Below are 56585 nucleotides of genomic sequence, written 5' to 3' on the forward strand. Positions count from 1 at the left end.
TGACGCTATTTTCACCTACTGCGGTTTCATTGGCATCCAATCACCAAGCCTATTGCTGGCCATATTAAATATCTGTATTGATGTTCCCCACGGATATTATATTTAACCCGGCTTGACTTATTTAAATCGCCAAGCAAGAATCAGCTAGAACATAATATTTTTCTCTGACTCGACGTGGTAACTCCTATGAATGAATTTTTAAAGGTACTGCTTAATATCCGCAGTCTGCGTGCGACCTGCCGCGAACTTTCTCTGGAACAACTGGAAGAGGCACTGGAAAAACTCTCTGCGATCGTTGCTGAGCGTCAGCAGGATGAAGCTGGCGAGCGTCAGGCCCGTGAAGAGCATCTGCGGAAAATTAACGAATATAGCGAAATGCTGAAAGCCGCCGGTATTGACCCAGCAGAATTGGTAAGCGCTGTCGCTACCAACCCCGGCAAATCAGAAAAAGCCAAGCGGGCGCCACGTCCTGCCAAATATCGCTATCAGGATAATGGCGTAGAGAAAACCTGGACCGGCCAGGGCCGTATGCCTTCGGTCATTGCCAGCGCAGTGGCAGCAGGCAAATCACTGGAAGACTTTGCTATCTGATCTCAATCTGGTTGCTAATAAAAAACCTCGCCAAGGCGAGGTTTTTTATTGCCGCTTAAACGTGAAATATCAGATAGCTGATTGCGGGCGATCTGCTGCCTTGACCCACAGCACTTCACGATCCCCTGCCACGCAGATGAGATAGCGGGCAACGGTAAAGAACCAGTCACTCATCCGGTTCAGATAGGGCAGCACCTCGGGATTGACCCGTTCTTCCCGGCTCAATGTCAGCAGCAAGCGCTCGCAATGACGCACCAGAGTGCGCACCACATGCGCTTGCGCCGCGGCACGGGAACCACCGGGCAATATAAATTGGCGCAGCGGTGGCAATGGCTCACTATAACGATCTATCTGCTGTTCAAGGCGAGTTGTCCAGGCGGCATTAACCTGCCAAATCGATTCATTCTGGGCGTCGCTGGAGAATGCCAACTCGCCCCCCAGATCAAACAACTCCTGTTGCAACAGCTGTAAATCAGCCAATAAGCCGACCTCTTGCGACGGCACATCACAAATCAGCAAGCCAATATGGGAGTTGAGCTCATCGATATAACCGTAGGTCTCGACCCGAAAATGATCCTTGGGCAACTGGATACCATCGGCCAACCGGGTCATGCCCTTGTCGCCCTGCCTCGTATATATTCTCATACCGACATCCTGTTAATAATGGGAATAATCATGGATTCGAGCCCATTGAGTTTGATCTCATAAGCCAACGCAAGGGTCTGACCCAATTTACCCGCCGGAAAACCGCTGCGCGCCATCCACACCAGATAGGGCTCGGGAATATCGATGATACGCCGACCCTGATATTTACCGTAAGGCATCTTGTTGGTCAGGGTCAGCAGCACCTGTTCGTCGGATAGCCAATCCATATTAATCGATATCCAGATATTTATGAGTCTGGATTGAGAGTCGCCAGTTACGCGCGATACAGGTATCCATCGCCAATTGGGTGGCCCTTGGCTTCTGGCTGATCGGCTGCAAGGCAATGACCACATCAGGGCGCAGGGTAGCAGTAGCGAGCAGCGTATCCAGCTCTTCAATATGGTGCTCGGTGGCCACCGGATGCTTGATCTCGTTGGCCCGCTCCAGCGCCGAGACCAGCACAGGCAGCCCCCCTTTCATGCCAATTTTGGGGGAGACGGTTACCCAGGTCTGCTCATGGGTTTTGATTTCGCTGGTGCCACTGGTTTCTATCTGCACCTGATAACCCGCCGCCAGCAGGGCTGACGAGAGTTCATGCAGATCGTAGAGGCAGGGTTCCCCACCGGTGATCACCACATGGCGCGCCTGATAACCCAGATCGCCAAAGCTTTTGATAATCTGCGCGGTGCTGAGTTGGCTCCAGCAATCGGATTCGTTGGAGCGATCCAGCACCGCCGCCTTGCCCACTTCACGAGCCGGATCAACAACCCAAGTATGACGGGTATCGCACCAGGAGCAGCCCACCGGGCAACCCTGCAGGCGAACAAAGATGGCGGGCAGGCCGGTAAAGATGCCCTCCCCCTGGATGGTCTGGAAAATCTCGTTGATTGGGTAGTGCATCTCGATCACGGCTTGTTGCAAAAGTCGCGGATTATACCCCAAGCCACGGCAAGACGCAGGCTCACTCTGCGCTTTTCTCGCCCAGCCCGGTTTTCTCAAACAGTCTGGCCATGATGCCCGCCTTGTCGACCAGATAGTTGTTCAGACCGCGACTGCGCAGTTCACAGGCAGGACACGTGCCACAGCCGTCACCGGCAATGCCGTTGTAGCAGGTCAGGGTCTGCTGGCGCACCGTGTCGAGGTGACCATAGTGATCCGCCAGTGCCCAGGTCTCGGCCTTGTCGAGCCACATCAGGGGTGTTTCAAAACGGATACCGCGATCCAGCCCCAGCGACACCGCCTGATTGAGGGCCTTGACGAACTCGTCACGGCAATCGGGATAGCCGGAGAAGTCGGTCTCGCACACACCGGTGATCACCGCTTCGGCGCCCACCTGATAGGCATAGATGGAGGCCAGGGTCAGGAACAGGATATTGCGGCCCGGCACGAAGGTATTGGGCAGGCCATTATCCTGCAGCTCGCAGCTGACCGGAATGTCGTCACGGGTCAGGGCAGAGACCGCCAGCTCATTGAGCAGCGTCACATCCATCACCTTGTGGGCGGCAATCCCCAGCGCACTGCCCAGACGGCGCGCGGTGTCGATCTCTTCCCGATGGCGTTGACCATAGTCAAACGTAATGGCGTGCACTTCATCATACTGGGCCAATGCCTGCACCAGACAAGTAGTGCTGTCCTGACCGCCGCTGAAAACCACGACTGCTTTTTTCATCTTGATAACTCCTTGAATTGTCACGCGCGGCGGCCTTCGGCAAAGTCCTGCCACTGGGTATTCAACCGATTGAACAGGGTCAGCAAGGGCGCATAGCGCTCCTGCCTTCCCTCCCACCGGGACAAGAGGTGATAGCCCGCCTCTATGGTAGAGAGGGCATCGGGAAAGGGTTTCTTGCGAATGGCATATTGACCGGCAATGGCACCAATGCCGATACGGGGCAAACGGGCCAGTGCCCGGTTGCTCTGCAACATGCGATAGGCTTTGCGCCAGGTGCCGTCTAACAAGATAAAGGCGACGGATGCGGAGCCAGAGGATTCACTCTCCCACTGTTGGCGAAGATCGGTCAGCGAAATGGCATCCTCATCCGGCCAGAGTAGATAGCAGCGACGGGAAGGATCTGCAAGCAACCCATTGAGCCACTCATCGCGGGAAAAGTCCTCCCCCACATGGATCTCGCACTGTTGCAAAGAGGCCGCCAGCAGTGCCGCGGTCCCCTTGGGATGTGCCACCTCGTTGGGGTGCTGCAAGATGTAGAGGGGCGTGTGATTGTCAACCGGCACAATATAATCGCACAGGCAGGCTTTGAGGGCTCGGGTGCAACGTGTACAGTATCGACTGTTCTTGTCGTTGGACTGTTTCATGTTGTCAGACAAATCTGGATTGCTCTGGGTTATCACGCTCTCTCTCACCAGCTTGCTACTCTTCTTTACCGTTCCCAATCTTCAGCTCTCCTTCGATCGGCCCTTGATCGCCGGGGGCGAAGGGTGGCGGATCATAACAGGCAATCTGGCTCATACCAATCTGTGGCACCTGCTGCTCAATCTGGGCGGCCTCGCCATCCTCTATAGCCTGTTTCGCGACTATCTGGGTGGGGCTCGCCTGCCGCTGCTGATGTTGCTGCTCTGGTTGGCAGTGGGCTTGGGGATCTGGTGGTGGTGCCCGCAGACCCAGTGGTACATGGGGCTATCCGGCTCGCTGCATGGTCTGTTTGTCTGGGGGGCAATGCAGGATATCCGCCACGGACGCCGCACGTCGGGCTGGCTACTGTTGGCAGGGATGGGGCTCAAGCTGGTAATGGACTTCTACAACGCAGGAGAGAGCCCGATATCCACCCTGATCAATGCCAGGGTACACATCGGCTCTCATCTTATCGGGGCAGGTGCAGGCCTGTTGCTCGGCCTGCACCGCGTATCACTGACTGAACCTGTTACGCACCAGCCAGCTCGGCATTGATGCTGGCCAGCATGGCGGCCGGATCGGCAGCCTGCGTGATGGGGCGACCGATAACCAGATAATCGGAACCCGCCTCGACCGCCGCTTTCGGTGTCATCACCCGGCGCTGATCCCCGGCCGCTGAACCGGTCGGGCGAATACCCGGGGTCACCAGCTTGAAATCTTCGCCCAGCATGGCTTTCAACTCATGGGCCTCGTTGGCGGAACAGACCACCCCATCCAGACCGGATGTTTTGGTCAAGGTAGCCAGCCGGATCACCTGCTCGGCCGGGCTCACATCCAACCCGAGGGGAATCATGTCGGACTGCTCCATGCTGGTCAGCACGGTCACGCCGATAAGCAGGGGGGCCTTGTCGCCATAAGGCAGCAACGCCTCTTTGGCGGCACGCATCATCCGCTCACCACCACTGGCATGCACGTTGACCATCCAGACACCGAGCTCGGCACTGGCTGCCACGGCTTTGGCAACGGTATTGGGAATATCGTGAAACTTCAGATCCAAAAAGACATCAAATCCCTTGGCCACCAGCTGGCGTACAAACTGCGGGCCAAACAGGGTAAACATCTCCTTGCCTACCTTGAGACGGCACTGGGCCGGAGAGATACGTTCAACGAACGCTAAGGCATCTGCCTCGTGCTGATAATCCAGCGCTACCAGTACTTTGGGATCTTGCATCTCACATCCTATTGCTTGTTATTCACCGTCCAGACCACGGATCGGCTTGATGGAACCCCACTGGCGACAAGACGGACACTGCCAGAACAACGAGTGAGTGGCAAAGCCGCACTGCCGACACTTGTGGGTTGACTTGATTTTGATCTGCTCGCCGACCAGCTGTTGCAGCAGCTCGAGGCTCTCCTTGGCAGGCCCCTCCTCCGCACTGGCCAGCTGAAAACCCACCAGCTGGTAAAAACCTTTCATCGAGGGATGACGACGCAGCTGACGCAGCACCAGCGAACGGGCCTGGCTCAGGCCATCACGCTCTTCAACCAGCTTGGCAAGGGCCAATGTCACGCTGACGCCGGCGTGATCTTCCACCGCCTTCTCAAGCAGCGGGATCAATGCGGGCGTGCGACCCAACTGCTGATAGCACTCGAGCAATTTGGGCATCGCCTCGGAGGCAAAGTCGATATCCTGCTCGAACACCCGCAGCAGATCCTTACTGGCCTGCTCATACTCTCCATCTGCCATGGCGAGCTCAGCGAGGCGCAAACTGGCCCGGGCACATGCCGGATTGATACTGAGCGCCCGTTTGAGCTTGGCCAGTCCCTCCCCTTTATTTCCGTCACGCAGCGCGATTTCGGCCTGCTCGCAATAGAAATGGGAGATGGGGTCGGCCAGCTTCTTGCCCTGGAATTTTTGCAGACGAACCGCCACATCGATGGCCTTGTCCCAATCCCGCAACTGCTGATGGATGATCAACAGCTGTGCCAACGCCGTCTCTTCAAAATCGCTGTCGTCACACAGCTCATTCCAGAGTGCTTCAGCACGGTCGAGCAGACCGGCAGCCAGAAAGTCGCGAGCCAGCTCCTGCAAGGCAAGTTGACGCTGCTCCCGGGTCAGTTGGCGGGTTACCAGGTTCTGGTGGATCTTGATGGCACGATCGACCTCCCCGCGCTGGCGAAACAGGTTGCCGAGGGAGAGGTGTGTTTCGATGGTTTCACTGTCCACCTCAAGCAGCTGGATAAAGAGATCCACCGCCTTGTCAGATTCATCGGACAGCAAATAGTTGAGGCCCGCCACATACTGGCGGGAAAACTGATTACTCTGTTTTTGGGTGTCCTGGCGAACACTCCTGCGACCCATGTACCAGCCATAACCGGCGGCGATAGGCAACAGCAGGAAAAGCAGTTCAAGCATTGAGGAACATTATTCCTTACCCGGTGACCGGGCCAGCTCCAACTCGCGGGATTGACGACGCATGGTGCGGTTGAGGGTGCGATTTTGCATTTTCAGGCGCAGGAACAGCAGGCCGAATACCAGCCAGCCCAGCAAAAAACCGCCAGCGAAGAAGAAGCCCAACAACATTGCAAGCGAAAACTCACCCTGAGCGATCAGGTAATTGAACTGAACCAGCTGACCATTTTGTGAGCCCAGCGCCAGGGTCAGAACAAACACCAGCACCAGCGGAATGAGGGCCAAAATACGCTTCATAAGAGCTCCCTGTCAGTATCTAATGAGAGACTGATTATCCTTAAAATCACAGGCAGACTCTAGAGTGAATGGGAAAAGAGTTTAAGAAACAAGACGATTGGCACAGGAATCTGCACCAAAAACAAAAAAGGCATACCCGAGGTATGCCCATTTCTGGATTATTCAACGATGTTGACGCGCTCGCGCAACTCTTTGCCAGGTTTGAAGTGCGGGACATATTTCCCGGTCAGTTCAACCTTGTCCCCAGTCTTGGGGTTGCGGCCCACACGGGGCGCACGATAGTGCAGTGAAAAACTGCCAAATCCGCGGATTTCAATCCGGTCGCCGTTTTGCAAGGTCGACGCCATCTGCTCAAGGATCTCCTTGATGGCGGCTTCGACATCCTTGGCCGGCATATGCATGCGGCTGGCTGCCAGTTGTTCGATGAGATCTGATTTGGTCATAATGTTAAATCTCCTTCCCCGATCACATGCAATATTCATTTTGCCAGGATAAAAAAGGGCGGCGCAATGCCGCCCTTTTCTTGCATCAAGGATTACTCACCCTTGGCGGCTTTGAACGCTTCAGCCATAGCATTGCTGAACACAACTTCTTCTTGCTGGTTCAGGCTATCGATAGCAACGCGCTCATCAGCCTCGTCCTTAGCACGGACAGACAGGCTTACGGTGCGGTTCTTACGATCAACGCCCATGAATTTAGCTTCAACTTCGTCACCAACAGACAGCACCAGAGTGGCGTCTTCTACGCGGTCACGAGCAGCGTCGGAGGCACGCAGGTAGCCTTCTACGCCGTCAGCCAGTTCGATAACGGCACCTTTGGCATCAACCTCGGTAACCTTACCCTTCACGATAGCACCTTTCTTGTTGTCAGCCAGGTACTTGTTGAACGGGTCTTCTTCGATCTGCTTGACACCCAGGGAGATGCGCTCACGCTCCGGGTCCACTTGCAGAACAACGGCTTCGATCTCGTCGCCTTTCTTGAATTCACGCACGGCTTCTTCGCCCTGGTTGTTCCAGGAGATGTCAGACAGGTGAACCAGGCCGTCGATGCCGCCATCCAGACCGATAAAGATACCGAAGTCAGTGATGGACTTGATCTTGCCGGAAACACGGTCGCCTTTGGCGTGAGTTTCGGCAAACAGCTGCCACGGGTTGGATTTGCACTGCTTCAGACCCAGGGAGATACGACGACGCTCTTCGTCGATGTCCAGAACCATCACGTCAACCACGTCGCCAACGTTAACAACTTTGGACGGGTGGATGTTCTTGTTGGTCCAATCCATCTCGGATACGTGTACTAGGCCTTCAACGCCTTCTTCGATTTCAACGAAGCAGCCGTAGTCGGTCAGGTTGGTCACGCGGCCAGACAGACGGGTGGTCTCCGGGTAACGCTTGGCGATAGCAACCCAGGGATCTTCGCCCAGCTGCTTCAGACCCAGGGATACACGGGTACGCTCGCGGTCGAACTTCAGAACCTTGACAGCGATCTCGTCGCCAACGTTGACGATTTCGGAAGGATGCTTAACGCGCTTCCACGCCATGTCGGTGATGTGCAGCAGGCCGTCAACACCGCCCAGATCTACGAATGCACCGTAGTCGGTCAGGTTCTTGACGATACCCTTAACTTCTTGACCTTCTTGCAGGTTAGCCAGCAGGCTTTCACGCTCGGAGGTGTTCTCGGTCTCGATCACGGCACGACGGGAAACAACAACGTTGTTGCGCTTCTGGTCCAGCTTGATGACTTTGAACTCGAGTTCTTTGTTTTCCAGGTGAGCGGTGTCACGGATCGGACGCACGTCAACCAGAGAACCCGGCAGGAAGGCACGGATGCCGTTCAGTTCAACGGTGAAACCACCCTTGACCTTGCCGTTGATGATACCGATAACGGTAGCTTGCTCTTCGTAAGCTTTTTCAAGCTGCAGCCAGGCTTCGTGGCGCTTGGCTTTTTCGCGGGACAGCTTGGTTTCGCCGAAACCATCTTCGATAGAGTCCAGAGCCACGTCAACGGAGTCACCTACGTTGATTTCCAGCTCACCCATGGCGTTTTTGAATTCTTCAGCCGGGATAGCGGACTCGGATTTCAGACCGGCGTCAACCAGTACGAAACCGTTCTCGATAGCAACGACAGTACCCTTGACGATGGAACCTTGACGGGTTTCAACGGCGTTCAGGGACTCTTCAAAGAGTTGAGCAAAAGATTCGATCATTGTTTATGTCACAAATGAAACATCCACTTGTCATCCAGCACAAGCGGGGTTGTTTTAAATAATCTGCGCCATCCTTGGTGCAGACGACCGGATGTCAGCTTGCGCTGGCATCACCAAGTTGTTGCTCTGCATAGGCGAGCACTGTTGTCAGTACATCTTCTATGGTCATGGCGGTAGAGTCTACCACCAGAGCATCTTCTGCCGGTTTCAGGGGGGCAACGGCGCGATTTCTGTCGCGATCGTCACGTTCCCGAATCTCGGTTAAAAGACGCTCAAAGTTAACATCAAAGCCCTTATCTTGCAACTGCTTATAGCGGCGCTGGGCCCGTTCTTCGGCACTGGCGTCGAGGAAAATCTTCACCTCGGCCTCGGGGAAAACAACTGTGCCCATGTCACGACCATCGGCAATCAGACCCGGGGCCTGACGAAATGCACGCTGACGGCGCAGCAAGGCTTCGCGCACCCGGGGGAAGGCAGCGATTTTACTAGCCGCATTACCCACTTCTTCGGTGCGGATGGTGCGGGAGACATCTTCCCCTTCCAGGATAACCTTGACCAGATCGCCCTCAACCTGAAATTGCACATCCAGATTGGCGGCCAGCGGCACCAGTGAGGCTTCACTGTCCAGCTCTACATCGTGATGCAGAGCGGCCAGGGACAACACCCGATAGATGGCGCCCGAGTCCAGCAAGTGCCAACCCAGCTTCTCAGCAAGCAGCTGACACAAGGTGCCTTTACCTGCACCACTGGGGCCATCAATTGTCATTACGGGGGCCATCTGAGGCATAAATTCTCTCCTGCACTGTGTTGCTCCCATCCCGAAGGGGTGGGTTAATGGGCGCCGATTATACCCGAATGTGGTGAGCCTGGCAGTCACCAATCTGCACAAAGGACCAAAACACCGGAGGACTACCGTGCTTGCATCTCATTTGGATATTTCATTAAGCAATGCAGGGACTTGTTCTTATGGTCGTTCCTGACAAGGCGCGCTAAACTGGCCCCCTTTTTTGAGCCGTTAGTAGTAAGGAGCAACCTATGAGCAGCGTTACCCTCGTGGCCAAATCCAAATTGCCAACCCCCTGGGGCACTTTCACGCTGGTAGGTTTTCAGGAAACCGGCACAGGCAAAGATCACGCCGCACTGGTGATGGGCGACATTACCGGTGAAGAGCCCGTGTTAGGCCGGATCCACTCAGAATGCCTGACCGGTGACGCCCTGTTCAGCCTGCGTTGTGACTGCGGTTTCCAGTTGCAGGCGGCTATGGAGAATATCGCCAAGGCCGGTCGTGGCGTGTTGCTATATGTACGTCAAGAGGGCCGTGGCATCGGCTTGCTCAACAAGATCCGCGCCTATCACCTGCAGGATCAGGGGGCCGATACCGTGGAGGCCAACGTGGCCCTTGGTTTCGCCGCCGACATGCGCGATTACACCATCTGCGCCGATATGCTCAAGCAGCTTGAAGTCAAGTCTCTCAAACTGATGACCAATAACCCGCGCAAGATGAAGGCGATGGAATCCTTCGGTATTCCGGTGGCCGAACGGGTTCCGTTGCAGGAAGGGCGCAATCCCCACAACGAATTCTATCTGTCGACCAAGGCCAACAAGCTGGATCATATGCTCAAGAAGTAAGCCTGCATTGATAAACAAAAAACTCTCAAATGCCTCCCATTGGGAGGTGTTTTTCTGGTAGCGCCTGCACACTGCATCTGCGCTATCGCACTGGCATGGTCAGATTGGCCAGCAATGCATCAAGCTCTTCACCTGTGCGGGCAGCACAGTATTGGTCGACCCGCTCCCGGGTCCATTGCGGCGCGAGACGCTCAATCAGGTCGTAGAGATAGCCGCACAAAAACGCCCCCCTGCGCAACCCGATAGCGGCCACACCGCTTGGTAGCCAGGGCGCCGTTTTGAGCACCAGATCGCCATCGCGCTGGGGCTCCCAGGCAAAAGTTGCCATCACCCCGATGCCCATTCCTTGTCTGACATAGGTCTTGAGCACATCGCTGTCGCTCGCACAGCAGGCGATCCTGCTCTCGGCATGAGCACAATCAGAGCCATGAGCAGCAGAGATCGCCCTTCCATCGGTCACCAATGCAAACTCCACCAGCTCGGCCGGGGTCAGCGATGTTGCTCTGGCCAATGGATGCTCCTTTGGCAGCACCAAGCCCCGTTGCCACTGAAAAGAGGGGAGCATCAACAGATCGCTCCCCTCCTCCGGTTCATCGGCCAGCAGCAGATCGGCAGCGCCATCATGCACGGCTGCGCGGCACTGCGTCGCACTCCCCTGCATCACAGTTACGGCAACTTTGGGAAAGCGGGCCATGAATCCCTTGAGGATGGCGGGCAGAATATAACGGGCTTGTAGATGAGTAGCGGCAATGGTGAGAGTTCCCTGCTCCGGATGCACATGCTGCCTGGCCATGACCTTGATGGTGGCGACCTTGTCCAACACCTCGGCCGCCACTTTGATCACATCCCGACCGATGGGGGTGATCTGGGTCAGGTGTTTGCCGCTGCGCTCGAAGATCTGGATCCCCAGCTCATCCTCCAGCATCCGCACCTGTTTGCTGATCCCGGGCTGGGAGGTGAAAAGGCTATCTGCGGTGGCCGACAGATTCAGCCTGTGGTTGGCTACCTCGACGATATAGCGCAATTGCTGCAGTTTCATGGTGTAGCCCTCAAGCAAACCCACCGTTAATAGTAACAAACTTTCAGCAATGGCCCGCCGCTATCAGGCCGGACGATCCTTGAGTAGAAAATCACGCAAGGCACGATTGGCCATGGAGAGCGGATCACCCCGCCGCCACGCCACGCAGAGATCGAGATAGATGGGCGGGTCGAAGGGCACACCACTCAGATCCGGCTCCTCTTCCAGCACCATTCGCAAGAAGGTGGTCACCGCAAAGCCTTGCCGCACCACCGCCTTGAGCAGAGGGATAAGATTGCTCTCGAAGGCAATATCGAGTTCAACGCCCAGGCTCTGGGCCAGCGCCTCCATATGCTCCCGGTGATAGAAACCGCGGCGAAACAGCGCCAGCTCCTGGGCGAAAAACTGCGAGAGTGTCACGGTCGATTCACCGCGCAGAGGATGATCGTCCCCCACCACCATCAACATCTCTTCGCTCAGCAGATGAGCCCCCTCAATGGCGGGGGGGGAGATCACTGGTGATGAGAATGGCCAGATCGAGGGAGCCATCCACCATCCGGCTGAGCAGCTCGCGGGTGCCTGCCTCCTCAACCCGGATCTTGAGACCGGGGTAGCGATGCTTGAAGGCCATCAGACGAGGGGGAAAATAGTAGGAGCCCATCATATAGGGGATCCCGATCCGCACCTCCCCCCGCTCCAGCCCCTTGAGCTCGGCCATCTCGGCCTCGGCCTGATGCATCTGCAGCAACAGACGCTCGGCATGGCGACAGAGCACCTCTCCCTCCGGGGTAAGCCGTACCGCCCGGTCTTGTCGATCAAATAGCCGCAGCTCGAGCTGCTGCTCCAGTTTGGCAATGGCCATGCTGATGGCCGGTTGTGCCACATGCAGACTGTTGGCTGCCTTGGTAAATGAGCCGGCATCCCTGACCGCCAGCAGATAGGTGAGCTGTTTCAGATCCATGTATCAATTCAACTTATGAGATGAATAACTTAAATATATTATATTTATAACAGAAAGAGCTCTACCCTGACCAAAAGTAGTCAGGACAATACGCAATGATTGAAGTTGGAAGTCGCGAGTGGATACGTGCAACCCTGGCCCTCAGCCTGGGCTCTTTTCTGGTGTTTCTGAACCTCTATCAGACCCACCCCCTGTTACCCCTGATTGCCGAGGTCTTCTCGGTCAACTCCCTCTCGGCCAGCTGGACCCTGGCAGGATGCACTGCAGGCCTCGCCGCCTCCTTGCTGATCTGCGCCAGACTGGCGGATCGCCATGGCCGTCGGCAAGTCATGCTGGGTACCCTCACCCTGGCGATCCTGCTCTCACTGTTGATCCCGCTGGTTGAGCAGTTTGGTTCCCTGCTGTTGCTGCGCATCCTGCAGGGCGCGCTGCTGGCAGGGCTGCCCGCGACCGCGATTGCCTATATGGGGGAAGAGTTCAGCAAACGGGCGCTGCTCTCGGCGGTGGGGGTCTATATTGCCGCCAACTCCCTCGGTGGCATTGCCGGTCGGGTGGTCGGCGGCCTGTTGGCGGGCTGGTTTGGCGACTGGCAGCATACCTTTCTGGGGATTGGTGCGATCAGCCTGTCACTGCTGCCGCTGGTCTTCTGGCTGCTGCCCCATCAGACCCGCTTTGTGGCGAGCGCCCCCGTTCGCGGCCAATTTGCCCGCGCCTTGCAGCAACACCTGACCAATCCCTTGCTGGTAGGGGCTTACCTTATCGGCGGGCTCAACTTTATGGTGTTTCTGAACCAGTTCAGTTATCTCACCTTCCTGCTGGCAAAGCCCCCTTTCTCCTTGCCCACCCAGTGGCTCGGCATGCTGTTTCTCACCTATCTCTCGGGAACGGTGGCCTCCTCCCTGAGCGGCCGCTTTGCCAACCGCTGGGGGGCACAACGCATGCTGCTGGTCGGGATCGCCCTGATGGCCATCGGCAGTCTGTGGCTGCTGCAAGCTAGCCTGCTCGGGATCCTGAGCGGCTTGCTGGTCTCCAGCTTCGGCTTTTTCCTGGCACACGCCTGCGCCAGCGCCTGGGTCGGTCATCATGTCGAACACAACCGCGCCCTCGCCTCCTCCCTCTATCTCGTGGCCTATTATCTGGGAGCCAGTCTGGGGGGGCTTTACCTGCACCCGTTCTGGGAGCAGGGCGAGCTTGGCGGTCTGGTCATGGGGATTGAACTGGTCCTCATCCTGACGGCGGGCTTGAGCCTCTGGCTCGGCCACCTCAAGCAACGAAGCGAATCGCCGCTCCCCACCCGGCGGCCCCACCGACACGGGTAACGGGATCAGCACAAACTGGGTCACCCACGAGCAGATAGCGCTCTCGCAACCCAGCGCCACCAGATAGCAAAAGGGGTCACACCGGTGACCCCTTTTGCTGCGTTATTCAAGAGCCTGTCAGGCTCGCACCGCATTGAGCGCAGGATCACTCCTGATCGAAATAATCCGCAGGCACCGCGACCACAGCACCGGTCGCCACCTCTTCGGCGATCACCTCAGTCAGCGGGCGCAGATGAAGCTTGATCTGGCCGGAGGGCAACATCAGGCCAATATCGGGGTTGCGGGTATCCTGCATGTTGCCGGTTTTGAATGGCTGCTCGGGATAGCGCGCTACCAGATCTTGCAGTGAAGCGACCACCAGCTCGATATGTTCCAGCCCAGCCTGATGGACGCGACCCGGTTTCGGTGCAGCCAGCTCGATACAGGGTACCTGTACCTCATCAGCCAACAGCGGCTGATGCAACTGATAAGTGGCGATGGGACGTCCGCCAATCATCCCCTCCACCAGCAAGGTGCCTGCCTCAGCCAGCACAGCACATAGCGCACGGTACTCCTGCAGGGTAGCCGCCCGATAACAGAGGTGATCGACCGTTGGCTGTGAAATTGTGACGCCAGTGGCGGCCAGTTCGGCCAACAGCTGAGAAACAAATGGGGCCATTGGCCCCAGTGTGGAATCGAGTGGGTGGGACATGCTTACCATTTCTTCTTGGGTTGAAACAGGACATCGAGCTCGTCGGCTTCCTGATCCCTGACGTTTTGCAGATCCTGTGCGCTGTTTTGCTGCTGCAGCTCTTCCAGCTCCTTGAGCCCCTGCCGCATATCCTCTTCACGGGCCAGCAGATAGGGGTCCTTGTCGGTTACGCTCGCCATGACCGACAGTCCCTTGGTATAGAGCTGGCGGCAAGTGCCATATTGGCCCTGAATACGGGCATCCATCGCCCGCTTGACCAAATTGGAGATGTTGATCTTGAGCTGCATCAGCTCGAGGCGACGATCCTCCTGAGCAAACCCTTGCGGGTCAATCTTGCCCTTGTTGTGCTCAACCCGCAACACGGCACGCAGTTTCTTCACCAGTTGCAACATCTGGATCGCCTGACGATCGGACTCAGGGGTCTTGAAGTGCCCCTCATCCTGCGCACTGTAATTTTCCTGTACATTCTTAATCTGGATCTGAACATCGGCGATGCGCTGCTTGACCTGGTTGTTGGGCAACAGCTGGGCAATGGCGCGATAGGCATCGAGGATCCGGTGCTGAAGCAACAGCACCATATTTTTGGAAAAAGGCACCAGATTGACATTCAGCAGCACCTCTTCGGTCTCATCCGCTACCGTTTTGTGTCTGGCAACAGCGTGACGCTTTTCAGCCTCTGCTTTCTGCTTATATTGCTGTACCACGTTATAGGCGATAACCAAAAAAAGGAGTGCGCCGATAGACAGCAATACCAAAGTTAAAATCATAGGATGTTCAAACCCCTGTCCCAAGCCAATTGTCTGATCCTACAACAGCTTACCCACTTAAGGTAGCCTGCAGGTCCCCCCATGCCCACGATTTGTCGCCAAGCTGTGCTATAGCGCTCAGGGCGATGGCAGGATCAAGAGGGAGCGTACAAGATCTACGCTCCCTTTAAGTATCGCCCATCAGGCTCATTACTTGAGGTTAAAGCCTCGGGATTGCAGAAAGCCCAGCATGTAAGGACGGGACTCCTTGGTCAGGATGGCGCGGATCTGGCTGCTCCAGGACTGCTGCTTGTTGTTACTGCTGCGAGCCTGATAGTAAGCCTCGATCTGCTGATCATACTGAGCCAGCAGATCGCGATCCAGATCACGCCGATAATGCTCCTGATGCACTACCAGAGCCCGTGGTAAACGGGGTTTCTGCTCTGGCTGCTGATCTGGATGACCGAGGCAGAGGCCAAAGAGCGGGATCACCCGATCAGGCAACTCCAGCAGGTCGCTCACCTCTGCAGGATAGTTTCGAAGTCCGCCGATATAGACCCCACCCAGCCCCAGCGACTGGGCAGCCAACAAGGCATTCTGCGCCATCAGGGCACCATCTATAGCACCAATCAGCAGTTGCTCCGCATAGCCGGTCTGGGCATCGGACACGATCTGACTGTGGCGGTGGTAATCGGCACAAAATACCAGAAACTCCGCAGCTCGCTCGACATAAGGTTGATGACCAGCCAGCTGTGCCAGTTGCTTGCGTGCATCGGTCCCGGTCACCCGAATGATGCTGGTTACCTGCAGAAAACTTGAGGTCGGTGCCGACTGGGCGGCAGCCAGAATGGCGTCCAACTGCTGCGGAGCGATCTGCTCGGCAGTGAACTGACGAATGGAGCGATGGGAACGGATAAGATCGATGGTCTGATTCATGGCACCTCCAGAGTGAGGTAACACCATAGCGAAAAAAACGAGGGAGCCCAAGGCTTCCTCGCCGTACCAACAAGGCCGCATAAGCAACTTTGTTTCCACATACATGTTTGTTGACACACGTGCCACACTCAGCCAGCTCGCCACCAGTGCTCCAGCAAGGTAAGCTGCTGGCAGTCGAGATCCAACTTCGCCTCGATGCCCAGTGGCAACGTCAGCATGGGATGGGTATGAGCGCAATCAAACTCCGCCAGAATGGGGAAGTTCGGCTCCCCCACCACTTCCAGCAGGATATCGAGGGGGCGCTTGCCGCTGCCCTGATCATTGAACAGCTCGTGCTTGCCGAGGATAAGGGCGCCGATCCGATCAAACACCCCGCACAACTTGAGATGGGCGAAGGAGCGCTCCACCGTCTCGGCAGATTTCAGGCTGTCCTCCAGCAGCAGAATGTCACCGCGTTCGATGGCCGGCATATAGGGGGAGCCCCAGACCCCCGCCATGGTGTTCAGGTTGCCGCCCATCAGTCGCCCCTGCACCCGGCCAGAACCCACCGAGATAAGCCGATTGGGCTGGCACTGCTTGGCCCGGGTCTGATTCTCCCAATCGAGCCATTCATCGGTCCAGTGCGCGGGGGTGGGCAACGTGCAGGGGACGCCAGCCTCGTCGGCCAGCACAATCTGTAAAAAGCTGGCAAGTGTGTCGTCCACCAGCGACGGCAGCTCGCCGAACGAGGCCACCAGCGCCGGGCCATAGAAGGTAACCAAACCAGTCTGGGCATGGATGCCGAGCAGCAAGGCCGTCACATCGGAGTAGCCAACGATGATCTTGGGATCGCGCCTCAGCGCCTCAAAATCGAGGTAAGGCAGCAGGGAGTTGGAGTTGTTGCCGCCAATCACCGACATGATGCAGCGCACCTCGGGGTCGCGAATAAGGGCGTTGAGCTCCTCGGCCCGCGCGGCAATGGTGCCGGATCGCCAGTGATCCTGCTGGCCGGTGAGGCTACCCGCCTTGAGCCGGAAGCCCTGCCCTTCGAGAAAGGCTTTTGCACGGGCAAAGCGGTTGGGAGCCCAGACGGTTGCCGCGCTGGAGGGGGAGAAAAAACCTATGGTGTCGCCGCGCTTGAGTGGCGGTGCAAGGAGTCTCGGAATCAATCACATCTCCCTATGTCTCATCGGACCGTGAAAACAGAGCCTTGATTATCTCTTAGCGCCCCTTTTGCCACAGCGGCTGGCTCACCACAGTGTAGAAACACAAAAAGAGGGACCTTATCTTGGGGTATGACGTGTCACACCACTACCGCGGTGCCACTGATGCTGACCATCAGCATGCTGCCATTTTGCCCCACCACCTCGTAGTCGATATCGATGCCGACCACGGCATTGGCGCCAAGGGCTGCGGCACGCTCTTTCAGCTCATCGAAGGCGATCTCGCGGGCACGGGCCAGCTCTTTTTCATAGGCGCCGGAGCGGCCACCGATAATGTCGCGGATCCCGGCAAAGAGATCCTTGAAAATGTTGGCGCCGAGGATGGCTTCGCCCACCACGATGCCGCGGTATTCACGAATGGTTTTGCCTTCCAGCGTGGGGGTCGTCGAGAGGATCATCTTGAACTCCTGTGAATAGCAGAAGGCCTCAGACTACCCCAACTGTCCGAAAATCCCAACTAGGGGGTAGCCTGCACGACGCCAACCGTAAAAATCACGACTGCCAGATAAAAAAACACCGCGCACGAGGCGCGGTGTTTGTTTCAGAGGGCCATTGCGAACGGCAAGCCGTCACGGATTGTAAGAGACCACCGAGCCACTGAGGCCGGTCATCTGGGAGATCCGCCCTTGCATCCCCTGCAGTTTGGCCTTGGAAACATCCGGTCCGATAAAGACCCGGTTGAGCTGACCCTGCACCGGTGTGCGCGGCGATGTGTGGGCAGAGTAGCCCGCCGCCCGCAGCTTGCTCACCAGCGCGTTGACGCTGTCGACGTTCTTGAAGGCGCCAAGCTGGAGGATCCAGCTACCCTGTGCCGGTGCTGCAGCAGGCGCGGGGGTGGTCGGCTGGGTCATCTTGCTTTCAATCAGATCGTCGAGGGACTTGATCTGACCCGCCTGCGGCTTGGCCGGTGCGGGCGCCTTGGCCACTTCAACCGGTTTGGCTGGCGTCGGCTTGGGTGCTGGCTTGGGCGGTTCGACCGGTTTTTTGGCCACCACTTCCGGCTTGGGCTGTGGCTTGGGTTGGGCATTCTGTTGCGGCTGGACCGGCGCCGGTGCGGCAGGGGTTGTCGCCGGTTGTGCACCGTTGCCCTGACCGGCGAGGGTCATGGGGTCAGCCACCTCTTCCACTTGCCACTGCTGGGCCGCAGAGGCCTGTTGCTGGCTGGCCAGATGGTCGGCTGGCAGGCTGCTGGCTGCCGAGACCTGCAGTGCAGGTTTGGCTGGCTCCAGCTCGGGGCGCAGCGGGATCTTGGCAAAGGCCTCCTCCTTTTGTGCCAGCTTGTGACCATCCAGCAAGTCCGGCAGGAAAATAACAACCAGGGCCACCAGGATGACGGTGCCCACCAGACGGTTTTGAAACTTCGAGGCCAAGTTGAATCCTACCTTTACGTAACTCAATATGCGATTTGGCTCCCCGCCAGAAGGCCGGAGAGCCGGGGTGTGGCCTAGACGGCGACACCCGCCAGAATGTCGGCGACAGTGTAAAACGAACCAAACACAATGACCATATCGTCTGGACTCGATGCGGCCAATGCTGCCTGATAAGCGGCGCGAACATCATCAAACGCCGTGGCAGGCCCCTTGCCCTCTCCCAACGCTGCAGCCAGTTGCGCAGCGGTGGCGGCGCGCGGGCCGGTGAGGCTGGCCAGATACCACTCGCCAATCAGGCCATCAAGTTCGGCAAGGGATCCCGCCATGTCCTTGTCTTTGAGCATGCCCACCACGGCGCGGCGCACACCCGTGCAGGGCATCTTGCGCAATTGCGCGGCCAGATAGGCCGCCGAATGGGGGTTGTGGGCCACATCGACGATCACCAGCGGCGCACTTTGCAACTGCTGCATCCGGCCAACCAGCCGGGCATTGGCAAGCCCGTCACGAATGGCGGACTCCGGCAGCGGCAAGCCGAGGGATTCCAGCGCCGCCAGCACGGTCACCGCGTTCATCAGCGGCAGCGCCGGTTTTGGCAGATCCCGCCACTGGTTGAGGCCGTGATAATCCCAACCGCTCTCGTGCTCATCGCCACGAAAATCGATACCGACCTGACGCAGATTGGCGCCAAGACGCAGCGCTTCGCTGGCGATAGTCGCAGGCGGATTGGGCTCGCCACTGATGGCGGGTTTACCGGCGCGATAAACGCCAGCCTTCTCCACCGCCACGGCTTCGCGGGTATCACCCAGCCAGTCGCAATGATCGAGGGCAATGGAGGTGATCATCGCCACATCGGACTCCACCACATTGGTGGCATCGAGCCGCCCACCCAAGCCGACTTCCAGCAGCAGCACATCCGGTGCGGCGCGGCAGAAGAGCCACAAACCGGCCAGTGTGGCGAACTCGAAGAAGGTAAGGGCAATCTCGCCGCGAGCTGCTTCCACCTCGGCAAAGGCGGCGCAATGATCGCTGTCGGGCAGCTCTTGCCCGTTGACCCGCACCCGCTCGGTAAAGCGCAGCAGATGGGGAGAGGAGTAGACGCCGACCTTGTAGCCTGCGGCCATCAGAATGCTGGCCGCCATGGCACAGCTGGAGCCCTTGCCGTTGGTGCCCGCCACCGTGATCACCTTGAACGGCAGCTGGGTAAGCCCCATGCGCTGGGCGACAGCACCGACCCGATCCAGCCCCATGTCGATATTGACCGGATGGATCTGCTCCAAATAAGAAAGCCAGTCGACCAGCGACCGGCTTTGGGATTGTTGCATGTTTGAACTCATCTTCACTCTTCGATGACGTGAGTATTCAGCATTTTGGCGAGCAGGCTGGCCAGACGGTTACGCATTTCGCGGCGATCGATGATGAGATCGATGGCACCCTTTTCCAGCAGGAACTCGGAGCGCTGGAAGCCTTCCGGCAGTTTCTCGCGCACGGTCTGCTCGATAACACGCGGGCCGGCAAAGCCGATCAGCGCCTTGGGCTCGCCCACGTTGATGTCACCCAGCATCGCCAGACTGGCAGAGACGCCACCCATGGTGGGGTCGGTCAGCACGGAGATATAGGGCAGGCCCGCCTTGGTGAGTCGGTCCAGCGCTGCACTGGTCTTGGCCATCTGCATCAGGGAGAACAGCGCTTCCTGCATGCGCGCACCACCAGAGGCGGAGAAGCAGACCAGACCACGGCCTTCCTTGATGCACTCCTCGACGGCGCGCACGAAGCGGGCACCGACCACGGAGGCCATGGAGCCACCCATGAAGGAGAATTCGAACGAACAGGCGACAACCGGTACCCCTTTGAGGGTCCCTTTCATCACCACCAGCGCATCTTTCTCCGCCGTCTCTTTCTGAGCGGCAGACAAACGATCCTTGTAGCGCTTGGAATCCTTGAATTTCAGTACATCCTGCGGCTCCAGCTCGGCACCGATTTCGGTGCGACCCTGCTCATCGAGGAAGCTCTCGAGACGGGCGCGGGCGCTGATGCGCATATGATGATCACACTTGGGGCACACTTCGAGGTTGCGCTCCAACTCTGCCCGGTAGAGCACCTGTTCACAAGCACTGCACTTGGTCCACACCCCTTCCGGAATGTTGTGACGACGGGGCGCAGTGATCTTGCTCTTGGGAAGAATCTTCTCAAGCCAGCTCATGGAATTCCTTAATGCTTTTGTGCCTGACAAAACGCATCGAGCCTAGATTGTTCAATGACTTAATCGCTCGATGGCAACAAATGACGGGTCATTAAACCACAATTTTTCGGGCGCAGTTACTAAAAACTGGTCATACCCGGTGCCGAGTCCGGCAGCCACAACGGGCCAAGCGGCAACTGCGGCAGAGCAAACTCGACCGGGTAATCCACGTCGACCAGATAGAGGCCACCGGCCTTGGCGGTCGGCCCGGCCAGATTGCGATCTCGGGCAGCCAGCACCTCGGCAATCCACTCCACAGGTTTAAGCCCCTGCCCCACCAGCAGCAGGGAGCCGGTGATGTTGCGCACCATGTGGTGCAGGAAGGCGTTGGCGCGAATATCCAGCACGATATAGGGCCCCTGACGGCTGACACACAGATGGGTCACATTGCGCCACGGGGTGTTGGATTGGCAGGCAACGGCACGGAAGGTGCTGAAGTCGTGCTCCCCCAGCAGGCTCTGGCCCGCCAGGTGCATCAACTCGGCATCGATGGTCTCGTGGTAGTGGCTGACGCCACTGCCAAGGATCGCCGGCCGGTAGTTGTGGTTGTAGATGACATAGCGGTAGCGGCGTGCGGTGGCGCTGAAGCGGGCGTGGAAGCTCTCGTCCACCTGCTTGACCCAGCGCACGGCGATATCGGGCGGCAGGTTGGAATTGAGTCCCAGGGTCCAGGCCCCTTCGGCACGGTTCGCCTCGGTATCGAAGTGGATCACCTGGCCGGTCGCATGGACACCGGCATCGGTGCGCCCGGCACACTGGATAGAGACAGGGTGGTTGGCTATCCGGCTCAGCGCCGTCTCCAGTTCAGCCTGCACGCTGATCACTTCACGCTGACGCTGCCAGCCGAAATACCGGCTGCCGTCATATTCAATACCTATGGCAATTCGCATGGATAAACTTGTCTTGTTGTGAAAACGCAGTGAAAGAAACGGGGCGGATTATACGCGCTCAGCCCGAAAAGTCCCACCACGCGCGCAATTGGCCTGAATAGCGAGCCTGTGCGGCCATGCTCACCCCATCGCCAATCGCCAAAAGAAGGGGCAGCCTGCTGGCTGCCCCCGTTTTGCTGATCCCGTGATGGGAGATGCTTTAACCCAACCGCTTGAGCAACTTCTCGGCTTCGGCACGCTGGTGATCGCTACCCTGCTCCGCCGCCTCTTGCAGCAGCTCGCGGGCGCTGTCCTTGTCGTCAATCTCGAGGTAGGCACGGGCCAGATCCAATTTGGCCCCCACACCGCCGTCGTCAGCATCCACGTCAAATCCGGTGGATTCCGGCAACACCTCGGGGAAGCCATCGAGCCCCACATCCAGCGAGAAGCCCTGATAAGGCTCCTGCTCCGGCGCGGTAGCATCGGCTTCGGCCAGCAGCTTGTCTATCTCGACGTAGCCGCTCTGCTGTGCCTGGTCACGGGGCTTAACATCTGCCGGATGAGACTCCACCTCAGCAAACGCATCTTCAAAATCGGAGAGCGCCAGCTCGTTGGGATCCCATTCCAGGTCCGGTTTGTCCTTCTTGGCTTTGACAGGCTCAAGACCAAGTTCGGCCAGCATAGCATCTGCGCTCTCATCAGCACTGAGATCAATGCCGTTCTCATCTTTGCCTGCTGCAGGCTCGTTGAAGGCACTTTCGAAATCGCTAAGATCAAAGCTCGCCAGATCGTCGTCAGCGGCGCCGACTTCGTCGATGGTGCTCAAATCGGGCTCGAGGTCGGCTGAGAGATCCGCATCCAGCTCGGCAAACAGGGCGGCCTGCAACTCCTCTTCGCTCATGACCTCATCCGCGGCCTTGGGCTTGGGCTTGGGATTGAACTCGCTGGCCAGATCCATGGCGGGCGCGTTTGCCTGCGCAATAGGCTCATCCACCGATAGATCGAGATCCGGCACCAGATCCGGGTCACGACTGGCTGGTTGGGCCGCCATCCGCTCCGGCTCGAAGCCTTGATGCGCCATCTCGCCGTCATCGCTGAACACCAGATCCACATCCGGCTTGCTCGGTTCAAGTGGCATAAAGCCATCTGGGGTATTGAGATCCGGCACCGGGCACATCGGCTCGTTGTCGGTCACATCGACACTCAGCAGACCATCAAACTCGCCTTGATCCTGATCCATCATCATCGCGGTGGATTCGGAGAGGCTCTTCTCCTGCTCTTCCAGCTCGCGGCGGGCACGGGCACGCAGCCACAGGGTCACCAGCGCCAATACCAGCAGCACCGGCAGCAGGATGATCATGGCGAGGTTGAGCGGTGAGGCGAGCAGATCCATCAACCAGTTTTTCTCAGGCTCAGGCTCGGCTGCCACCGGCGGAACGGCTTGGGCCTTGAGCTCGGCAATCTCTTTTTGCAGCGCCGTCTGATCCTGCAACTGGGCCTTGAGGGTCTCTACCTCTTCGGTCAGAGATTGCAGACGCAATTTCAGCCGGTGGTTCATTTCAGTCACCTGGCCAAGCTGGGCATTGGCATCTTCCAGTGCCAGCGCCATCTCGGTGGCCGGTTTACCCACCGGTTTATCCAGATTGGAAGGCAGAGGCGCCGGTGTGGTGCCTTCTGCAGCGCTCGAAGCAGGAGCTACCGCCTCTTTCGGCGCAGGCTCGCTCACCTTGGCCACTTCTTTGGTTTCAGCTGCCGGTTGCGGTGCCACAACCGGGGCGGGAATGGGGGCGGCTTTCGCCACTGGCAGCGGCGCAGGGGCGGCTTGCACTGGCTCAGACTTGGCCACTTCTGCCTTCAAGGGTTTGGCGGCAGCCGGTTTGGCGGTATGGGCCTGCTTGTCAGCCAGATATTTGGGGCTTAACCCCTTCCAGCTGGCGTTGTCGCTGCGGAACTTGGCGCGGGCCTGGGCATCGGTGATGACGCTCGCCTCGGCCACGGTCGGCAGCAGGATGCGTGACCCCACCAGAATGTGGTTGATATTGCCATCGGCAAAACTGCGGGGGTTTTTCTCGTAGATCGCCACCATGGTCTGGTAGACGCTGACACTACTGGAGGGACGGTATTTGCTCGCCAGACTCCAGAGAGTATCGGTTGGACGAACAGGGCCATAACTACCGGCATTGGCAGTGACCTGACGCACCACCGGCTGGGCAGTTGCCCGCACCGGTTGCGCCACGGGTCTGGCGACCGGCTGCACCAGCGGCTGGGAATTGACGGCAGGAGGTGCAGGTTCGTCAGGGCCTTTTAGCTCGACAAAAAAAGGCTCCCGCGCCGGGTCTTCAGCCTGGACTGTGCCCAGCAGACCCAATGCGAGTAGTGTTGCCAATGTTATGCGGGAATGTCCCATATTCGTTCCTTCGTATGACGGCCCTATCACATTGAAAATTCTGGATAGTTACCCCAAAACAGTCGGTTCAATATAAATCAGGCTCGCCTGGCAAGCCAGCAGTCCGACACATTTAGCACCCAACTTGACCCTGAGTGTAGGAAAAAACTTAATCAGTTGATATCGCAACAGAATCTTGAAGTGACGGAGTGCGGCATGGGTCACACCCCGGGGCCAGATGTGCAGCACTCCCTGCTGCGCATCTGTAGCATCTGACCAGCCTTACAGATAGTCGCGAACCAGCAGTTCGGCAATCTGTACACTGTTGGTTGCAGCTCCCTTACGAACGTTATCGGCCACGATCCACATATTTACACCATTGGGATGAGAAATATCCTGACGCACCCGTCCCACCAGCACTTCATCCTTGCCGGTGGCATCGCGCACCGGGGTCGGATAGTCCCCTTCGTCATCAAACAGGCTCACACCGGGGGCGCTACGCAGCAGGTCCTTGACCTGTTCGGCATCGAGTGGCTGGTGCAGTTCGAGGTGTACCGCCTCGGCGTGGCCGTAGAAGACCGGCACCCGCACGCAAGTCGGGTTCACGGCAATGCTGGCATCGCCGAGGATCTTCTGGGTTTCCCATACCATCTTCATCTCTTCACGGGTGTAGCCGTTGTCGGTGAAGCTGTCGATCTGCGGGATCAGGTTAAAGGCGATCTGTTGCGGATAAAGAGTCGGTTCCACCGGACGGCCGTTGAGCAGATGAGCGGTCTGACCCGCCAACTCGCTGACCCCCTCTTTGCCGGAGCCTGACACGGATTGATAGGTGGCCACGTTGATGCGGGCAATGCCCACTTCGTCGTGCAACGGCTTAAGGGCCACCAGCATCTGGATGGTGGAGCAGTTGGGATTGGCGATGATGTTGCGATTGCGAAAATCGGCCAGCGCATCCGGGTTCACTTCCGGGATCACCAGCGGGATATCTTCGTCGTAACGGAAGCAGGAGGTGTTGTCGATGACGATGCAGCCGTGTTCGGCAGCAATCGGTGCCCACTTGGCAGAGACCTCGGCACCGGCGGAGAAGAGTGCGATCTGCACCTGGCTCCAGTCAAACTCCTCCACATCGAGGATCTCGAGGTTCTTGCCGCCAAAGCGCACGGTATCACCGGCACTGCGGCTGGAAGCCAGCGGATAGAGGGTCGCTACCGGAAATTCGCGCTCTTCCAGGATCTCGATCATCGCCTGACCCACGGCGCCGCTGGCACCCAATACCGCTACGTTAAACTGCTGGCTCATTCTGTTCTCCTCTGATAATGCTGCAATGGCGCCGGGTGGCGCCATGGTCGGCAGGCTCCCGCACGGCGAGATGACGCAGCCTGATATGGCTGAGCTGGCGCAGCAGGATCTGCGCCAGCTCAGTAAAAAATGGGGTCGAGGTAGCCAGTACGGCTCACCCCTTCCGGTTATCTTCCAACTCTTAGTCCCCGACTCAGGGGCGTGACAGCGCAAATCCCAGCTCGCCCAGCGCCTGGTCGGCAAACGCCCCCTCAACCTGCAGGGAGGATAGTTCACGGCGCTCGGGGTAGTGTTTGCGCTGCTCGTCAAAGCTGCCGGGCAGACCGAGTCGGGCACGGAAACGGGCATCATCGCGGCGCACGTCATAGACCAGATGTACCAGCTGTTTGATCAGCGCCTGATCCGGCGCGCGGCCCGGCACCACTGCCTGCACATCGGGGGCAGGCAACAGCTGACTCAAATCCTGACGAGGCTGGCGTCCCAGCTGCTGGCAGAGCGCCTGATAGAGCATCCAGGTACCGCGGGCCTTCCCCTCCAGGCTGTAACCGGCGATATGAGGGGTAGCGATCTCGGTATGGGGCACCAGCGCAGCCAGTGGCTCGGGCTCGTTCTCCCACACATCCATCACCAGTCGCAATGGCGCATCTCCCGACTGGCGCGCCAGCAGGGCCCGGTTATCCCACACCTCGCCACGGGAGGCATTGATCAGGATCTGCCCGGCAGGGCGCGCGGCAATCTGTTCGGCATCGAGCAGATGGTAGGTGGCATCCGGCCCTTCACGGGTAATGGGCACATGGAAGCTGACAATATCGGCGCCAAGGGCGGTCTGATAATCGACAAAACCCGCTGCGGGATTTTCCCGCGCCTTGGGCGGATCGCAGCGCAGCACCCGCATGCCGAGTGCTTGGGCCTTGGTCGCCACACACTCGCCGGTATTGCCCGCGCCAATCACCGCCAGCGTCATGGCCGAGAGGTCGAGTTCATAGCGCTCCGCCAGCACCAGCAAAGCGGAGAGCACATAGTCCCCCACCGAATACTTGTTGCAACCGGGGGCGCTGAAGAAGGGAATATTGCGGCTTGCCAGCAACGCCTTGTCCACATGGTCGGTGCCTATGGTGGCGGTGCCGACAAACCCGAGTTTGGGGCTGGTCGCCAGCAAATCGCCGTTGACGCGGGTGACCGAGCGCACCAGCAGCACATCGGCATCCAGCAGATCACGGGCCTGCATCTGCCGTCCGGGCAAGGGGAACACCTCGCCAAATTCGGCAAACAGCTCCACGGCATGGGGCATATTCTCATCAACGACTATCTTCATCGGGCTCTCTTTGGTCACAACCGCCACGGGGGCGCCATTCTAGCGCAAAGCCGCCCGAGATTTCAGCCTGTGATGCAATCCGGCACGAAACGGGACCACATTGCGCGGCAGCCGCTCCATCCACCCGCTAAAACAGAGGATGTCGCCACAAATGTGTAAGCAGAGGTAACAAACGTGCTGCTCGGCTTTGTCCGGGCATATCACGGTGGCACAATGCCTCTCTTTTTCGCGATCGCCCATACCCACCATGCCGCCACACGCCCCGTCGTTCTCAACCTCTGTCTGCTCACTGACCCGCAGTCAGGTGCTTGGCTTCACTGCCCTGTTGATCCTGCCCCTGCTGCTGCTCGCCACCCTGCCCTGGCAGCCTTTTCTGACCGGTTCACTGCAATCAGGCTGGCTATGGTGGTCATACGCCCTCACCCGCATGGTCGATATTCCCGGGATCGGTGTCAGTGGCGCCCTCTTGCTGCTGCTGACCCGCTACAAACTCAAACTGGAGCTGGCCCCCTTCATTGCGCTGGGGTGTGCACTGGCTGCTCTGCTCGCCAGCGACTGGGTGCTCAAGAGCCTGATCAAGCACCTGACCGAGGAGCCCAGACCCTACCTGCTCTGGCTGGAGAGTCAGTCGCTGATCCCGGCCATCAAGCACTTCTACGCCAGTAGCGTCGATGTGCGCAGTGAACAGGTTCACGCCGCCAGCCAGTTGCTGGTCCTGCCAGAATGGCTCGGCCACCACTGGCAGGCCGAGGTGAACTACGCCTTCCCCTCTGGCCACAGCATCGCCGCCATCAGCCTGGCCCAATTTTTTGGTCTGATCTGGCTGGCCCGCGCTCCCACGGGCGTCTGGCTGCTGCCACTGTGGGCACTGGGAATTGGTCTGTCGCGCATGGTAATGGGGATGCACTGGCCGGTGGATGTACTGGCCAGTGCCCTGCTGGGGTCGTTCACGGCGCTGATTGCCGCCCGCTGGTGGCTGCACAGATATTGAATCCGGCGCCATCTTGGCGCGGCCGACTGCGTGGGATGGGGGGACAAGCCTGTGCTTTTTTGCCATAATGCCGCCTCATTTTATCCCGACCGAGATCCCATGACCGACGCAGTTCATACCCTCAAGGGCCGTTTCCGTGGTTTTTACCCCGTCGTCATCGATGTTGAAACAGCCGGGTTCAACGCCAAGACCGATGCCCTGCTCGAAATCGCGGCTTACACCCTGAAAATGGATGAGCAGGGCTGGCTCGTTCCCGATCAGGTATTCCACTTTCATGTCGAGCCCTTCGAAGGGGCCAACCTGGAAAAGGCTGCGCTGGAGTTCACCGGCATCGACCCCTACAACCCGTTGCGTGGCGCTGTCTCGGAAAAAGAGGCGCTGACCGAGATCTTCAAGGGGATCCGCAAGGGGATGAAGGAGCAGGATTGCGGCCGCGCCATCATAGTGGCCCACAACGCCACCTTCGATCACGGCTTCGTGATGGCGGCAGCCGAGCGCGCTGGCCTCAAGCGCAATCCGTTCCACCCGTTTGCGACCTTCGACACCGCAGCCCTCTCCGGATTGGCGCTGGGTCAGACCGTGCTGGCCAAAGCGTGCCAAAGCGCCCGCATCCCGTTTGACAATAAAGAGGCACACTCGGCCCTCTATGACACCGAACGCACCACAGAGCTGTTCTGTCATATCGTCAACCGCTGGAAGAGTATGGGGGGCTGGCCGCCAGCACATCCGGATGACGACACAACCGATGCCTCTGCCGACGATGAGGGGCAAGAATAAACGGATGAAGGCTGCCACTGGCAGCCTTCATTTTTCGTAGCGCACAATAGACGAAAGCAAAGAGGCAGCAAATCAGCAACAAAACCACATATTGAGCAACCTTGTGCCACACGTTGCTGCGATATGAGGGGTTTGACTGATTTTTTACTCGACATTTGTCACATTTTTCGCAAACTAACTCCCCTTCACATGACAGACAGCAATAACAAACTATAAGGAAATCAAATGAATCCAGTTGTTATCGCAGTCGGGCTGATGCTGGTGCTCAGTCTGCTGCGGATCAATGTGGTGGTCTCGCTGGCGCTGGGGGCCATTGCTGGCGGCCTGGTCGGTGGGCTGTCGTTGACCGATACCCTCACCACCTTCAGCGGTGGTCTGGGCGGTGGCGCCGAGATTGCCCTCTCCTACGCCATGCTGGGCGCCTTTGCGGTTGCCATCTCCCGCTCCGGGATCACCGACCTGCTGGCCCGCAAGGTGATCAACCAGTTGGGCAAGGATGCCAGCTCGACCCGCATCATGTGGGTCAAAACCCTGCTGCTCTCTTCCGTGCTGGCCGTGGCGATCTCGTCCCAGAACCTGATCCCGGTTCACATCGCCTTTATTCCCATCCTGATCCCGCCGCTGCTGCATGTGATGGCACAGATGCAGATCGACCGTCGTCAGGTGGCCTGTGTCATCACCTTTGGCCTGACAGCTACCTATATGGTGCTGCCGGTCGGCTTTGGTGGCATCTTCCTGAATAACATTCTGGCCAAGAACCTGATTGATAACGGCGTACCCGTCACCACCAGCCAGATCCCGCTGGCGATGGCCATTCCGGTTGCCGGTATGGTACTGGGGCTGCTGATTGCGGTATTCATCAGCTATCGCAAACCGCGCCAGTACGATCTGGCCAAGATCCTGGATGCCGAGCCCGAAGCGGTCGAGCTCAACCTCACCCACATCTGGGTGGCCCTGCTGGCCATTGGCGTAGCGCTGGGGCTGCAACTGATGACCAACAGCATCGTACTGGGTGCACTGGCCGGTTTTGTCATCTTCACCTGCGGCGGCGTCATCAAGTTTCGCGAAAGCCAGGATGCCTTCACTCAGGGGGTGCGGATGATGTCGCTGATCGGCTTCATCATGATCTCCGCAGCCGGTTTTGCCGCCGTGATGAAGGCAACTCACGGTGTCGACTCTCTGGTCCAGGTAGTCGCCTCCGGCATCGGTCAGAACAAAGGTATCGCCGCCTTCCTGATGCTGCTGGTGGGCCTGCTGATCACCATGGGGATCGGTTCTTCCTTCTCCACCGTACCCATCATCGCGACCATCTATGTGCCGCTCTGTCTGCAGCTGGGCTTCTCACCAATGGCGATCATCGCACTGGTCGGTACCGCAGGCGCACTGGGGGATGCGGGTTCACCGGCCTCCGATTCAACTCTGGGCCCCACCTCAGGCCTCAACGCCGATGGTCAGCACGACCATATCTGGGACAGCGTGGTGCCCACCTTTATTCACTACAATATCCCGCTGGTGATCTTCGGCTGGATTGCCGCCATGGTGCTCTGATAGCCCCTCGGGCGGCGAACTCTGCACGTAACAATGCACAACAAGAAGGCGACCAGATGGTCGCCTTCTTCATGTCTGCCAACCGCTCCGCTCCCGATATAAATCATGAGAGCCAGTCAGCTGGGGCCTCTTTGCAATAGCATAACCGCCTACTGCCATTCAAACAGCCGACAGCCATGTCACATCCATTCAATAATTCGTCCAGACACCGCCTGATCTTCACCTCGAGCTTGTTCCGCCTGCTCGGCACTCTCCAATAGATCCAGTAGATCGATCAACGATGATATGAGGCATCACCAATACCCACCTCACGACTCTGTAAAGGGCGCCAGACCGTACTACAGCCCCAGCAAATGAGGCATTAACTCTCCCTAACAAAGCTATGGCCATATTGTCAAACCATGGCCAGCCCCGCGTGCAGCTCAAAGGGGATACGAAAAAAAGGCCGCTCAATGAGCGGCCTTCTTCATAACGGGAGCAGCAATCAGCTTTCGCGACGCTTGCCACCGAATTTGCGATCTTTGTTGAAGCCACCTTCACGGCGCTCCCCGTTCTTGTTGAACGGACGGTCACCCTGGGGACGGCGATCCTTGTTGAAAGGACGGTCGCCACGGAACGGACGATCACCACGGGGCGGACGGCTGCTGGTGTTGCCACCGGCCGGCACTTCGGTGTAGCGGGTGATTTGCAGCGGACGCTGGCAAACACGGGCTTTCTTGATCACTTCCAGCACATCGGCGCTCATACCCTTGGGCAGGTCGACAGTAGAGAAGTCATCGGCGATGTCGATGTTGCCGATGAAGCGGCTTTCGATGTTCGCTTCGTTGGCGATGGCGCCCACGATCTGGCCCGGCTTGACGCCGTGATGGGCACCCACGTCTACGCGGTAGCGCTCCATCTCCACATCCGGGTTGTCTTTCAGCGGACGCGGCTCCAGAGACGGCATGCGACGGGCAGGACGATCACCACGGTCACCGAAGTCACGACCACCGCGGTCGTTGAAGTCACGGCGCTCGAAGCCACCGCGATCGTTGCTGTTGTTGAACAGCGGATCCGGGATGGAGTCATCCAGCAGCAGCGGTTGGTCGCCCTGTACCAGCTTGGCCAGTGCGGCAGCCAGCTCCAGCGGATCAGCAGAATCTTCTTCGATCAGCTCGTTCACCAGGTTGTGGTAGATCTCGAGCTCTTCGCCCATCATGGTTTCGCGGATGCGCTCCTTGAACTTGGCCAGACGGTGCTGGTTGATGTCCTCGGTGCTCGGCATCTTCATCGGCTCGATGGCCTGACGGGTTGCGTGCTCGATGGCGCGCAGCATGCGGCGCTCGCGGGGAGCGACGAACAGGATGGCTTCGCCTTTACGACCGGCACGACCGGTACGGCCGATACGGTGAACGTAAGATTCGGTGTCGTACGGAATGTCGTAGTTCACTACGTGAGTGATGCGCTCAACGTCCAGACCACGGGCGACAACGTCGGTGGCGATCAGGATATCCAGCTGGCCCTGACGCAGCTTGTCAACGGTACGCTCACGCAGCTTCTGCGGGATATCGCCGTGCAGTGCTTCACAGGCGTGACCACGAGCGGCCAGCTTGCCAGCAAGCTCTTCAGCGGCGTTCTTGGTACGTACGAACACCAGCAGCGCTTCGTACGGTTCCACTTCCAGCAGACGGGTCATGGCGTCCAGCTTGTGCAGACCGGTTACCTGCCAGTAGCGCTGGCGAATAGTGGTAGCGGTAGCAGTCTTGGAGGCGATCTTGATCTCTTTGGGCTGCTTCAGGTGCTTCTGCGCTACACGGCGGATCTGCTCCGGCATGGTGGCAGAGAACAGGGCAACCTGACGACCGGCCGGGCACTGATCCATGATCCAGTCCACGTCATCGATGAAGCCCATGCGCAGCATTTCGTCCGCTTCGTCCAGTACCAGGGCTTTCAGGCCGGAGAGGTCCAGGTTCTTGCGACGGATCAGGTCCATCACGCGGCCCGGAGTACCAACGACAACCTGGGCACCGCGACGCAGGGCGCGGGTCTGGGTTTCGTAGGAGGCACCGCCGTAGATGGGCAGTACGTGGAAATCAGGCATGTGATGGGCGTAGCGTTGGCACGCTTCAGCCACTTGCAGCGCCAGTTCGCGGGTAGGCGCCAGCACCAGGATCTGGGTGTTGCGGTTACCAGCTTCCAGACGAGACAACAGAGGCAAAGCAAAAGCAGCGGTCTTCCCTGTACCGGTTTGCGCCTGCCCCAGCAGATCGTGTCCCGCCATCAGGTGGGGAATTGCTGCGGCCTGGATGGGGGACGGGCGCTCATAGCCCACGTCCTGCAGCGCTTTCAATACAGGCGCGGCCAGTCCAAGCTCACTAAAAAGGGGCAGTTGTTCGGTATCAGACATAGATTCTTCCAGATTAAGGCAGGCGGCTAACACCGCGGAATAGCAAAAAGGCGGCGATTATAGCGCCACTTTGTTCTGCTGTCTTGAAAAATGTGATAAGCCTCTCAAGACGTTGGCAATTATAGAGGGATCTGGCGAGTATGGCTTGCTTATTTTTCACGCATGATTCGTGATTGCAGATCACTCCTCACTGGAGTCCTTGTCCCGCTTGTGCTTGAGCACCGCCATGGTCAACCTGCTGGTGCACAATAAACGCGCACGTTCATCCCGAATTTCAATCTGCCACACCTGGGTCGTCGCCCCCAGATGGAGCGGTGTGCAACGCCCCGTTACCGCCCCTTCCCGTTTGGCACGCAGATGGTTGGCATTCACCTCCAGACCCACACAGTAGCTATCTGGCCCCACAGCCATATTGGCCGCCAAGGAACCCAGCGTCTCCGCCAGCACCACGGATGCGCCACCATGCAACATGCCAAGGGGCTGGTGAGTGCGGTGATCCACCGGCATGGTAGCCTCCAGCCAGTCGGGGCCAAAAGCGGTGTAGACGATATCGAGATGGGCCATCAGGGTGTTGCGGGAGCTGGCGTTAAGCCCTTCAAGGCTCATGGGCCTGTGCCAGATGGAAGATGATTCCTGACTCATGAAAAGAGAACTCCTTCTATTGCATGGGGAAAATGGATCATCACTGCATTGCACAACAAGCCTGCCCCGGCCAGTAGCCGGGGCAGGAGAAAATCTGCCTCCCTACCAGGGGTAGGTAACGCCGGGCCACTCGGCCCAAGGCACTTCTCGACCCGGCAAGCGGGGCTCTGACAACAGCCAGACGTTAGCGAGCCAGCAGCGCAGCCGCGTCTCCAGCTCCTCATCCGTGATGGGCGCCTCGGCCACCTTCCAGAAGAAGAGCTCCACCTCTACCTCCGGCAACACCGAGGGGTAGAGATAAACCCCGCCCCAAAATTGCGGCTCCCGATCCGGGCTCCAGAGGCCATAAGCAAAAGAGCGCTTGGCCAGAAACTCCGACTGCAGCCACTCCAGATCCCCTTCGTGCTGACTCAGACTGAAATTGGCGGAGGGCCATATATCGTTCGGGCGAAACAGCTGATGGAGCTGCTCGCGCTCGCGCAACATGGCGACAAACTCCACCACCGCCTGAGCGGGAGTGGCGGGTAACAGCAAGAAACGCGGGTGCCGATAGGCCTTCGGCACCCGAAACCGCTTGGGAAACGTCAGCATCAGAGCAGCTCCAGCAGGGCTTGCAATGGATGCTTGAGCTTTTCCCCCTCCATTCGCTTGACCTGACTGCGGCACGAATAGCCGGTCGCCAGACAGCGCGCTTTGGGCAGGCGGGCGAGCGGGTCGGCCCAGCTCAACCCATAAATGCCCTTGGAATTATCCACCTGTTTGACATCGTGACCATAGGTACCCGCCATGCCGCAACAGCCCACAGAGACCGGCTGTAAACTGGCCCCGAAGCGGCCAAACAGGGTGATCCAGTCACCGTGAGTGGAGGGCTTGGCGGTCTTCTCGGTGCAGTGGGCAAAGAGATACCAGGGCTCGCCCCCCTCCTCGCTCTTGGTCTTGTTGGTGCTGGCAGGCAACTGATCTGCTGGCAGCGATAGCAGCCACTCCTGCGGCAGCAACACCTGAAAATCCCCGCGGGCCGACCCCAGCGCCTTGGCATACTCGTCGCGATAGCAAAGCACCATGGCCGGATCCACCCCCACCATGGGAATGCCAAGCGCCGCCACCCTGTTGAGGAACTGGGCGCTGTTGGCGGCGGTGCGGGCAAAGGCACGCAGGAACCCCTTGATATGCTGGGGTTTACCGTTGGGTTTAAAGGGCAGCAAGTAGGGCTGGAAGCCGAGCTTGCTGGCGAGTTTCACCAGGTCGCGCACCACAGGGGCGTCGTAATAGCTGGTGAAGGGATCCTGCACGATGAGCACCACCTGCTTGCGTTGCTCGGCGCTCATCCGCTCCAACCCCGGCAGATCAAAATAGCGGGCGCGGTTATCGTGCAGGCTCTCGGCTAGAGTCGGTACCGAGAGCAGCGGCACATCGACCATACCAATGCTCTTCTCGGTCGCCTTCTGGGCCCACTCTTTTTCGAGGAAGAAGTTGACCAGCTTCGGCGCCTTGGCGAGCAGCGGCGCATAGCTTTCAACGGTGCCGACGAAGTAATCCTTCGGCGCACGCAGGTAGCGGCCGTGGTAGAGCTGCATAAAGCGGGCGCGAAAATCGGGCACATCCACCTTGATCGGGCACTGACTGGTGCACGCCTTGCAGGCAAGACAGCCCGCCATCGCCTCCATCACCTCGTGGGAAAAATCATACTCGCCGCGCTGTTTGGCCCAGCTGTTGCGCACCTTGTCCACCAGCTGTTTGAAGCGCACACCACCGGATTGCAGCGCCACCTCTTCCGCCAGCGGATCAAAGCCCTGCTCCGCCAGCTGACGCAACCATTCGCGCATCAGTCCCGCCCGCCCCTTGGGGGAGTGGCGGCGATCACGGCTGATCTTGACCGAGGGGCACATGGGGGAGTCGGTCTCGAAGGTGAAGCAGAGACCATTGCCGTTGCAATCCATGGCGCGGGTGTAGCTGGTGCGCACCGCGAGCGGGATCTGGCGGTCATACTTGCCGCGCTTGGGGCCATCCACCGACACCAGCTCGGCGCCGCTACCGTAGGGGATGCAGATCTTGCCCGGGTTGATGCGGTTGGCCGGGTCGAATGCCCCCTTGACGCGCTGCAACTCTTCCCACAGCTCGCCAAAGAAGGCAGGGCTGTACTCGGAGCGAAAGCCCTTGCCGTGCTCCCCCCACATCAGGCCGCCATATTTGGCGGTCAGCGCCACCACCTGATCGGAGATGCGGCGCAGCAGCACCTCCTGCTCGGGATCGCACAAATCCAGCGCCGGGCGCACGTGCAGCACTCCGGCATCGACGTGGCCAAACATGCCGTAGTCGAGGCCGTGGGCGTCCAACAGGGCACGAAACTCCATGATGAAATCGGCCAGTGACTCTGGCGGCACGGCGGTATCTTCGGTGAAGGCAACCGGCTTCTTGCGCCCTTCGGCGTTGCCCAGCAGCCCCACCGACTTCTTGCGCATGGTGTAGATGGTCTCGATGCTCGGCAGGTGGTCACACACCTGATAGCCGATGATCCCCGCCTCCCCCTTGGCCAGCAGCGCGTCGATACGGCGGCAGAGCTCCGCCACCTTGGCCTTGTGTTCTACCTCGTCGGTATCGGCAAACTCGACGATATTGAGTCCCTGCAGATCCTTGCCGGGCACATCCTGAATAAGTTCTTTCACCGAATGCCAGATGATGTCGGCGCGGGCCAGCCCGAGCACCCGGGAGTCCACCGTCTCCACCGACAGGGCTTGCGCCTGCACCATAAAGGTGGCGTTGCGCAGAGCCGAGGGGAAGCTGTCGTACTTGACGTTAACGAGCGTGCGATAGCGCGGGATGGGGGTGATATTGAGTTTGGCTTCGGTGATAAAGCCGAGAGACCCTTCAGATCCGCACAACACCCGGCTCACATCCAGGGTGTCAGTGTCTGGTTGATAGAGGTGCTTGAGATCGTAGCCGGTCAGAAAGCGGTTGAGCTTGGGAAAGGTCGCCTCGATGTCGGCGCGGCGCTCCTTACCGATGCGATAGAGGGTGCGATAGATCTCCCCTTCCCGATTCTCCAGCGCCAGCTTGTCGGCCAGTCGCTCACCGGTCAGCGGCTCGGTGGCCATGATGTCGCCATTCTCCAGCACCGCTTTGAGCCCCAGCACGTGATCCGAGGTTTTGCCGTAGACCAGCGACCCCTGCCCCGAGGCGTCGGTGTTGATCATGCCGCCTAAGGTGGCGCGGTTGGAGGTGGAGAGATCCGGCGAGAAGAAGTAGCCATGGGGCTTGAGATAGGCGTTGAGCTGGTCTTTCACCACCCCGGCCTGGGCGCGCACCCACCCCTCCTCCAGATTAATTTCCATGATCTGGTTCATATAACGGGAGAGATCGACGATAATGCCGCCGCCCAATGACTGACCGTTGGTGCCGGTACCGCCACCGCGAGGGAAAAAACTCAAGGGGGCAAAAGCCGGATCGGCAGCCAGCTTGAGCATCACTGCTATGTCATCCGCACTGCGCGGATAGAGAACCGCCTGAGGTACTACCTGATAGACGCTGTTGTCCGTCGCCATCGCCAACCGGCTTGCATAAGACTTTTCGATATCACCACGAAATGCACTGCGCGCTAACAACTCAATAAATTGCAGGGTTGTGGGTGACAAACTGTCCTGGTAATCGAGTCTCGGGATCATGAATCCTTGTTCCCTTATTTGCTTGATGCCGGCACGCCGGCGACTACGACGGGCCTGTCGCCTGTCAATGGCAGTCAGGCCAGTCCGCTCACATGTGAGCGGGCAGTATATCAGCTAGAAAACCGCTTGCGCTTGGCAATATTCACCATTTGAAAGGAGGACTTTTATGGCTCACCACAGCCATGTTATCAGTACGCTGGTCACCACCGAAAAACAGGCGCTTACCCTATCGCTGTTCGGTTGTATCACCTTTGCCATCTTCGGCATCGGCTACGGCCTCTTCGTCGGTTCCAACGCCATCATGCTCGATGGTATCTTCACCCTGTTCAGCATGGGCATGACGGGCCTTGGCCTCATCACTGCCTATCTCGTTACCCGCCCTTCCGATGCGCGCTTCCAGTACGGCTATGCCCACTTCGAGCCCATCACCAACGTCATCAATGGCGCCATTATCTTGCTGCTCTGCCTTGGCGCTCTCTATAGCGGCATCACCACCCTGCTGGAGGGAGGACGGGAGATCGATCTCGGCCACGCTCTCATCTATGCCGCCGTCTCCACCTTCTTCTGCGCCATCATCTATCGTATCGAAGCCCAGGTCGCCGAGCAGGTAGACTCCGAGCTGGTGCGGGTCGACTCCAAGGAGTGGCTGGTGGATACCCTGCTCAGCGCCACCCTGCTTATCGGTTTCGTGGTCGCCATCGGCCTCGATGCCATCGGCTACGGCCAATACAACCGCTACATAGACCCGGTGTTGGTCTCGCTGCTGGCCCTCTGTGCCACCCTCATTCCCATCAAGGTGCTCGGTCGCAACCTGCGGGAGGTGTTGAAGATCGCCCCCAAGGGGGATGTGCCACGGCAAGTAGAGCAGGAGATCGAGGCGCTGCGCCAGCGCCACGGCATCGAGTGCTACAGCCATCTGGCCAAAAGCGGTCGCCGCTTCGATCTGGAATTGAACATTCTGGTGGCGCCGGGTCAGGAGTGGCCCGTCGAACGTCAGGATGCCTTGCGTCAGGAGCTCTGGTCTCGCCTTGGCGATACCCTTGGGGATGCCTGGCTGTCGGTCTGTTTCACCCGCGAAAAGCGCTGGTTGTAACGACCGCACGGGGGAGCGTGGCACGGCCGCCTCCCCCTGTCGCATCACAACCCCATCACGCCCCACTGACACTGCTCTTGCCAAATTGGCGCCAGCCGCTATCATCAGGGCTCATTTTTCACCCGAGGTTTTATTGCCCATCATGGACAATCCCCGAAGTTGCCCTTCGTCTCTCTCTGTCAAAGCCTATCTTTTTCTGCTTAATCAGCGCCTCTGAATAACACCTTTGCCTTGCTGTTACTGCGGCCATCGTGCGCCGTGATCACTCTCTGCTCTGTCTGTTTTTATTGAGGTCATACAATGGAATTGCTGCTGGATCCCCATATCTGGATTGGTCTGTTTACCCTGATCATTCTGGAAATCGTGCTGGGGATCGACAACCTGGTCTTTATCGCCATTCTGGTGAAAAAACTGCCCCCCGCCCAACGGGACAAGGCCCGCATCATCGGCCTGTCGCTGGCCCTGCTGATGCGACTGGGGCTCTTGAGCGTCATGTCATGGCTGGTCACCCTGACCACCCCGATTTTGCACCTGTGGGATCACCCCTTCTCCGGTCGGGATCTGATCCTGATGGGGGGCGGCCTGTTCCTGCTGTTCAAGGCTACCTCCGAGCTGCATGAGCGGCTGGAAGCCAAACCCCAGGATGACGGCCCTGTCGGCGCCTACGCCAGCTTCGGCGTGGTGATCGCCCAAATTCTGGTGCTCGATGCCGTCTTCTCACTCGACTCCATCATCACTGCCGTCGGCATGGTGGAACACCTTGGCGTCATGATGGCTGCTGTCACCATCGCCATGGTGGTGATGGTGCTCGCCTCCAAGCCGCTGACCCGCTTCGTCAACGCCCACCCCACCGTGGTAGTGCTCTGTCTGAGCTTCCTGCTGATGATCGGCTTCAGCCTGGTGGCGGAAGGGTTCGGCTTCCACATTCCGAAGGGCTACCTCTACGCGGCCATCGGTTTCTCGGTGCTGATCGAGTTTTTCAACCAGCTGGCCCAGCGCAGCGCCATGCGTCACGAATCCAAACAGCCGCTGCGCGAGCGCACCACCGCAGCCATCTTCAAGCTGATGGGCAGCAAGGCCTATCAGGATCAGCCGGATGACGATCTGGATGCTCCGACGCCTGCACCGCTGAGCTTTGGCGAGGAGGAACGCTACATGGTAACCGGCGTGCTGTCGCTGGCCGAGCGCTCCATTCGCACCATCATGACCCCGCGCTCCGAGATGGCCTGGATCGACATCAACGACTCCAGCGACGAGATCCGCGCCCTGCTGCAGCGCGAGCCCCACAGCCTGTTCCCTATCTGTGACGGGGCTCTGGACGAGGTGATCGGGGTGGTCAAGGCGCGCGACCTGCTGTTTGCCTTGAACGAAGGGCAATCCTTGAGCGAACTGGCCAAACAGAACGACCCCATTATCGTGCCGCAGACCATCAACGTGATCCGCCTGCTGGCGGAGCTGCGCAAAGCCAAGGGGAGCCTTATTCTGGTCTCCGACGAGTTTGGCGCGATCCAGGGGCTGGTCACCACCCACGATCTGCTGGAGGCCATCGTCGGCGAGCTGCCGGACGAGGACGAAACCCCGGATATCGTACGCGATGACGAAGGGTGGCTCATCAACGGCAGCACCAACATCCACCATGTGGAGCAAGTGCTGGAGCGAGAGGGGCTGGTGAGCGAGAGCGACGAATACGTGACCCTGGCGGGCATGCTGCTCTCCCACTTCGGCACCCTGCCCACCCCGGGCCAGCAGTTGCAACTGCAGCAGCTCAACTTCGAGGTGATCGAGGTGAGCGAGCGGCGTATCGAGCGGGTGAAAGTGATGCCCGCCGCGGCTTGAGCCTGCCACCAGCAAAACACAGAAGAGGGCCAGACGGCCCTCTTTTTTATGCTTCAACTTATGCCTCAACGCCTCCTTTCCCGGCGGTTTGCGCTGATTGCTGCATCAAGTGCAATTCTCTTGTGCAATTACCCATCTTTTTCACAACAAGATGGCGGCATAGAGTGGCCTTACTCCCACCATGAGGAACTCAAGATGAGCCACGATCACCTGTTTTGCCCGCTGCGCCTCGGCCAGCTGCACCTTGCCAACCGTATCGTCATGCCCCCCATGACCCGCTCCCGAGCCAGTCAGCCCGGTGATGTGGCCAACGCCATGATGGCCAGCTACTACGCCCAGCGCGCCGAGGCGGGCCTGATCATCAGCGAAGGCACCCAAATCGACCCCATGGGCAAGGGCTATGCCTGGACGCCAGGGATCTACAGCGCAGAGCAGATCGCCGGCTGGAAGCTTGTGACCGATGCCGTGCACGCCAAGGGGGGCACCATCTTCGCCCAGCTCTGGCACGTGGGCCGGGTCACCCATCCGGACAACATCGGCGGCGCCCAGCCCATATCCGCTTCAGCCCTGCCAGCAGTGGGCGTCAAGGTGTTCGTCGATAACGGCAGCGATGCGCCGGGCTTTGTCGAAACTGTCACCCCGCGTGCCATGACTCAAGCCGATATCGATGCGGTAGTGGGCCAGTTCCGTCAGGCGGCTCGCAACGCCATCAGCGCCGGTTTTGACGGCATCGAGCTGCACGCTGCCAACGGTTATCTGATCAACCAGTTCCTCGACTCCGAATCCAACGCCCGTACCGACAGCTACGGCGGATCGCTGGAAAACCGGCTGCGCTTCCTCAAAGAGGTGACCGAGGCTGTCAGCAGCGAAATCGGTGCCGATCTGGTCGGGGTGCGTCTTGCGCCGCTCACAACCCTCAACGGCACCGTGGATGCCAATCCGCAGGAGACCTATCTGGCGGCCGCCCGTCTGCTAGGCCAGCTCAACGTGGTCTACCTGCACATCGCCGAAGCGGACTGGGACGATGCCCCCCTGATGCCGGAGAACTTCAAGCAGGGTCTGCGGGATGCCTTCCCCAACACCCTGATCTATGCCGGTAAATATGATGGCGAGCGAGCACGCGCCGCCCTCGAAGCGGGCTGGGCCGACATGATCGGCTTTGGCCGCCCCTTCGTTGCCAACCCGGATCTGCCGAACCGGCTGCGCCACGGCTATCCGCTGGCCCCCCACGATCCGGCCACCCTGTTTGGCGGCGGTGAGAAAGGACTGACCGACTACCCGAGTTATCAACCGAACATTGAGTCGCACCCGCTCTGATCTCCGTAAGCAGATCGCCGGTTGGTAAGCCACAACCTCCATTCAAAAATGAACAAGGCCCGCCAGTGATTGCGGGCCTCTCTTTATATCTACTGCGTTTTATCTCGACTTCATTGGCACCTGACTCAGTGCAGGATCACCCCGTGAGTCGCGGCATAACTGCGGATCTCGCGGGTCAGCCGCGCCTTGTCGGCCAGAGAGAGCCAGCTCGCCTCAACCGCATTGAGCGACAAGCGGCAGAGCTGGCTCATGGTCGCGCCGAGACCATCGGCCAGCGCCACAAAATTGGCAGTCATATATCCACCAAAGTAGGCGGGATCGTCCGAGTTGATGGTGACGCAGAGCCCTTGCTCCAGCAGCCGTAACACATTGTGCTGGGCCATATTGCCGAACACCTTGAGCCTTGTGTTGGAGAGGGGGCAGACGGTGAGCGGCAGCCGGGTATCCGCCAGATAGCGCAGCAACTCGGGATCATCAGCCGAGCGCACCCCGTGATCGATGCGGCATACCTTCAGCTCGTTGATCGCCTGCCAGATGTAGTCGGCAGGCCCCTCTTCGCCAGCGTGGGCCACCACCGGCAGCCCCAGCTCGCGGCATTTGGCAAAGACCCGGGCAAATTTAGTGGGCGGATTGCCCTTCTCCCCCGAATCGAGCCCGATGCCATGAATCCGCGACAGGAAGGGCATGGCCTCTTCCAACGTCGCAAAGGCATCCTCTTCGCTCAGGTGGCGCAAGAAGCTCATGATAAGGCGCCAGCTGATGCCAAACTCCTGCTCCCCGCTCTGCAGCGCCCGCTCGATGCCGCCCAGCACGGTAGCAAAAGGGATACCGCGGGCTGTGTGGGTCTGCGGGTCAAAGAAGATCTCCACATGCACCACCTTGTCGGCGGCGCACCGCTCAAGATAGGCCCAGGTGAGGTCGAAGAAGTCCTGCTCGGTCACCAGCACGCTGGCACCGAGATAATAGAGGTCGAGAAAGGATTGCAGGCAGTCAAAGTCATAAGCGGCGCGCACGCTGGCGACATCGGGCCAAGGCAGTGGCACATTGTTGCGTTTGCCAAGTTCGAACATCAGCTCGGGTTCGAGGCTGCCCTCGATATGCAGGTGCAGCTCCAGTTTCGGCAGGCCGGCGATAAATTGCCCGGCGGTGAAGTGTTCGGTTGTGACTGGCTTGGGAATCGGGGTGTCCATAGCGACGGCTCCATCAGCAAAATAATCCTGGCATCAGTCTCTCCACCAGACTGACCCGACGGCAGCTTTATTGTGCACCGAAGTTACGAGACAGGGGAGACTTGTCATCAAACAGACTTATAATGGCGTCACAAAAATCATAAATGATTGAACATCTTAACGATTGCCGGCTCGTCTGCGCCCTGACAAGGAGTTTTCATGAAGAAGAACGTCATCTGCGATATCGATGGTGTCATCCTGCACAATAACGATCTCATCCCCGGTGCTGACCGTTTCGTCCACCGCCTGCTGGAGCAGGGCAGCAAGCTGCTGTTTCTGACCAACTACCCGGCCCAGACCCAGAAAGATCTGCAAAACCGCTTCCGCTCCGCAGGTATCGAAGTGCCGGAGGAGTGCTTCTATACCTCCGCCATGGGCACCGCCGACTTCCTCAAGCGTCAGGATGGCAAAAAGGCCTATGTGATCGGCGAAGGGGCGCTGACCCACGAGCTCTACAAGGCCGGTTTCACCATCACCGATATCGACCCCGACTTCGTGGTAGTGGGAGAGACCCGCAACTACAACTGGACCATGATGCAACAGGGGGCCAAGTTCGTCGATCAGGGGGCCCGCTTTATCGCCACCAACCCCGACACCCACGGCCCCATGATGCACCCGGCCTGCGGCGCCCTGTGCGCCCCCATCGAGCGAATGACCGGCAAGAAGCCGTTTTATGTCGGCAAACCAAGTGCCTGGATCATCCGTGCGGCGCTCAACCGGATGGAGGCCCACTCCGACGACACCATCATCATCGGCGACAACCTGCGCACCGACATTCTGGCGGGCTTTCAGGCCGGTCTCGAGACGGTGCTGGTGCTCTCCGGGGTGAGCAAGGTCGCCGATATCGACCGCATGCCGTTTCGCCCGAACCATATTTTCGACTCCGTGGTCGACATCGATATCGTCTAATCACCACCCAAGCGTTAAACAGGGCAGGCCTCTCCTGCCCTTGCAGGATCTGTTATGGAACCCATTCTGATCGCCGTGGCCTTTGGCTGCGGCATGGTAGTCAATCTGATTGGCCTGCCCCCCCTGCTCGGCTTTCTGGCCGCCGGTTTTATCCTCAACGGCATGGGATATGAAAATACCCCCGCCCTGAGCGAGGTGGCCGATCTCGGCGTCACCCTGCTGCTGTTCACCATCGGTCTCAAGCTCAATATCAAGACCCTGATGCGGCGCGATGTGTGGGGCACCACCAGCCTGCACCTGCTGCTCTCCACCCTGCTCTTTACCGTGGTGCTGCTGGTCTGCAAGGGACTGGGGCTTGAACTTGCCCTCTCGCTGGACTGGAAACTGGCACTGCTGCTGGGCTTTGCCCTCTCCTTCTCCAGCACCGTCTTCGCGGTCAAGGTATTGGAAGATCGCAGCGACATGAATGCCCTCTACGCCCGCATCGCCATCGGCGTGTTGGTGATGCAAGATGTGTTCGCGGTGGCCTTTCTGGCCTTCTCCAGCGGCAAGTGGCCCAGTATCTGGGCGCTCTGGGTGCTGGGGCTGCCGCTGCTGCGCCCGCTGCTGTTCAAGCTGCTGGAGCGGGCCGGTCACGGCGAGTTGCAGGTGCTGTTCGGGGTCTTTCTGGCACTGGTGGTCGGGGCCGCCGGTTTTGAAGTGGTCGGCCTCAAGCCGGATCTGGGAGCCCTCATCATCGGCATGATGCTCGCCTCCCATCCTGCTGCTGCGGGGCTGGCCAAGGCGCTCTTCAACCTCAAAGACCTCTTTCTGGTCTGCTTCTTTCTCACCATCGGCCTCAACGGCCTGCCGACCCACGACACCATGTTGCTGGCACTGGCGCTGGTGCTGGCCCTGCCATTGAAAAGCGCGCTCTACTATCTGGTCTACAGCGGCGCTCACCTGAGGGTGCGTACCGCCCTGCTCTCGACCCTGGCGCTCACCAACTTCTCGGAGTTTGGCCTGATTGTCGCCGCCATCGCCGCCAAGGCGGGCTGGATCTCCCACGAGTGGCTGGTGGCGGTCTCGCTGGCACTGGCGGCGAGCTTTATGATCTCCGCGCCCCTCAATGCCCAGAGCGAGCGCATTTATCACCGCATCGGCCACTGGCTGCGGGGATTGCAGGCGAGCAACCTCCATCCGGAAGACAGACCCATCGAATTAGGCGATGCGGAGGTGATCATCCTCGGCATGGGGCGGATCGGTCAGGGGGCCTACTTCGAGCTGGAGAACAAATACGGCAACGTCATCCTCGGGGTGGAGAACGACAGCGAGAAGCTGCCCACCCTGCGTGCCCAGGGGATGAACGTCATCGAGGGGGATGCCACCGATACCGACTTCTGGGACAAGGTGCTGCTCTCCAATCAGGTCAATCTGGTGCTGCTGGCGATGCCCCACCACTCGGGTAACCTCTACGCCATCGAGAAGCTGCGCAGCCACGGGTTCAACGGCAAGATCGCCGCCATCGTCCGCTTCGAGGATGATATCGCCTCCTTGCAGGAGCAAGGGGTGGATGCGGTGTTCAACGTCTACAACGAGGCGGGCAGCGGCTTTGCTCGCCATGTGATCCGCCGCTTGCAGCCGCTTTGAGTCGTTAGCCAGCAGCTCTTGGCAAGGGAGTGCGCATCGTTTAAGTTATGCGCAACCTCGTTTAATAAAACGAACAGACGCGGGCCAGGATGGCCCCGTTTTCCTATCCCCATTGCCAGGGAGGCACCATGAAGACCCTCAACGACTGGATTTTGCTCGATCGCCATGAGGCGGCCCCCACTCCGCTGATGCCAGCCCCCGAGCGCATTAAAGCGGGCAACCCGCCGCAAACGGTGTGGAACCACTACTCCGACCCCAGCCAGCAGTTTCACGTCGGTTTCTGGGCTTGCGAGCCTGGCCGCTGGGCCATCCACTACACCGAGCACGAATATTGCCAGCTGCTGGAAGGTGAGGTGGTGATCCACGACAGTCAGGGCGGCAAACTGCCCCTCAAACCCGGGGATCAATTCGTGATTCCGGCTGGCTTTGTCGGCGAGTGGGAGACCCTTACCCCCTGTCGCAAGGTCTATGTGATCTTCGAGCCCGCCTCGGCTTGACGGACACATCATCCTGACCCACTTCCGGCCCCACAGCAGACCTCTTCACCGCACACCCCCACTTGAGGCTTGCGGCATGATTTTCTGCGGCTTTCCCGCTTGCAAAAGGGTTTTCCGCTAGGCATTGTGTCTGACGAGGAATGTAAATGGAATTTCGAGCCCAAACGTGGGGGGCTCATATAAAAATCAAGAGGATTACTGCCAATGTGTTCAATTTTCGGCATTCTGGATATCAAGTCCGATGCAGTTGCCCTGCGCAAATCGGCGCTGGAGATGTCCAAGCGACTTCGTCACCGCGGGCCTGACTGGTCCGGAGTCTACAGCTCCGACAAAGCGATTCTGGTACACGAGCGTCTGGCCATCGTCGATCCGGGCAATGGCGCCCAACCGCTCTACAACCCCGAACGTACCCATGTGCTGGCGGTCAACGGTGAGATCTACAACCACAAAGAGCTGGAGAAGACCCTCAAAGTCGACTTTCAGTTCCAGACCAAATCCGACTGTGAAGTGCTGCTGGCACTCTACAAGGAGAAGGGCCCGGCGTTTCTCGACGATCTCAACGGCATCTTTGCCTTCATTCTTTATGACGCCGAACAGGATGCCTACTTGGTTGGTCGCGACCACATGGGGATCATCCCCCTCTATACCGGTCGCGATGAGCACGGCAACTTCTATGTCGCCTCTGAGATGAAGGCGCTGGTGCCGGTCTGCAAGAGCATCGAAACCTTCCCGCCGGGACACTACCTGTGGAGCAAGGATGGCGAGCTCAAACAGTGGTACAAGCGTGACTGGATGGAGTACGGCGCGGTCGAGCACAACGTCAGCGATAAGGCCGAGCTGAAAGCGGCGCTGGAAGCGGCGGTCAAACGCCAGCTAATGTGCGACGTGCCCTATGGCGTGCTGCTCTCCGGCGGACTGGACTCCTCCGTTATCTCCGCCATTACCAAGCTCTATGCGGCGCGCCGCATCGAGGACGATGGCAAGAGCGAAGCCTGGTGGCCGCAACTGCACTCCTTCGCCGTCGGTCTGGAAGGGTCGCCGGATCTCGCCGCCGCCCGCAAGGTGGCTGATCACCTCGGCACCATCCACCACCAGATCCACTTCACCGTGCAGGAGGGTCTGGATGCCCTGCGCGACGTCATCTATCACCTCGAGACCTATGACGTCACCACCATCCGCGCCTCCACCCCGATGTATCTGATGGCCCGCTACATCAAGGCGATGGGGATCAAGATGGTACTCTCCGGCGAAGGCTCCGACGAGCTGTTCGGTGGTTATCTCTACTTCCACAAGGCGCCCAACGCTAAAGAGTTCCACGAAGAGAACGTGCGCAAGCTCGCCTCTTTGCACCTCTATGACTGCCTGCGCGCCAACAAATCGATGGCCGCCTGGGGCGTAGAAGGTCGTGTGCCCTTCCTTGACAAGGAGTTCATGGACGTGGCGATGCGCCTGCAGCCCGCCGACAAGATGTGTGGCAAGGGCAAGATCGAGAAGCATATCCTGCGCGAAGCGTTCGAGGACCTGCTGCCCCACGAAGTAGCTTGGCGCCAGAAGGAGCAGTTCTCCGACGGCGTGGGCTATTCGTGGATCGACAGCCTGAAGGCGATGGTAGAGACCGAAGTGACGGATCAGATGTTCGAAGCGGCCGCATTCCGCTTCCCCATCAACACCCCGCTCACCAAGGAGGCCTACTTCTACCGCGCCATCTTCGACGAGCACTTCCCGCTGGAAGCCGCCGCCCGCACCGTGCCCTACGGCAAGTCGGTCGCCTGCTCCACCCCTACCGCGCTGGAGTGGGATGCCAAGTTCAAGGAGATGGCCGACCCGTCAGGCCGCGCCGTGATGGATGTGCACCAGCAGGGCTACTAAGCCCGAACGGGTTCACCCGCGCGGATAACGCCAGATAGCAAAAAGCCCTTCACCATGGTGAAGGGCTTTTTCGTTAACCGCCGGAGTCAAGAGCATATGAGCCATGTCAACAATGCATCCGATGCGTGCTGAATGATTCAGCAGACCGATGGGGTTCAAGAGACAGATGCCCCAGATTTATGTCAACCCGCCCAGAGTGATCAGCAGCAAGAGAACCGTTTGTCCCCCTATGGCATGAACGTCCTCTTCAACACCGCTCCCCTGCTCAAGGATACACAGGACAAGAATCTGTCGACCCAAGGGAGTTAATCAGGCATTTTATGGCCGTTCACCCAGGCCCTCGGATGAGATTGACTTGATTGATGCCTCCCATTTTTCGGGCATGCACCGAGTGAACCGCCTGCAGAGATATCCCCCCCCAGCCGCACCATTGAGTGGAGTATTGTTATGAAGTTAAGCTACGGCAGCCTGTTGCTCGCCCTTCCTTTCACGGCTCTGGCCGCCCCGTCTTTCGACTGTACCAAAGCCAGTGGTGCAGTAGAGCCGCTTATCTGTGAAGACGCAGCGCTAGCCAAGCTCGATAACCAGCTCAACCATCTCTGGCCCAAAGCCATCAAGGAGATGTCGGAAGAAGATAGAAAAAACGAAAAGGCGTCGCAACGCGGCTGGATCAAGGGACGTAACGACTGCTGGAAAGCCGATGATGTGCGTGCATGCGTCGAGCAGAGCTATCTCACTCGCATCACAGAATTACAGATCATGGGAGGACAAGTGATGGTACCCTCTCCCGTGGGCTATCGCTGCGGTGATAGCCAGGTCGTCGTCTACTTCTATGACGAGACAGCTCTACCATCCGCCGTCATCAACCTTGACGAGAGAGGAAAAGACACCCAGCAATTCTTTGCCTTTCAGACAAAAACCGCCAGTGGCGCCAAGTACGAAACAACTGATCTGTCTCTCTGGGTCAAGGGGCGCGAGGCCCGTTTGACGCGATTCGGTCAACCCGATAGCCAGTGCCGAGGGTTCAAAGCCTCAGCCGAGTAATCTCGAAGAGGCCCGCTCGGGCTCCTGACCTGCAAAGCCGTTCGCTCCACCATGCAGCCGCATGAGGTCTCTGATGCCTTTTTTGAGGCGAAGATGGTCGATAGGCCTACTTGTCAGCCAATGACTGGTCCCTTGGCGCCGAGCTAAAAAAGAACCCCTTCTTTGAAAAAGAGGGGGTTCTTCAGCAATCTGAGACCCTGCGATGCAGGGTCTTTCAGTTTCCAACTTAAATGTCCGAGATCAATACATGCCTTTACTTGGCGTAATCCTCGGTCGGGATACAGGCGCAGAACAGGTTACGATCACCGTAGACGTCGTCGATGCGGTTCACAGAGGGCCACAGTTTGGCGGCACGCACGGCGTCGGATGGGAAGACAGCCTCGGCGCGGCTGTAGCCACGATTCCACTCTGCATCCATCACGTCGTCCTGAGTGTGCGGCGCATGGACCAGCGGGTTGTCGGTCAGGCTCCACTGCCCCTCCTGCACCTTGGCAATCTCGGCGCGGATGGACGTCATCGCCTCGACGAAGCGATCCAGCTCACACTTGGATTCCGATTCGGTTGGCTCGACCATCAGGGTGCCCGCTACCGGGAAGCTCATGGTCGGTGCGTGGAAGCCGTAGTCCATCAGCCGCTTGGCCACGTCCATCTCGCTGATGCCGGAAGCCTCCTTGAGCGGACGGATATCCAGGATGCACTCGTGAGCCACCCGACCGTTGCGGCCGGAATAGAGCACGGGGAAGGAGTCACCCAGCTTCTTGGCCAGATAGTTAGCGTTGAGGATGGCCACCTGAGTGGATTTCTTCAGTCCTTCGTCACCCAGCATGGCGATATACATCCAGCTGATGGGCAGGATGCTGGCCGAGCCGAACGGTGCCGCCGACACGGCGCCATTGTCACGGCTCTCCTTGTCGGTCTTGACCACGGCGTGACCGGCCACGAACGGTGCCAGATGCTTCTTCACGCCGATGGGGCCCATGCCCGGGCCGCCACCGCCGTGAGGAATGGCAAAGGTCTTGTGCAAGTTGAGGTGAGAGACGTCTGCCCCGATAAAGCCCGGCGCCGTCAACCCGACTTGCGCGTTCATATTGGCGCCGTCCAGATAGACCTGACCACCGTGCTGGTGAACGATGTCGCACACCTCCTTGATGGTCTCCTCATACACTCCGTGGGTGGAGGGGTAGGTCACCATCAGACAGGAAAGTTGATCCCCCGCCTCGGCGGCCTTGGCGCGCAGGTCGTCGAGATCCACGTTGCCGGACTTGTCACAGGCGGTGACGATCACCTTGAGCCCCGCCATCTGAGCAGAGGCCGGGTTGGTGCCGTGAGCAGAAGCTGGGATCAGGCAGATGTCGCGATGCCCTTCACCACGAGACTCGTGATATTTCTTGATGGCGAGCAGACCTGCGTACTCACCCTGCGCACCTGAGTTGGGCTGCATGCAGACCGCATCGTAACCGGTCACCTTCACCAGCCAGTTTTCGAGGTCGGCCAGCAGCAGTTGGTAGCCCTTGGCCTGTGCCAGCGGGGCAAACGGGTGCAACTTGCCGAACTCGGGCCAGGTCACCGGGATCATCTCGGCGGTGGCATTGAGCTTCATGGTGCAGGAGCCGAGCGAAATCATGGCGTAGTTGAGGGCCAGATCTTTCGCTTCGAGACGGTGGATATAACGCAGCATCTCGGTTTCGGAGTGGTACTTGTTGAACACCTCGTGGGTCAGCACGGCATCGGTGCGCAGCAGATCCTGCGGGATGGCGTGATGAGCCTGGGCCGCCTTGTCGAGGGCCTCAATATCCAGTCCATGGCCTTGACCGAGGAAGAGATCAAACAGCTCGACCACATCAGCGCGGGTGGTGGTCTCAGAGAGCGACACGCCCACCGCACCGTCGAGATCGGCGCGCAGGTTTATGCCGAGCCCTTCGGCTTTGGCAATCAACGCGGCCTTGTCAGCAGTTTGCACGGTCAGGGTATCGAACCAGCTGACATGCTTGAGGGCCACGCCCTTGGCCTGGAGGCCGAGCGCCAGAATGGTGGTGAGACGGTGCACGCGGGAGGCGATGGTTTTCAGCCCCACCGGACCGTGGTAGACGGCGTAGAAGCTCGCCATGTTGGCTAGCAGCACCTGAGCGGTACAGATGTTGGAGTTGGCCTTCTCGCGGCGGATATGCTGCTCGCGGGTCTGCATCGCCATGCGCAGCGCGGCCTTGCCGCGGGCATCCTTGGAGACACCGATGATGCGGCCCGGCATGGAGCGCTTGTAGGCATCGCGGGTGGCAAAGAAAGCGGCATGGGGACCACCGTAGCCCATGGGCACGCCAAAGCGCTGGGCGGAGCCCAACACCACGTCGGCACCCAGCTCGCCCGGGGATTTGAGCAACATCAGGGAGAGCAGGTCGGCGCTGACGCAGGCCAGCCCTTTCTGGGCCTGTACCGCGGCAATCAGGGCGCGCAGATCTTTCACCTCACCTGTGGTGGTGGGGTACTGGAACAGGGCACCAAACACCTCTTCGTTCACCGCATCGCTCGCGGCGCCGACCGCCACGTCAAAACCGAAGTGAACCGCGCGCTCCTTGACCACGTCGATCACCTGCGGGTGCACATCGTCAGCCACGAAGAAGAGGTTGGATTTGAACTTGGCCATGCGCTTGGCCAGGGCCATCGCCTCGGCAGCGGCAGTCGCTTCATCCAGCAGGGAGGCGCTGGCGAGATCCATGCCGGTCAGATCCAGCGTCAGCTGCTGGAAGTTGAGCAGGGCTTCGAGACGGCCCTGTGCCAGCTCGGGCTGGTAGGGGGTGTAGGCGGTATACCAACCCGGATTTTCCAGCACGTTGCGCAAAATGACATGGGGCACATGGGTATCGTGATAACCCATGCCGATATAGCTCTTGGCAATCTTGTTCTGGGCGGCATAGCCCTTGAGCTTGGCCAGCGCCTCCACTTCGGTCATGCCGGCACCGATCCCCAGCGGACCCGGCAGGCGAATGGCGGCGGGCACGGTCTGTTCAATCAAATCGTCCAGGCTTTCGGCCCCGACGGTCGCCAGCAGCTGGCGCAGCTCTTCCTCGCCCGGGCCGATATGGCGGCGGACAAAATCGGTTTTTTGCTCGAGTTCAAACAGTGACTGGGTCATTTCCCTATTTCCTGATAAATAAGTCCTGGCATGACATCCTGATAACCAAGACCTGATGTTCCTGATGGTCGGCTGATACCGACTCCACTCATGTTCTGGGTCCCGCAGACAGGGTGCGGCACCGGATGCTGCGGCAGCATCAAGAGGGGATCGCCTTGTTGCGAACCGGCCTATTTGCCCCCAGGCACCTAGACTGGCAAACGGCAAGCGCGGACGACTTCACCCTTCCACCGGCCGGTGCTTGCCCGGCTGGCGGTCATACAAAGGGGCCCTGCTGTGTTGGCAGGGCCCGGGGGCATTACTCTTCGTCCACCACGTTCTGGTAGCCTTCGGCATCCAGCAGGTTGGCCAGCTCGCTCTCGTCATCGAGCTTGATGCGGAACAGCCAGCCAGCGCTGTAGGGGTCGGAGTTGACCAGCTCGGGGCTCCCTTCCAGCTCTTCGTTGACGGCAATGATCTCGCCGCTCACCGGGCTGTAGATGTCGGAGGCCGCCTTGACCGACTCGGCCACGGCGCAGTCGTCACCGGCACTCACCTGCTTGCCAACGATCGGCAGCTCGACAAACACCATGTCACCCAGCAGCTCCTGGGCGTGCTCGGTAATACCGACCACGGCTTCGCCGTTGGCTTCAACACGGATCCACTCGTGGGAAGTGGCATATTTCAGTTCGCTCGGGATATGGCTCATTTGTGCTTCCTTTGATCTTTGAGTCGCGTTTAAAAACGAATATGAAAAGGGATGGGGGAGGCACTGCCCTCCCCCAAGACGGTATTAAGCCAGCTTCTGGCCGTTACGGACGAAAGCGGGCTTGGTGACCTTCACGGTGACCAGCTTCTTGCGGATCTCCACCTCAGCCAGCTCACCGATATCGCGGGGCACCCGCGCCAGGGCAATACTGTAGCCCAGGGTGGGGGAGAAAGAGCCGGAGGTGATCACACCTTCCCGCTTCTCACCGTTTGCCGCAGTGAAGGTAACGGGCATACCGGCCCGCAGCACCCCTTTCTCTTCCATCACCAGACCCACCAGCTTGGGCTGGTTGCCTGCCGCTTTCTGCGCTTCCAGCACGTCGCGGCCGATGAAGTTGCGATCGCTCGGCTCCCAGGCGATGGTCCAGGCCATGTTGGCGGCGAGTGGAGAGATTGACTCGTCCATATCCTGACCATAGAGGTTCATCCCCGCTTCGAGGCGCAGGGTATCGCGGGCACCGAGGCCGCAGGGGGCGACGCCGTTATCAAACAGCGCTTGCCACAGCTCGCAGGCTTTCTCTTGCGGCACCACGATTTCATAACCATCCTCGCCGGTGTAACCGGTAGTGGCGATAAAGAGGTCGCCAGCCTGTACGCCGAAGAAGGGTTTCATCCCCACCACGGCGGTACGCTGGGCGGCGCTCAGCACGGCTGCGGCCTTGACCTTGGCGTTGGGGCCCTGCACCGCAATCATCGCAAGCTCGGGACGCTCGGTCACGGTGATATCGAAATCGATGGCGTGATGGCGGATCCAGGCCAGATCCTTCTCGCGGGTAGCGGAGTTGACCACCAGCCGGTAGAAGGTATCGGTGAGGTAATAGGTGATGAGGTCATCGATCACGCCGCCTTCCGGATTGAGCATGCCGCTGTAAAGGGCCTTGCCAGGGGCAGTGAGTTTGGCCACGTCGTTGGCCAGCAGGTGTTGCAGAAAGGCTTTGACCCGTTCGCCGGTCAAATCGACGATGGTCATGTGGGAGACATCGAACATACCGGCATCGCTGCGCACCGCGTGGTGCTCTTCCAGCTGGGAGCCGTAGTTGATGGGCATTTCCCAACCGTGGAAGTCCACCATCTTGGCGCCGGCTTCCAGGTGTTTGGGATGCAGTACAGTAGTCTGGATCATCGCATTCTTTCCTTAGCAAAAAGCCTTTTCGCTTTGGCGGCCACCCTTGCGACCCGCGCCACCGCACTGACTGCACTGCGTGCAACAAAAAGCGACCGGATCCAAAAGTGTGTGCTCGCTCCTGCCCTTGCCAGGCAAGAGGGATTCCTTGAACGGAGCGGATTATATGACAAGCAGGCGAGCGTGCCGCTCAAAAAAAACTAATCCCCTCACGTAAAACTGACTCCAGACACTAAGATAAATGCAGTGATAAAAACAGCCATAAGCCGACTCAGGCGAGATTAAATTTTGATTTTTACCGTTTCGTCACAATTTGCAGAAAAACGTTTCGCTCCAGAGCAAAATTAAAGGCTGACACCCAAAACGGGTCATCAGCCTTGTCGGATTACTTTTGTTGTCAAAAACGGCGAGTAATATTAGTTTTTTTCACCCTTGGCCTGCATGGCACTGCCCTTGGTCGCAGCAACAGCCCAGTCAGGACGGGCCAATGCGGGCAACTCTCCCTCCAGCCCCATGGCGGCGCGGATCACCCCCTCCTTGAAAGGCGTCAGCAGATTGGCCGCGCGCAATCCCACGCCCCGCACCAGCTTCTTGAGCGGGTTGGCCCCGCTGAACAGCCGCTTGAGCCCCTCCATTGCAGCTAGCATGCGAGCCGCTTCGCTCTTGCGCCAGCGCTCGTAGCTGCGCAGGTTGGCGAGCAGGCCGATATCCTCACCCGCGGCATGATTTTGCAAGATCTGCTCCGCCAGCGCGGCAGCATCGAGCAGGCCAAGGTTGACCCCCTGCCCCGCCAGCGGGTGGATGGTATGGGCGGCATCCCCCACCAGCACCAGCCGCTCGCGAGCAAAGTCGCGGGCATAGCGGGCGGTGAGGGGAATGGCGCTGCGCGGCCCCTCCACCTTGCACAGACCGAGCCGGGCATCGAAGGCGGCGGTAAGCTGGCGATTGAACTGCTCGTCATCGCAGGCACAGAGCGCCTCGGCACGGGCCGCCGGTAGCGACCAGACGATGGAGCAGAGGTTATCCTGCCACAGCGGCAAAAAGGCGAGCGGGCCATCCGGGGTGAAGATCTGGCGAGCAACCGCTTCATGGGGTTCGGCGCAGCGCACCGTCGCCACCAGCGCGTGGTGGCCGTAATCCCAACTGGTAAGGGGAATGTCGGCCTGACGGCGCACCCAGGAGTGGGCGCCATCGGCGGCTACCACCAGTTTGGCCGAGATGGCCTGACCATCTTCAAGGAGCAGCAGGGCGCCCGCCGGGCCGCTCTGCAGGCTCTTGGCTCTGGCGGGGGTCAGCAGCTGGATATTGCTGGCACCTTCAATGGCTTCGAGTAGTGCCATTTGGATCACCCGATTCTCGACGATGTGGCCGAGGTTGGCCTGACGCAGGCTGGCGGCATCGAAGTCGATATGGCCGAAACTGTCCTGCTCCCACACCGCCATCTTGTCGTAGGCCTGCAGGCGGCGCGCTGCAATGCCGTCCCAGGCGCCGACATGGCGCAGGATCTGCTGGCTGGCCAGACTCAGGGCGCTGACCCGGTTATCGGCCACCTCCCCCAGCTGCGGATCGGGCAGTTGCCCCTCCACCACCAGCACCTTGAGGGCGCTATGTTTCAAGGCCGCAGCGAGCCCCAACCCCACCATGCCACCACCGACAATCACCACATCCACATTTTGCATCTGCATCATCTCATCCTTTCAGGGCTGACCGGCGAGGGGACGCCCGCAGGCATCACCTCTTTATCAATAGGTTTTGCTCAACGAATGGCGGCCACCATCTTCCGGTCAACAGGTTCCACTCAACAAGTGCTGACTAGTTGCCGCACACATCAGCGACAAAGCCCAGGGTGCGCGAGGCAAGCGGCGCCTTGAGGCACGGGAATCGCCCCATCAGGGTGAGCGCCAGATTGCGCCCCGCCACCAACGGATCGTGACCATTGGAGAAGAGCTGGGCCAGCGAAGAGGTAAGCCAGACGGTCTGCTCCTGATCGCGCTGACGCTGCTGCCAGTAGCCACTCAGTACCTTGAAGCTGCCGATATCCTCCCCCTCTGCCAACGCCTTGGCTACGGCGCCGGTAAGCAGGTCGAGATCCCGCATCCCGAGGTTGAAGCCCTGTCCGGCGATAGGGTGCAGGGCGTGGGCGGCATTGCCCACCAGCACGGTGCGCTGGGCCAGCGGGTAGTCGCAGGCGGTCAGAATGAGCGGATAGACGTTACGCACGCCGCATCGCTCGAAGCGACCGAGCCGCCAGCCAAAGGCCTGCTGCAGACGGGCAAGAAACGCCGCCTCATCGAGGGCCATCAGCTCATCCACCTCATGCTGCCCGACGCTCCATACCAGCGAGGAGAGTCCCTCCTGCATCGGCAGCAGGGCCAGCGGCCCCCCTTCGGTAAAACGCTCGAAGGCGCGTCCCTCAGGGTCTTGCGCCGTTTTGACCGTGGCGATGATGGCGTGCTGCTCAAAGTCGTGGCGGGTCAACGGCAACTTGAAGTGCTGACGCACAAAGGAGTTGCCGCCGTCTGCTGCCACCAGCAGGCGGGTCTCAATCTGTTCACCGCTCTCGAGGGTGAGGGTCACCTTCTCCTCATCGGGCACAATCTCGCTCACCCGTGCCGGACAACAGACCCGGATATTGGGCGAGGCCGCCATCGCCCGTTGCAGCTCATAGCCGGCAGCTGCAAGCTCTATCACTTGGCCCAGAGCAGGCAGACCGTATTCAGCGGCCGACAGGCGAGCCTGACCGAAGTGGCCCCGATCCGAGACATGGATCTGGGTAATGGGGGCGCAATGGGGGGCAAACAGCGGCCAGAGTCCGCATCGCAACAGCGCATCACAAGTACCAGCCGAGAGCGCAATGGCGCGGGCGTCGAACCCTGAATGGGTGTGCTGTTCGGGGACGCTTGCCTCCAGCAGCAGGATGTCGAGAGGCGAGCCGTCCGGCTTGCGCAGGGCCGCCAGCGAGAGGGCCAGCACGGCACCGCTCATGCCACCGCCGACCAGGGTGACATCGACCTGTCGCACATCAGATTGAGACATAAGCAGAGAGGAAGAAGTGAAAAAGGTGGCCTCATGCTATCACAAAGCCGCTGGCCGAATGCGAGGTCACCGGCAAAAAAACGGTTGCGCCTCACAGGGTTAGCCACCACAAGGGAATAAAAAAGAGCGCCATCAGGCGCTCTTGCAGATTCAGTAAGGGTCGCGTTGACCCGCACCTCAATGAAGGGTCGGCGGCGCGCTCGGGGTATCGGGGCGCTTGCCAAACTCTTCGAAGGCCATCATGACCCCCAGTTTGACGTGTTCGTAGAGCACCAGGAAGGAGGCTTCGTTCTCGTCATCTTCCTGATCGAACTCGGCAGAGACCTGAGTGATGCTGGCGATATCCTGGATCATCTCCTGCAGCTCTTCCGACGCGCGGGAGAGCTCCTGTTGCACCACGCCGAAACCGGCCAGAAACGCCTGTGACCAGTCCACCAGCGAATCGATGCGCTCATCAAGGGGAGCATCATCGCTTGGCAGCAGCAGCTCGACGCCTTTCTGGGCCATCAAACTCTCGACCACATTGTGATAAAGGTCTGTCATCACCTGGCGCACCGGGGCTGGCAGACCGAAACCATCGTTCACCAAATCATTGAAATGGGGTACCCAACTCTTCTCATCCAGTGCCACACCGCCAC

The 56585-nt window shown here is 59.2% G+C and carries 51 protein-coding genes and 1 pseudogene (1 of these 52 running past the window's edge); 16 read left to right on the forward strand and 36 right to left on the reverse strand.

Going from position 1 to position 56585, the window contains the following annotated elements:
• Positions 1 to 186 precede the first annotated feature (186 nt).
• On the forward strand, positions 187 to 591 hold the full coding sequence (locus tag ACRAUW_RS00710) for an H-NS family histone-like protein (protein WP_431360761.1): 405 nt from the start codon (positions 187 to 189) through the stop codon (positions 589 to 591).
• 69 nt (positions 592 to 660) lie between these two features.
• Here the strand turns inward: ACRAUW_RS00710 and ACRAUW_RS00715 are convergent, their stop codons facing one another.
• From ACRAUW_RS00715 to ACRAUW_RS00735, 5 genes are all read right to left on the reverse strand, one after another.
• Positions 661 to 1236 carry a cob(I)yrinic acid a,c-diamide adenosyltransferase gene (locus tag ACRAUW_RS00715; protein WP_431360762.1) on the reverse strand — a complete coding sequence of 192 codons (576 nt, stop codon included), beginning with the start codon at positions 1234 to 1236 and terminating at the stop codon, positions 661 to 663.
• Positions 1233 to 1463, reverse strand: a complete 231-nt coding sequence (locus tag ACRAUW_RS00720; RefSeq protein ID WP_005337126.1) for a DUF3820 family protein — start codon at positions 1461 to 1463, stop codon at positions 1233 to 1235. The genes ACRAUW_RS00715 and ACRAUW_RS00720 overlap by 4 nt, the downstream gene beginning before the upstream one ends.
• A gap of 1 nt (position 1464) precedes the next feature.
• The gene (queE, locus tag ACRAUW_RS00725) at positions 1465 to 2136 is read right to left on the reverse strand and encodes a 7-carboxy-7-deazaguanine synthase QueE (RefSeq protein WP_431360763.1); all 672 of its coding nucleotides are present in this window, start codon (positions 2134 to 2136) and stop codon (positions 1465 to 1467) included.
• Positions 2137 to 2197: 61 nt separating this feature from the next.
• The gene (gene queC, locus ACRAUW_RS00730) at positions 2198 to 2905 is read right to left on the reverse strand and encodes a 7-cyano-7-deazaguanine synthase QueC (protein WP_431360764.1); all 708 of its coding nucleotides are present in this window, start codon (positions 2903 to 2905) and stop codon (positions 2198 to 2200) included.
• A 20-nt stretch (positions 2906 to 2925) separates the two neighbouring features.
• Entirely contained in the window at positions 2926 to 3549 is a 624-nt protein-coding gene (locus tag ACRAUW_RS00735) for a tRNA-uridine aminocarboxypropyltransferase (RefSeq protein WP_158110732.1), read from the reverse strand.
• Here ACRAUW_RS00735 and rrtA point away from each other — a divergent pair.
• Positions 3548 to 4141 (forward strand): rhombosortase, encoded by a 594-nt coding sequence (gene rrtA / locus ACRAUW_RS00740; protein WP_421344810.1) that lies wholly within the window; start codon positions 3548 to 3550, stop codon positions 4139 to 4141. The two genes, ACRAUW_RS00735 and rrtA, sit on opposite strands and share 2 nt — an antisense overlap.
• Here rrtA and pyrF read toward each other — a convergent pair.
• The 6 genes from pyrF to cmk all read right to left on the reverse strand — a co-directional run bounded on the left by pyrF (position 4116) and on the right by cmk (position 9289).
• Positions 4116 to 4817: an orotidine-5'-phosphate decarboxylase gene (pyrF, locus tag ACRAUW_RS00745; protein WP_431360765.1), complete on the reverse strand. Its 702-nt coding sequence runs from the start codon at positions 4815 to 4817 to the stop codon at positions 4116 to 4118. The genes rrtA and pyrF overlap by 26 nt on opposite strands.
• 18 nt (positions 4818 to 4835) lie before the next feature.
• The gene (gene lapB / locus ACRAUW_RS00750) at positions 4836 to 6002 is read right to left on the reverse strand and encodes a lipopolysaccharide assembly protein LapB (protein WP_431360766.1); all 1167 of its coding nucleotides are present in this window, start codon (positions 6000 to 6002) and stop codon (positions 4836 to 4838) included.
• 9 nt (positions 6003 to 6011) lie between these two features.
• Positions 6012 to 6296 carry a LapA family protein gene (locus ACRAUW_RS00755; RefSeq protein WP_005337143.1) on the reverse strand — a complete coding sequence of 95 codons (285 nt, stop codon included), beginning with the start codon at positions 6294 to 6296 and terminating at the stop codon, positions 6012 to 6014.
• Positions 6297 to 6454: 158 nt separating this feature from the next.
• Positions 6455 to 6739 (reverse strand): integration host factor subunit beta, encoded by a 285-nt coding sequence (gene ihfB / locus ACRAUW_RS00760; protein ID WP_005337145.1) that lies wholly within the window; start codon positions 6737 to 6739, stop codon positions 6455 to 6457.
• A 92-nt stretch (positions 6740 to 6831) separates the two neighbouring features.
• Positions 6832 to 8502, reverse strand: a complete 1671-nt coding sequence (rpsA, locus tag ACRAUW_RS00765; protein WP_336757316.1) for a 30S ribosomal protein S1 — start codon at positions 8500 to 8502, stop codon at positions 6832 to 6834.
• Between the two features lie 94 nt (positions 8503 to 8596).
• Positions 8597 to 9289, reverse strand: a complete 693-nt coding sequence (gene cmk / locus ACRAUW_RS00770) for a (d)CMP kinase (RefSeq protein ID WP_431360767.1) — start codon at positions 9287 to 9289, stop codon at positions 8597 to 8599.
• A gap of 248 nt (positions 9290 to 9537) precedes the next feature.
• On the opposite strand from cmk, the gene ribA reads away from it, so the two are divergent.
• Positions 9538 to 10131 carry a GTP cyclohydrolase II gene (ribA, locus tag ACRAUW_RS00775; protein ID WP_005337152.1) on the forward strand — a complete coding sequence of 198 codons (594 nt, stop codon included), beginning with the start codon at positions 9538 to 9540 and terminating at the stop codon, positions 10129 to 10131.
• An 82-nt stretch (positions 10132 to 10213) separates the two neighbouring features.
• Here ribA and ACRAUW_RS00780 read toward each other — a convergent pair whose 3' ends face one another.
• Entirely contained in the window at positions 10214 to 11170 is a 957-nt protein-coding gene (locus ACRAUW_RS00780; protein ID WP_431360768.1) for a LysR substrate-binding domain-containing protein, read from the reverse strand.
• 63 nt (positions 11171 to 11233) lie between these two features.
• Positions 11234 to 12110, reverse strand: a pseudogene (locus tag ACRAUW_RS00785) (LysR family transcriptional regulator).
• Between the two features lie 95 nt (positions 12111 to 12205).
• Between ACRAUW_RS00785 and ACRAUW_RS00790 the strand changes: the two are divergent.
• The gene (locus ACRAUW_RS00790) at positions 12206 to 13429 is read left to right on the forward strand and encodes an MFS transporter (protein WP_431360769.1); all 1224 of its coding nucleotides are present in this window, start codon (positions 12206 to 12208) and stop codon (positions 13427 to 13429) included.
• A 145-nt stretch (positions 13430 to 13574) separates the two neighbouring features.
• Here ACRAUW_RS00790 and ACRAUW_RS00795 read toward each other — a convergent pair whose 3' ends face one another.
• From ACRAUW_RS00795 to ACRAUW_RS00850, 12 genes are all read right to left on the reverse strand, one after another.
• Positions 13575 to 14129, reverse strand: coding sequence for a VOC family protein (locus ACRAUW_RS00795; RefSeq protein ID WP_431360770.1), 555 nt, complete (start codon positions 14127 to 14129; stop codon positions 13575 to 13577).
• Entirely contained in the window at positions 14123 to 14887 is a 765-nt protein-coding gene (locus ACRAUW_RS00800; protein ID WP_431360771.1) for a DNA repair protein, read from the reverse strand. Before ACRAUW_RS00800 ends, ACRAUW_RS00795 begins: the two co-directional genes overlap by 7 nt.
• A gap of 189 nt (positions 14888 to 15076) precedes the next feature.
• Positions 15077 to 15802 carry an oxygen-insensitive NADPH nitroreductase gene (gene nfsA / locus ACRAUW_RS00805; protein ID WP_431360772.1) on the reverse strand — a complete coding sequence of 242 codons (726 nt, stop codon included), beginning with the start codon at positions 15800 to 15802 and terminating at the stop codon, positions 15077 to 15079.
• Positions 15803 to 15930: 128 nt separating this feature from the next.
• The gene (locus ACRAUW_RS00810) at positions 15931 to 16947 is read right to left on the reverse strand and encodes a S66 family peptidase (RefSeq protein ID WP_431360801.1); all 1017 of its coding nucleotides are present in this window, start codon (positions 16945 to 16947) and stop codon (positions 15931 to 15933) included.
• Positions 16948 to 17084: 137 nt separating this feature from the next.
• Positions 17085 to 17402, reverse strand: a complete 318-nt coding sequence (locus ACRAUW_RS00815; RefSeq protein ID WP_005333757.1) for a heavy metal-binding domain-containing protein — start codon at positions 17400 to 17402, stop codon at positions 17085 to 17087.
• A gap of 171 nt (positions 17403 to 17573) precedes the next feature.
• The gene (gene dedD / locus ACRAUW_RS00820) at positions 17574 to 18374 is read right to left on the reverse strand and encodes a cell division protein DedD (protein WP_005352757.1); all 801 of its coding nucleotides are present in this window, start codon (positions 18372 to 18374) and stop codon (positions 17574 to 17576) included.
• Between the two features lie 74 nt (positions 18375 to 18448).
• Entirely contained in the window at positions 18449 to 19708 is a 1260-nt protein-coding gene (gene folC, locus ACRAUW_RS00825) for a bifunctional tetrahydrofolate synthase/dihydrofolate synthase (RefSeq protein ID WP_431360773.1), read from the reverse strand.
• Positions 19709 to 19710: 2 nt separating this feature from the next.
• The gene (gene accD / locus ACRAUW_RS00830; RefSeq protein WP_431360774.1) at positions 19711 to 20574 is read right to left on the reverse strand and encodes an acetyl-CoA carboxylase, carboxyltransferase subunit beta; all 864 of its coding nucleotides are present in this window, start codon (positions 20572 to 20574) and stop codon (positions 19711 to 19713) included.
• A gap of 119 nt (positions 20575 to 20693) precedes the next feature.
• Positions 20694 to 21503, reverse strand: coding sequence for a tRNA pseudouridine(38-40) synthase TruA (truA, locus tag ACRAUW_RS00835; RefSeq protein WP_431360775.1), 810 nt, complete (start codon positions 21501 to 21503; stop codon positions 20694 to 20696).
• A gap of 199 nt (positions 21504 to 21702) precedes the next feature.
• Positions 21703 to 23889, reverse strand: a complete 2187-nt coding sequence (locus ACRAUW_RS00840) for a FimV/HubP family polar landmark protein (protein ID WP_431360776.1) — start codon at positions 23887 to 23889, stop codon at positions 21703 to 21705.
• Positions 23890 to 24150: 261 nt separating this feature from the next.
• On the reverse strand, positions 24151 to 25167 hold the full coding sequence (locus ACRAUW_RS00845; protein WP_431360777.1) for an aspartate-semialdehyde dehydrogenase: 1017 nt from the start codon (positions 25165 to 25167) through the stop codon (positions 24151 to 24153).
• A 193-nt stretch (positions 25168 to 25360) separates the two neighbouring features.
• Complete coding sequence (locus ACRAUW_RS00850; RefSeq protein ID WP_431360778.1) at positions 25361 to 26482, reverse strand: 4-phosphoerythronate dehydrogenase; 1122 nt, start codon at positions 26480 to 26482, stop codon at positions 25361 to 25363.
• 247 nt (positions 26483 to 26729) lie between these two features.
• On the opposite strand from ACRAUW_RS00850, the gene ACRAUW_RS00855 reads away from it, so the two are divergent.
• From ACRAUW_RS00855 to ACRAUW_RS00865, 3 genes are all read left to right on the forward strand, one after another.
• Positions 26730 to 27473, forward strand: coding sequence for a phosphatase PAP2 family protein (locus tag ACRAUW_RS00855; protein WP_431360779.1), 744 nt, complete (start codon positions 26730 to 26732; stop codon positions 27471 to 27473).
• A 99-nt stretch (positions 27474 to 27572) separates the two neighbouring features.
• Entirely contained in the window at positions 27573 to 28250 is a 678-nt protein-coding gene (gene rnt, locus ACRAUW_RS00860) for a ribonuclease T (protein ID WP_201905601.1), read from the forward strand.
• 225 nt (positions 28251 to 28475) lie between these two features.
• Entirely contained in the window at positions 28476 to 29798 is a 1323-nt protein-coding gene (locus ACRAUW_RS00865) for a Na+/H+ antiporter family protein (protein WP_431360780.1), read from the forward strand.
• 484 nt (positions 29799 to 30282) lie between these two features.
• Here ACRAUW_RS00865 and ACRAUW_RS00870 read toward each other — a convergent pair whose 3' ends face one another.
• The 4 genes from ACRAUW_RS00870 to ydiJ all read right to left on the reverse strand — a co-directional run bounded on the left by ACRAUW_RS00870 (position 30283) and on the right by ydiJ (position 36488).
• Positions 30283 to 32184 (reverse strand): DEAD/DEAH box helicase, encoded by a 1902-nt coding sequence (locus ACRAUW_RS00870; protein ID WP_431360781.1) that lies wholly within the window; start codon positions 32182 to 32184, stop codon positions 30283 to 30285.
• A gap of 180 nt (positions 32185 to 32364) precedes the next feature.
• On the reverse strand, positions 32365 to 32826 hold the full coding sequence (locus ACRAUW_RS00875; protein ID WP_431360782.1) for a hotdog fold thioesterase: 462 nt from the start codon (positions 32824 to 32826) through the stop codon (positions 32365 to 32367).
• Positions 32827 to 32928: 102 nt separating this feature from the next.
• Positions 32929 to 33417, reverse strand: a complete 489-nt coding sequence (locus ACRAUW_RS00880) for a hypothetical protein (RefSeq protein ID WP_431360783.1) — start codon at positions 33415 to 33417, stop codon at positions 32929 to 32931.
• On the reverse strand, positions 33417 to 36488 hold the full coding sequence (gene ydiJ, locus ACRAUW_RS00885; protein WP_431360784.1) for a D-2-hydroxyglutarate dehydrogenase YdiJ: 3072 nt from the start codon (positions 36486 to 36488) through the stop codon (positions 33417 to 33419). The genes ACRAUW_RS00880 and ydiJ overlap by 1 nt, the downstream gene beginning before the upstream one ends.
• A gap of 166 nt (positions 36489 to 36654) precedes the next feature.
• Here ydiJ and ACRAUW_RS00890 point away from each other — a divergent pair, with 166 nt between their 5' ends.
• From ACRAUW_RS00890 to ACRAUW_RS00900, 3 genes are all read left to right on the forward strand, one after another.
• Complete coding sequence (locus tag ACRAUW_RS00890) at positions 36655 to 37581, forward strand: cation diffusion facilitator family transporter (protein WP_425891847.1); 927 nt, start codon at positions 36655 to 36657, stop codon at positions 37579 to 37581.
• A gap of 300 nt (positions 37582 to 37881) precedes the next feature.
• Positions 37882 to 39417 (forward strand): TerC family protein, encoded by a 1536-nt coding sequence (locus tag ACRAUW_RS00895; protein WP_431360785.1) that lies wholly within the window; start codon positions 37882 to 37884, stop codon positions 39415 to 39417.
• A gap of 195 nt (positions 39418 to 39612) precedes the next feature.
• Complete coding sequence (locus tag ACRAUW_RS00900) at positions 39613 to 40734, forward strand: alkene reductase (RefSeq protein ID WP_431360786.1); 1122 nt, start codon at positions 39613 to 39615, stop codon at positions 40732 to 40734.
• 125 nt (positions 40735 to 40859) lie between these two features.
• Here the strand turns inward: ACRAUW_RS00900 and ACRAUW_RS00905 are convergent, their stop codons facing one another.
• On the reverse strand, positions 40860 to 41924 hold the full coding sequence (locus ACRAUW_RS00905) for an adenosine deaminase (RefSeq protein ID WP_431360787.1): 1065 nt from the start codon (positions 41922 to 41924) through the stop codon (positions 40860 to 40862).
• 198 nt (positions 41925 to 42122) lie between these two features.
• On the opposite strand from ACRAUW_RS00905, the gene ACRAUW_RS00910 reads away from it, so the two are divergent.
• The 5 genes from ACRAUW_RS00910 (at position 42123) to ACRAUW_RS00930 (ending at position 47911) form a co-directional block, all read left to right on the forward strand.
• The gene (locus ACRAUW_RS00910; protein WP_005337281.1) at positions 42123 to 42872 is read left to right on the forward strand and encodes an HAD-IIA family hydrolase; all 750 of its coding nucleotides are present in this window, start codon (positions 42123 to 42125) and stop codon (positions 42870 to 42872) included.
• A gap of 54 nt (positions 42873 to 42926) precedes the next feature.
• Positions 42927 to 44501 (forward strand): cation:proton antiporter domain-containing protein, encoded by a 1575-nt coding sequence (locus ACRAUW_RS00915; RefSeq protein ID WP_431360788.1) that lies wholly within the window; start codon positions 42927 to 42929, stop codon positions 44499 to 44501.
• Between the two features lie 128 nt (positions 44502 to 44629).
• Positions 44630 to 44998 carry a cupin domain-containing protein gene (locus tag ACRAUW_RS00920; RefSeq protein WP_431360789.1) on the forward strand — a complete coding sequence of 123 codons (369 nt, stop codon included), beginning with the start codon at positions 44630 to 44632 and terminating at the stop codon, positions 44996 to 44998.
• 204 nt (positions 44999 to 45202) lie between these two features.
• A complete protein-coding gene (asnB, locus tag ACRAUW_RS00925) occupies positions 45203 to 46867 on the forward strand; it encodes an asparagine synthase B (RefSeq protein ID WP_431360790.1) in 1665 nt (554 codons plus the stop codon).
• Positions 46868 to 47314: 447 nt separating this feature from the next.
• Positions 47315 to 47911: an MliC family protein gene (locus ACRAUW_RS00930; protein WP_431360791.1), complete on the forward strand. Its 597-nt coding sequence runs from the start codon at positions 47315 to 47317 to the stop codon at positions 47909 to 47911.
• A gap of 253 nt (positions 47912 to 48164) precedes the next feature.
• Here ACRAUW_RS00930 and gcvP read toward each other — a convergent pair whose 3' ends face one another.
• From gcvP to gcvT, 3 genes are all read right to left on the reverse strand, one after another.
• Positions 48165 to 51041, reverse strand: coding sequence for an aminomethyl-transferring glycine dehydrogenase (gene gcvP / locus ACRAUW_RS00935; RefSeq protein WP_431360792.1), 2877 nt, complete (start codon positions 51039 to 51041; stop codon positions 48165 to 48167).
• Positions 51042 to 51339: 298 nt separating this feature from the next.
• The gene (gene gcvH / locus ACRAUW_RS00940) at positions 51340 to 51729 is read right to left on the reverse strand and encodes a glycine cleavage system protein GcvH (protein WP_042013249.1); all 390 of its coding nucleotides are present in this window, start codon (positions 51727 to 51729) and stop codon (positions 51340 to 51342) included.
• An 84-nt stretch (positions 51730 to 51813) separates the two neighbouring features.
• Complete coding sequence (gene gcvT, locus ACRAUW_RS00945; protein ID WP_431360793.1) at positions 51814 to 52911, reverse strand: glycine cleavage system aminomethyltransferase GcvT; 1098 nt, start codon at positions 52909 to 52911, stop codon at positions 51814 to 51816.
• Between gcvT and ACRAUW_RS00950 the strand changes: the two genes are divergently transcribed.
• Positions 52888 to 53115: a hypothetical protein gene (locus ACRAUW_RS00950; RefSeq protein ID WP_431360794.1), complete on the forward strand. Its 228-nt coding sequence runs from the start codon at positions 52888 to 52890 to the stop codon at positions 53113 to 53115. The two genes, gcvT and ACRAUW_RS00950, sit on opposite strands and share 24 nt — an antisense overlap.
• 212 nt (positions 53116 to 53327) lie before the next feature.
• Here the strand turns inward: ACRAUW_RS00950 and ACRAUW_RS00955 are convergent, their stop codons facing one another.
• The 3 genes from ACRAUW_RS00955 to ACRAUW_RS00965 all read right to left on the reverse strand — a co-directional run.
• Positions 53328 to 54596, reverse strand: a complete 1269-nt coding sequence (locus ACRAUW_RS00955) for an FAD-dependent 2-octaprenylphenol hydroxylase (RefSeq protein ID WP_431360802.1) — start codon at positions 54594 to 54596, stop codon at positions 53328 to 53330.
• A gap of 127 nt (positions 54597 to 54723) precedes the next feature.
• Complete coding sequence (ubiH, locus tag ACRAUW_RS00960) at positions 54724 to 55947, reverse strand: 2-octaprenyl-6-methoxyphenyl hydroxylase (protein ID WP_431360795.1); 1224 nt, start codon at positions 55945 to 55947, stop codon at positions 54724 to 54726.
• A gap of 177 nt (positions 55948 to 56124) precedes the next feature.
• Positions 56125 to 56585, reverse strand: partial view of a UPF0149 family protein gene (locus tag ACRAUW_RS00965; protein WP_431360796.1) — the 3' portion only. It continues 109 nt past the right edge of the window; only the last 461 of its 570 coding nucleotides appear in the window; the start codon falls outside the window, past its right edge — the gene reads right to left on this strand; it ends in the stop codon at positions 56125 to 56127.

The organism is Aeromonas sp. (assembly GCF_050633025.1).
Classification (GTDB): Bacteria; Pseudomonadota; Gammaproteobacteria; order Enterobacterales; family Aeromonadaceae; genus Aeromonas.

Excerpts from the sequence above, each read along its gene's own strand:
- ACRAUW_RS00710 (WP_431360761.1), top strand. The coding sequence starts at position 187 with ATGAATGAATTTTTAAAGGTACTGCTTAATATCCGCAGTCTGCGTGCG.
- ACRAUW_RS00715 (WP_431360762.1), bottom strand. The coding sequence starts at position 1,236 with ATGAGAATATATACGAGGCAGGGCGACAAGGGCATGACCCGGTTGGCC.
- ACRAUW_RS00720 (WP_005337126.1), bottom strand. The coding sequence starts at position 1,463 with ATGGATTGGCTATCCGACGAACAGGTGCTGCTGACCCTGACCAACAAG.
- queE (WP_431360763.1), bottom strand. The coding sequence starts at position 2,136 with ATGCACTACCCAATCAACGAGATTTTCCAGACCATCCAGGGGGAGGGC.
- queC (WP_431360764.1), bottom strand. The coding sequence starts at position 2,905 with ATGAAAAAAGCAGTCGTGGTTTTCAGCGGCGGTCAGGACAGCACTACT.
- rrtA (WP_421344810.1), top strand. The coding sequence starts at position 3,548 with ATGTTGTCAGACAAATCTGGATTGCTCTGGGTTATCACGCTCTCTCTC.
- ACRAUW_RS00735 (WP_158110732.1), bottom strand. The coding sequence starts at position 3,549 with ATGAAACAGTCCAACGACAAGAACAGTCGATACTGTACACGTTGCACC.
- pyrF (WP_431360765.1), bottom strand. The coding sequence starts at position 4,817 with ATGCAAGATCCCAAAGTACTGGTAGCGCTGGATTATCAGCACGAGGCA.
- lapB (WP_431360766.1), bottom strand. The coding sequence starts at position 6,002 with ATGCTTGAACTGCTTTTCCTGCTGTTGCCTATCGCCGCCGGTTATGGC.
- ACRAUW_RS00755 (WP_005337143.1), bottom strand. The coding sequence starts at position 6,296 with ATGAAGCGTATTTTGGCCCTCATTCCGCTGGTGCTGGTGTTTGTTCTG.
- ihfB (WP_005337145.1), bottom strand. The coding sequence starts at position 6,739 with ATGACCAAATCAGATCTCATCGAACAACTGGCAGCCAGCCGCATGCAT.
- rpsA (WP_336757316.1), bottom strand. The coding sequence starts at position 8,502 with ATGATCGAATCTTTTGCTCAACTCTTTGAAGAGTCCCTGAACGCCGTT.
- cmk (WP_431360767.1), bottom strand. The coding sequence starts at position 9,289 with ATGCCTCAGATGGCCCCCGTAATGACAATTGATGGCCCCAGTGGTGCA.
- ribA (WP_005337152.1), top strand. The coding sequence starts at position 9,538 with ATGAGCAGCGTTACCCTCGTGGCCAAATCCAAATTGCCAACCCCCTGG.
- ACRAUW_RS00780 (WP_431360768.1), bottom strand. The coding sequence starts at position 11,170 with ATGAAACTGCAGCAATTGCGCTATATCGTCGAGGTAGCCAACCACAGG.
- ACRAUW_RS00790 (WP_431360769.1), top strand. The coding sequence starts at position 12,206 with ATGATTGAAGTTGGAAGTCGCGAGTGGATACGTGCAACCCTGGCCCTC.
- ACRAUW_RS00795 (WP_431360770.1), bottom strand. The coding sequence starts at position 14,129 with ATGGTAAGCATGTCCCACCCACTCGATTCCACACTGGGGCCAATGGCC.
- ACRAUW_RS00800 (WP_431360771.1), bottom strand. The coding sequence starts at position 14,887 with ATGATTTTAACTTTGGTATTGCTGTCTATCGGCGCACTCCTTTTTTTG.
- nfsA (WP_431360772.1), bottom strand. The coding sequence starts at position 15,802 with ATGAATCAGACCATCGATCTTATCCGTTCCCATCGCTCCATTCGTCAG.
- ACRAUW_RS00815 (WP_005333757.1), bottom strand. The coding sequence starts at position 17,402 with ATGATCCTCTCGACGACCCCCACGCTGGAAGGCAAAACCATTCGTGAA.
- folC (WP_431360773.1), bottom strand. The coding sequence starts at position 19,708 with ATGAGTTCAAACATGCAACAATCCCAAAGCCGGTCGCTGGTCGACTGG.
- accD (WP_431360774.1), bottom strand. The coding sequence starts at position 20,574 with ATGAGCTGGCTTGAGAAGATTCTTCCCAAGAGCAAGATCACTGCGCCC.
- truA (WP_431360775.1), bottom strand. The coding sequence starts at position 21,503 with ATGCGAATTGCCATAGGTATTGAATATGACGGCAGCCGGTATTTCGGC.
- ACRAUW_RS00840 (WP_431360776.1), bottom strand. The coding sequence starts at position 23,889 with ATGGGACATTCCCGCATAACATTGGCAACACTACTCGCATTGGGTCTG.
- ACRAUW_RS00845 (WP_431360777.1), bottom strand. The coding sequence starts at position 25,167 with ATGAGCCAGCAGTTTAACGTAGCGGTATTGGGTGCCAGCGGCGCCGTG.
- ACRAUW_RS00850 (WP_431360778.1), bottom strand. The coding sequence starts at position 26,482 with ATGAAGATAGTCGTTGATGAGAATATGCCCCATGCCGTGGAGCTGTTT.
- ACRAUW_RS00855 (WP_431360779.1), top strand. The coding sequence starts at position 26,730 with ATGCCGCCACACGCCCCGTCGTTCTCAACCTCTGTCTGCTCACTGACC.
- rnt (WP_201905601.1), top strand. The coding sequence starts at position 27,573 with ATGACCGACGCAGTTCATACCCTCAAGGGCCGTTTCCGTGGTTTTTAC.
- ACRAUW_RS00865 (WP_431360780.1), top strand. The coding sequence starts at position 28,476 with ATGAATCCAGTTGTTATCGCAGTCGGGCTGATGCTGGTGCTCAGTCTG.
- ACRAUW_RS00870 (WP_431360781.1), bottom strand. The coding sequence starts at position 32,184 with ATGTCTGATACCGAACAACTGCCCCTTTTTAGTGAGCTTGGACTGGCC.
- ACRAUW_RS00875 (WP_431360782.1), bottom strand. The coding sequence starts at position 32,826 with ATGAGTCAGGAATCATCTTCCATCTGGCACAGGCCCATGAGCCTTGAA.
- ACRAUW_RS00880 (WP_431360783.1), bottom strand. The coding sequence starts at position 33,417 with ATGCTGACGTTTCCCAAGCGGTTTCGGGTGCCGAAGGCCTATCGGCAC.
- ydiJ (WP_431360784.1), bottom strand. The coding sequence starts at position 36,488 with ATGATCCCGAGACTCGATTACCAGGACAGTTTGTCACCCACAACCCTG.
- ACRAUW_RS00890 (WP_425891847.1), top strand. The coding sequence starts at position 36,655 with ATGGCTCACCACAGCCATGTTATCAGTACGCTGGTCACCACCGAAAAA.
- ACRAUW_RS00895 (WP_431360785.1), top strand. The coding sequence starts at position 37,882 with ATGGAATTGCTGCTGGATCCCCATATCTGGATTGGTCTGTTTACCCTG.
- ACRAUW_RS00900 (WP_431360786.1), top strand. The coding sequence starts at position 39,613 with ATGAGCCACGATCACCTGTTTTGCCCGCTGCGCCTCGGCCAGCTGCAC.
- ACRAUW_RS00905 (WP_431360787.1), bottom strand. The coding sequence starts at position 41,924 with ATGGACACCCCGATTCCCAAGCCAGTCACAACCGAACACTTCACCGCC.
- ACRAUW_RS00910 (WP_005337281.1), top strand. The coding sequence starts at position 42,123 with ATGAAGAAGAACGTCATCTGCGATATCGATGGTGTCATCCTGCACAAT.
- ACRAUW_RS00915 (WP_431360788.1), top strand. The coding sequence starts at position 42,927 with ATGGAACCCATTCTGATCGCCGTGGCCTTTGGCTGCGGCATGGTAGTC.
- ACRAUW_RS00920 (WP_431360789.1), top strand. The coding sequence starts at position 44,630 with ATGAAGACCCTCAACGACTGGATTTTGCTCGATCGCCATGAGGCGGCC.
- asnB (WP_431360790.1), top strand. The coding sequence starts at position 45,203 with ATGTGTTCAATTTTCGGCATTCTGGATATCAAGTCCGATGCAGTTGCC.
- ACRAUW_RS00930 (WP_431360791.1), top strand. The coding sequence starts at position 47,315 with ATGAAGTTAAGCTACGGCAGCCTGTTGCTCGCCCTTCCTTTCACGGCT.
- gcvP (WP_431360792.1), bottom strand. The coding sequence starts at position 51,041 with ATGACCCAGTCACTGTTTGAACTCGAGCAAAAAACCGATTTTGTCCGC.
- gcvH (WP_042013249.1), bottom strand. The coding sequence starts at position 51,729 with ATGAGCCATATCCCGAGCGAACTGAAATATGCCACTTCCCACGAGTGG.
- ACRAUW_RS00950 (WP_431360794.1), top strand. The coding sequence starts at position 52,888 with ATGCAGTACAGTAGTCTGGATCATCGCATTCTTTCCTTAGCAAAAAGC.
- gcvT (WP_431360793.1), bottom strand. The coding sequence starts at position 52,911 with ATGATCCAGACTACTGTACTGCATCCCAAACACCTGGAAGCCGGCGCC.
- ACRAUW_RS00955 (WP_431360802.1), bottom strand. The coding sequence starts at position 54,596 with ATGCAGATGCAAAATGTGGATGTGGTGATTGTCGGTGGTGGCATGGTG.
- ubiH (WP_431360795.1), bottom strand. The coding sequence starts at position 55,947 with ATGTCTCAATCTGATGTGCGACAGGTCGATGTCACCCTGGTCGGCGGT.